Origin of the sequence: uncultured Enterovirga sp. (assembly GCF_964242715.1) — a bacterium.
Taxonomy (GTDB): Bacteria; Pseudomonadota; Alphaproteobacteria; order Rhizobiales; family Beijerinckiaceae; genus Enterovirga.
Map to the genome: position 1 here is coordinate 111,324 of NZ_CAXTAZ010000001.1, position 55,183 is coordinate 166,506.

At 69.0% G+C, this 55,183-nt stretch carries 53 protein-coding genes and 1 pseudogene (1 of these 54 running past the window's edge); 26 read left to right on the top strand and 28 right to left on the bottom strand.

Annotated features, from left to right (window positions below; all coding sequences use genetic code 11):
• The 5 genes from ACFE87_RS00575 to mmsB all read right to left on the bottom strand — a co-directional run.
• Positions 1–477, bottom strand: the beginning of a protein-coding gene (locus ACFE87_RS00575) for a DUF3369 domain-containing protein (protein ID WP_375457645.1). 1,266 nt of this gene lie to the left of the window's left edge; the window shows 477 of its 1,743 coding nt (coding positions 1–477); its start codon is at positions 475–477; its stop codon lies beyond the left edge, outside the window.
• Positions 464–2,533 (bottom strand): ATP-binding protein, encoded by a 2,070-nt coding sequence (locus tag ACFE87_RS00580; protein ID WP_375457646.1) that lies wholly within the window; start codon positions 2,531–2,533, stop codon positions 464–466. Before ACFE87_RS00580 ends, ACFE87_RS00575 begins: the two co-directional genes overlap by 14 nt.
• A 374-nt stretch (positions 2,534–2,907) precedes the next feature.
• The gene (locus tag ACFE87_RS00585) at positions 2,908–4,149 is read right to left on the bottom strand and encodes a M20/M25/M40 family metallo-hydrolase (RefSeq protein ID WP_375457647.1); all 1,242 of its coding nucleotides are present in this window, start codon (positions 4,147–4,149) and stop codon (positions 2,908–2,910) included.
• Complete coding sequence (locus ACFE87_RS00590; protein ID WP_375457648.1) at positions 4,146–5,357, bottom strand: peptide ABC transporter permease; 1,212 nt, start codon at positions 5,355–5,357, stop codon at positions 4,146–4,148. Before ACFE87_RS00590 ends, ACFE87_RS00585 begins: the two co-directional genes overlap by 4 nt.
• A gap of 261 nt (positions 5,358–5,618) precedes the next feature.
• On the bottom strand, positions 5,619–6,509 hold the full coding sequence (gene mmsB, locus ACFE87_RS00595) for a 3-hydroxyisobutyrate dehydrogenase (RefSeq protein WP_375457649.1): 891 nt from the start codon (positions 6,507–6,509) through the stop codon (positions 5,619–5,621).
• A gap of 68 nt (positions 6,510–6,577) precedes the next feature.
• On the opposite strand from mmsB, the gene ACFE87_RS00600 reads away from it, so the two are divergent.
• The 3 genes and pseudogenes from ACFE87_RS00600 (at position 6,578) to ACFE87_RS00610 (ending at position 7,349) form a co-directional block, all read left to right on the top strand.
• Positions 6,578–6,856, top strand: coding sequence for a type II toxin-antitoxin system RelE/ParE family toxin (locus tag ACFE87_RS00600; protein ID WP_375457650.1), 279 nt, complete (start codon positions 6,578–6,580; stop codon positions 6,854–6,856).
• Positions 6,831–7,109: pseudogene (locus tag ACFE87_RS00605) on the top strand (HigA family addiction module antitoxin); the annotation flags it as partial. The gene ACFE87_RS00600 and the pseudogene ACFE87_RS00605, both read left to right, overlap by 26 nt.
• Positions 7,110–7,136: 27 nt before the next feature.
• Positions 7,137–7,349, top strand: a complete 213-nt coding sequence (locus ACFE87_RS00610) for a KTSC domain-containing protein (RefSeq protein WP_375457816.1) — start codon at positions 7,137–7,139, stop codon at positions 7,347–7,349.
• Between the two features lie 179 nt (positions 7,350–7,528).
• On the opposite strand, the gene ACFE87_RS00615 is transcribed toward ACFE87_RS00610, so the two are convergent.
• Genes ACFE87_RS00615 through ACFE87_RS00630 form a run of 4 tightly spaced genes read right to left on the bottom strand, consistent with a single transcriptional unit; the run spans position 7,529 to position 9,767 of the window.
• Positions 7,529–7,675 (bottom strand): hypothetical protein, encoded by a 147-nt coding sequence (locus ACFE87_RS00615; RefSeq protein ID WP_375457651.1) that lies wholly within the window; start codon positions 7,673–7,675, stop codon positions 7,529–7,531.
• 36 nt (positions 7,676–7,711) lie between these two features.
• Positions 7,712–8,854, bottom strand: coding sequence for an isobutyryl-CoA dehydrogenase (locus tag ACFE87_RS00620; protein ID WP_375457652.1), 1,143 nt, complete (start codon positions 8,852–8,854; stop codon positions 7,712–7,714).
• On the bottom strand, positions 8,851–9,408 hold the full coding sequence (locus tag ACFE87_RS00625; RefSeq protein WP_375457817.1) for a Uma2 family endonuclease: 558 nt from the start codon (positions 9,406–9,408) through the stop codon (positions 8,851–8,853). The genes ACFE87_RS00620 and ACFE87_RS00625 overlap by 4 nt, the downstream gene beginning before the upstream one ends.
• 26 nt (positions 9,409–9,434) lie before the next feature.
• Positions 9,435–9,767, bottom strand: a complete 333-nt coding sequence (locus ACFE87_RS00630; RefSeq protein ID WP_375457653.1) for a hypothetical protein — start codon at positions 9,765–9,767, stop codon at positions 9,435–9,437.
• Positions 9,768–9,947: 180 nt separating this feature from the next.
• On the opposite strand from ACFE87_RS00630, the gene ACFE87_RS00635 reads away from it, so the two are divergent.
• Positions 9,948–10,868, top strand: coding sequence for a glycosyltransferase family 2 protein (locus tag ACFE87_RS00635; protein ID WP_375457654.1), 921 nt, complete (start codon positions 9,948–9,950; stop codon positions 10,866–10,868).
• On the opposite strand, the gene ACFE87_RS00640 is transcribed toward ACFE87_RS00635, so the two are convergent.
• On the bottom strand, positions 10,863–11,492 hold the full coding sequence (locus tag ACFE87_RS00640; protein ID WP_375457655.1) for a CatB-related O-acetyltransferase: 630 nt from the start codon (positions 11,490–11,492) through the stop codon (positions 10,863–10,865). The genes ACFE87_RS00635 and ACFE87_RS00640 overlap by 6 nt on opposite strands.
• A 36-nt stretch (positions 11,493–11,528) precedes the next feature.
• Between ACFE87_RS00640 and ACFE87_RS00645 the strand changes: the two genes are divergently transcribed.
• Complete coding sequence (locus tag ACFE87_RS00645; RefSeq protein WP_375457656.1) at positions 11,529–13,838, top strand: NADP-dependent malic enzyme; 2,310 nt, start codon at positions 11,529–11,531, stop codon at positions 13,836–13,838.
• Position 13,839: 1 nt separating this feature from the next.
• Here ACFE87_RS00645 and ACFE87_RS00650 read toward each other — a convergent pair whose 3' ends face one another.
• Together ACFE87_RS00650 and ACFE87_RS00655 are read right to left on the bottom strand one after the other, a co-directional pair.
• Positions 13,840–15,651: a hypothetical protein gene (locus ACFE87_RS00650; RefSeq protein ID WP_375457657.1), complete on the bottom strand. Its 1,812-nt coding sequence runs from the start codon at positions 15,649–15,651 to the stop codon at positions 13,840–13,842.
• A gap of 47 nt (positions 15,652–15,698) precedes the next feature.
• Positions 15,699–16,082: a HesB/IscA family protein gene (locus ACFE87_RS00655; protein ID WP_375457658.1), complete on the bottom strand. Its 384-nt coding sequence runs from the start codon at positions 16,080–16,082 to the stop codon at positions 15,699–15,701.
• A gap of 97 nt (positions 16,083–16,179) precedes the next feature.
• Here ACFE87_RS00655 and ACFE87_RS00660 point away from each other — a divergent pair, with 97 nt between their 5' ends.
• Positions 16,180–17,397 (top strand): deoxyguanosinetriphosphate triphosphohydrolase, encoded by a 1,218-nt coding sequence (locus tag ACFE87_RS00660; protein ID WP_375457659.1) that lies wholly within the window; start codon positions 16,180–16,182, stop codon positions 17,395–17,397.
• Between the two features lie 19 nt (positions 17,398–17,416).
• On the opposite strand, the gene ACFE87_RS00665 is transcribed toward ACFE87_RS00660, so the two are convergent.
• Together ACFE87_RS00665 and upp are read right to left on the bottom strand one after the other, a co-directional pair.
• A complete protein-coding gene (locus ACFE87_RS00665; protein WP_375457660.1) occupies positions 17,417–18,301 on the bottom strand; it encodes a 2-dehydro-3-deoxygalactonokinase in 885 nt (294 codons plus the stop codon).
• 11 nt (positions 18,302–18,312) lie between these two features.
• Entirely contained in the window at positions 18,313–18,942 is a 630-nt protein-coding gene (upp, locus tag ACFE87_RS00670) for a uracil phosphoribosyltransferase (protein ID WP_375457661.1), read from the bottom strand.
• A 180-nt stretch (positions 18,943–19,122) separates the two neighbouring features.
• Here upp and ACFE87_RS00675 point away from each other — a divergent pair, with 180 nt between their 5' ends.
• The 3 genes from ACFE87_RS00675 to ACFE87_RS00685 all read left to right on the top strand — a co-directional run bounded on the left by ACFE87_RS00675 (position 19,123) and on the right by ACFE87_RS00685 (position 22,581).
• Positions 19,123–20,115 carry a complex I NDUFA9 subunit family protein gene (locus ACFE87_RS00675; RefSeq protein WP_375457662.1) on the top strand — a complete coding sequence of 331 codons (993 nt, stop codon included), beginning with the start codon at positions 19,123–19,125 and terminating at the stop codon, positions 20,113–20,115.
• A 31-nt stretch (positions 20,116–20,146) separates the two neighbouring features.
• Positions 20,147–21,643: a CoA-acylating methylmalonate-semialdehyde dehydrogenase gene (locus ACFE87_RS00680; RefSeq protein WP_375457663.1), complete on the top strand. Its 1,497-nt coding sequence runs from the start codon at positions 20,147–20,149 to the stop codon at positions 21,641–21,643.
• A 98-nt stretch (positions 21,644–21,741) separates the two neighbouring features.
• Entirely contained in the window at positions 21,742–22,581 is an 840-nt protein-coding gene (locus ACFE87_RS00685; RefSeq protein ID WP_375457664.1) for a nucleotidyltransferase family protein, read from the top strand.
• Positions 22,582–22,671: 90 nt separating this feature from the next.
• Here ACFE87_RS00685 and aspS read toward each other — a convergent pair whose 3' ends face one another.
• Complete coding sequence (gene aspS, locus ACFE87_RS00690; protein WP_375457665.1) at positions 22,672–24,483, bottom strand: aspartate--tRNA ligase; 1,812 nt, start codon at positions 24,481–24,483, stop codon at positions 22,672–22,674.
• A gap of 152 nt (positions 24,484–24,635) precedes the next feature.
• Here aspS and ACFE87_RS00695 point away from each other — a divergent pair, with 152 nt between their 5' ends.
• Positions 24,636–27,305: a response regulator gene (locus tag ACFE87_RS00695; RefSeq protein WP_375457666.1), complete on the top strand. Its 2,670-nt coding sequence runs from the start codon at positions 24,636–24,638 to the stop codon at positions 27,303–27,305.
• Positions 27,306–27,307: 2 nt separating this feature from the next.
• A complete protein-coding gene (locus ACFE87_RS00700) occupies positions 27,308–29,269 on the top strand; it encodes an AI-2E family transporter (RefSeq protein ID WP_375457667.1) in 1,962 nt (653 codons plus the stop codon).
• Positions 29,270–29,318: 49 nt separating this feature from the next.
• Here the strand turns inward: ACFE87_RS00700 and ACFE87_RS00705 are convergent, their stop codons facing one another.
• Positions 29,319–29,699 (bottom strand): response regulator, encoded by a 381-nt coding sequence (locus ACFE87_RS00705; RefSeq protein WP_375457668.1) that lies wholly within the window; start codon positions 29,697–29,699, stop codon positions 29,319–29,321.
• Between the two features lie 130 nt (positions 29,700–29,829).
• On the opposite strand from ACFE87_RS00705, the gene ACFE87_RS00710 reads away from it, so the two are divergent.
• From ACFE87_RS00710 to soxA, 9 genes are all read left to right on the top strand, one after another.
• A complete protein-coding gene (locus tag ACFE87_RS00710) occupies positions 29,830–31,398 on the top strand; it encodes an adenylate/guanylate cyclase domain-containing protein (RefSeq protein WP_375457669.1) in 1,569 nt (522 codons plus the stop codon).
• 128 nt (positions 31,399–31,526) lie between these two features.
• Entirely contained in the window at positions 31,527–31,994 is a 468-nt protein-coding gene (locus ACFE87_RS00715) for a (2Fe-2S)-binding protein (protein WP_375457670.1), read from the top strand.
• A gap of 10 nt (positions 31,995–32,004) precedes the next feature.
• Positions 32,005–34,212: a molybdopterin cofactor-binding domain-containing protein gene (locus ACFE87_RS00720; protein WP_375457671.1), complete on the top strand. Its 2,208-nt coding sequence runs from the start codon at positions 32,005–32,007 to the stop codon at positions 34,210–34,212.
• Entirely contained in the window at positions 34,209–34,505 is a 297-nt protein-coding gene (locus tag ACFE87_RS00725; protein ID WP_375457672.1) for a c-type cytochrome, read from the top strand. The genes ACFE87_RS00720 and ACFE87_RS00725 overlap by 4 nt, the downstream gene beginning before the upstream one ends.
• Positions 34,502–35,761 carry an FAD-dependent oxidoreductase gene (locus ACFE87_RS00730; RefSeq protein WP_375457673.1) on the top strand — a complete coding sequence of 420 codons (1,260 nt, stop codon included), beginning with the start codon at positions 34,502–34,504 and terminating at the stop codon, positions 35,759–35,761. The genes ACFE87_RS00725 and ACFE87_RS00730 overlap by 4 nt, the downstream gene beginning before the upstream one ends.
• 80 nt (positions 35,762–35,841) lie before the next feature.
• Positions 35,842–36,276 carry a sulfur oxidation c-type cytochrome SoxX gene (gene soxX, locus ACFE87_RS00735; protein WP_375457674.1) on the top strand — a complete coding sequence of 145 codons (435 nt, stop codon included), beginning with the start codon at positions 35,842–35,844 and terminating at the stop codon, positions 36,274–36,276.
• A gap of 5 nt (positions 36,277–36,281) precedes the next feature.
• Positions 36,282–36,731: a SoxY-related AACIE arm protein gene (locus tag ACFE87_RS00740; protein WP_375457675.1), complete on the top strand. Its 450-nt coding sequence runs from the start codon at positions 36,282–36,284 to the stop codon at positions 36,729–36,731.
• A 3-nt stretch (positions 36,732–36,734) separates the two neighbouring features.
• Positions 36,735–37,055, top strand: a complete 321-nt coding sequence (soxZ, locus tag ACFE87_RS00745) for a thiosulfate oxidation carrier complex protein SoxZ (RefSeq protein ID WP_375457676.1) — start codon at positions 36,735–36,737, stop codon at positions 37,053–37,055.
• An 86-nt stretch (positions 37,056–37,141) separates the two neighbouring features.
• Positions 37,142–38,014, top strand: a complete 873-nt coding sequence (gene soxA, locus ACFE87_RS00750; RefSeq protein ID WP_375457677.1) for a sulfur oxidation c-type cytochrome SoxA — start codon at positions 37,142–37,144, stop codon at positions 38,012–38,014.
• Positions 38,015–38,039: 25 nt separating this feature from the next.
• On the opposite strand, the gene ACFE87_RS00755 is transcribed toward soxA, so the two are convergent.
• The 9 genes from ACFE87_RS00755 to ACFE87_RS00795 all read right to left on the bottom strand — a co-directional run bounded on the left by ACFE87_RS00755 (position 38,040) and on the right by ACFE87_RS00795 (position 45,413).
• Positions 38,040–38,870 carry a uroporphyrinogen-III synthase gene (locus ACFE87_RS00755; protein WP_375457678.1) on the bottom strand — a complete coding sequence of 277 codons (831 nt, stop codon included), beginning with the start codon at positions 38,868–38,870 and terminating at the stop codon, positions 38,040–38,042.
• 54 nt (positions 38,871–38,924) lie between these two features.
• Entirely contained in the window at positions 38,925–39,455 is a 531-nt protein-coding gene (locus ACFE87_RS00760) for a DUF421 domain-containing protein (RefSeq protein WP_375457679.1), read from the bottom strand.
• An 84-nt stretch (positions 39,456–39,539) separates the two neighbouring features.
• Positions 39,540–41,099, bottom strand: coding sequence for a Do family serine endopeptidase (locus tag ACFE87_RS00765; protein WP_375457680.1), 1,560 nt, complete (start codon positions 41,097–41,099; stop codon positions 39,540–39,542).
• Positions 41,100–41,163: 64 nt separating this feature from the next.
• Positions 41,164–41,358 carry a DUF2065 domain-containing protein gene (locus tag ACFE87_RS00770; RefSeq protein ID WP_375457681.1) on the bottom strand — a complete coding sequence of 65 codons (195 nt, stop codon included), beginning with the start codon at positions 41,356–41,358 and terminating at the stop codon, positions 41,164–41,166.
• 4 nt (positions 41,359–41,362) lie between these two features.
• On the bottom strand, positions 41,363–42,310 hold the full coding sequence (gene hflC / locus ACFE87_RS00775) for a protease modulator HflC (RefSeq protein ID WP_375457682.1): 948 nt from the start codon (positions 42,308–42,310) through the stop codon (positions 41,363–41,365).
• Positions 42,307–43,467 (bottom strand): FtsH protease activity modulator HflK, encoded by a 1,161-nt coding sequence (gene hflK / locus ACFE87_RS00780; protein WP_375457683.1) that lies wholly within the window; start codon positions 43,465–43,467, stop codon positions 42,307–42,309. The genes hflC and hflK overlap by 4 nt, the downstream gene beginning before the upstream one ends.
• A 145-nt stretch (positions 43,468–43,612) precedes the next feature.
• Positions 43,613–44,128, bottom strand: a complete 516-nt coding sequence (locus tag ACFE87_RS00785) for a dihydrofolate reductase (protein ID WP_375457684.1) — start codon at positions 44,126–44,128, stop codon at positions 43,613–43,615.
• Entirely contained in the window at positions 44,125–44,622 is a 498-nt protein-coding gene (locus tag ACFE87_RS00790) for a GNAT family N-acetyltransferase (RefSeq protein ID WP_375457685.1), read from the bottom strand. Before ACFE87_RS00790 ends, ACFE87_RS00785 begins: the two co-directional genes overlap by 4 nt.
• Positions 44,619–45,413 (bottom strand): thymidylate synthase, encoded by a 795-nt coding sequence (locus ACFE87_RS00795; protein ID WP_375457686.1) that lies wholly within the window; start codon positions 45,411–45,413, stop codon positions 44,619–44,621. Before ACFE87_RS00795 ends, ACFE87_RS00790 begins: the two co-directional genes overlap by 4 nt.
• Positions 45,414–45,579: 166 nt before the next feature.
• Between ACFE87_RS00795 and ACFE87_RS00800 the strand changes: the two genes are divergently transcribed.
• Positions 45,580–46,158: an SspB family protein gene (locus ACFE87_RS00800; protein WP_375457687.1), complete on the top strand. Its 579-nt coding sequence runs from the start codon at positions 45,580–45,582 to the stop codon at positions 46,156–46,158.
• A 9-nt stretch (positions 46,159–46,167) separates the two neighbouring features.
• On the opposite strand, the gene ACFE87_RS00805 is transcribed toward ACFE87_RS00800, so the two are convergent.
• The gene (locus ACFE87_RS00805) at positions 46,168–47,574 is read right to left on the bottom strand and encodes a cytochrome P450 (RefSeq protein ID WP_375457818.1); all 1,407 of its coding nucleotides are present in this window, start codon (positions 47,572–47,574) and stop codon (positions 46,168–46,170) included.
• 44 nt (positions 47,575–47,618) lie between these two features.
• On the opposite strand from ACFE87_RS00805, the gene fumC reads away from it, so the two are divergent.
• The 5 genes from fumC to ACFE87_RS00830 are packed head-to-tail and all read left to right on the top strand — an operon-like array spanning position 47,619 to position 50,036.
• Positions 47,619–49,034 (top strand): class II fumarate hydratase, encoded by a 1,416-nt coding sequence (gene fumC, locus ACFE87_RS00810; RefSeq protein WP_375457688.1) that lies wholly within the window; start codon positions 47,619–47,621, stop codon positions 49,032–49,034.
• A gap of 30 nt (positions 49,035–49,064) precedes the next feature.
• Positions 49,065–49,307, top strand: coding sequence for a type II toxin-antitoxin system CcdA family antitoxin (locus ACFE87_RS00815; RefSeq protein WP_375457689.1), 243 nt, complete (start codon positions 49,065–49,067; stop codon positions 49,305–49,307).
• Positions 49,307–49,615 (top strand): CcdB family protein, encoded by a 309-nt coding sequence (locus ACFE87_RS00820; RefSeq protein WP_375457690.1) that lies wholly within the window; start codon positions 49,307–49,309, stop codon positions 49,613–49,615. The genes ACFE87_RS00815 and ACFE87_RS00820 overlap by 1 nt, the downstream gene beginning before the upstream one ends.
• Positions 49,616–49,617: 2 nt before the next feature.
• Complete coding sequence (locus tag ACFE87_RS00825) at positions 49,618–49,806, top strand: DUF4169 family protein (RefSeq protein WP_375457691.1); 189 nt, start codon at positions 49,618–49,620, stop codon at positions 49,804–49,806.
• On the top strand, positions 49,803–50,036 hold the full coding sequence (locus tag ACFE87_RS00830) for a ribbon-helix-helix domain-containing protein (RefSeq protein WP_375457692.1): 234 nt from the start codon (positions 49,803–49,805) through the stop codon (positions 50,034–50,036). Before ACFE87_RS00825 ends, ACFE87_RS00830 begins: the two co-directional genes overlap by 4 nt.
• Positions 50,037–50,038: 2 nt before the next feature.
• On the opposite strand, the gene ACFE87_RS00835 is transcribed toward ACFE87_RS00830, so the two are convergent.
• Together ACFE87_RS00835 and ACFE87_RS00840 are read right to left on the bottom strand one after the other, a co-directional pair.
• The gene (locus ACFE87_RS00835; RefSeq protein WP_375457693.1) at positions 50,039–53,596 is read right to left on the bottom strand and encodes an AsmA-like C-terminal region-containing protein; all 3,558 of its coding nucleotides are present in this window, start codon (positions 53,594–53,596) and stop codon (positions 50,039–50,041) included.
• A 37-nt stretch (positions 53,597–53,633) separates the two neighbouring features.
• Positions 53,634–55,031 (bottom strand): FAD-binding oxidoreductase, encoded by a 1,398-nt coding sequence (locus tag ACFE87_RS00840; RefSeq protein ID WP_375457819.1) that lies wholly within the window; start codon positions 55,029–55,031, stop codon positions 53,634–53,636.
• Positions 55,032–55,183 lie beyond the last annotated feature (152 nt).

A 55,183-nucleotide genomic window follows, 5' to 3' on the forward strand; every position in this document is an offset into this window, starting at 1 on the left:
AAGCTGCTGGTAGCCCCGGAGCGCAGCCGTCAGGCTGGTGAAGAGCTTGTCGGCGGTGAGCTCGGTCTTCGCCTTGTAGTCGTTGATGTCGTAGTCGACGATCACGCTGCGCTCGGGCGCCTGGCCCGGCTGTCCTGTCCGCAGGATGATCCGGACCGTGTCGTTCTTCAGCTCCTTGCGGATGTGATCGACGAGTTCGAGCCCGGCACCCTCATGCTCCATGACGACGTCGAGGAGCACGACCGCGGTATCCGGATGCGCAGCGAGCAGTTCGCGACCCTCTCGGGCGGAATAGGCCGACAGCATCTCGAGACCCTGGCCGCCCAGCCTGTAGTCGTAGAGGGCGAAGCGCGTGCCCTCATGCACGGCCGGATCGTCGTCGATGATCGCGACCTTCCAGTTCGGGCCTGTCGCGGCGGGCGCCGGGACGGAGTCGTCCTCATCGAGGAACTCGACCAGGTCGTCAGGAACCGACATGCACCGTCTCGATCTCCTGCCCGGCCATGAAGGACGGCCCGGCCCGCACCACCTCGTCCGGCGCCCGCATCGGAATGACGAGCAGGAAGCTCGTTCCCGACCCCTCCGCCGAGGACAGGACGATACGGCCCCCGAGCCGCTGCGTCACGAGATTGTAGACGATATGCAGCCCGAGCCCGGTGCCGCCCGAGCCGCGCCGGGTGGTGAAGAAGGGCTCGAAGGCCTGTCTCTGCACCTCCTCGTTCATGCCGTGGCCGTCATCGCGGAAGACGAGGCGGACCTGGGCGGGTCCGCTGACCCGGGCCACGATCGAGATCGTTCCGGTCGCGCCGTCCGGGAAGGCGTGGTGGACTGCGTTCAGGAGCAGGTTCGTCACGATCTGCCCGAAGGGTCCCGGGAAGCTGTCCATCACGATCCCGTCCGGAATGTCGACGACGAGCTTGATCCGCGATGACCGGAGGATTGGCCGGAGGCTTGCTAGGATCTGCTCGGTCGCGAGCCCGAGGTCGAAGCTTCGGCGCTCCGCGTGGCTCCGGTCCACGGCGACCTGTTTGAAGGACTGGATCAGCTCGGCCGCGCGCTGCAGATTCGCGACGAGCTGCGAGGCCGCCGCCCGGGTCCCGTTGGTGAAAGCCTCGAGCCGCGAGCGACGGATCTGGCCGGCGGCGATCTCGGCCGCGAACGTGTCCATCCGGTTCGCAAGCGTCGACGCGACCGTGAGGCTGATGCCGACGGGATTGTTGACCTCATGCGCGACGCCCGCGACGAGCCCTCCGAGGGCCGCGAGTTTCTCGGCCTCGATCAGCGTCGTCTGCATCTCCCGCATTTCGGCCAGCGTCGTCTCGGCCTTCTCCTTGGCGGTCCGGAGGTCCTCGTCCGTCTTCCGCTTCTCGATCGCATTCCCACGGAACACGTCGACGACCCGGGCCATCTCGCCGATCTCGTCCCGGGCGTTGAGCCCGGCGATGCGGCGATCGTATTGGCCGGCCATGATGGCGGTCATGTCGGAGCGCAACTGGCCAAGGGGCTCGCTGATGCTCTTGCCGATCGCGATCCCCATGAGGGCTACGAGCGCCACGAAGGCGATCGCCAGGACCGCGAGCTTGACCGAGACGTCCTGCAGCGTGCGGTCGAACCGGGTCTGCGCCGAGCGCTCGAGCGACTGGATCCCGGCCCGCATCCCGTCGATCGCGCTCGACATGTCGGAGGCGTTGCCGTCGATCGCCTCGCGCAGGAGGCGGCTCTGGGTCGTGAAGGAGAGGCCGAGATCGTTGATGCCTTCCTCGAAGGTCTCCGCCTTCTCGGCGAGGTCGTCGAAGGCCCGCTTCTGGGCAGGCTCGGAGGCGAGCGCCAGCAGGGTTGGCGTGGTCTGCCGGATGAGGGCGGCCTTGGCGCGCGCCTCGCGGGCGGCGCTCGCCGCCCCGGAGAGGTAGAAGGCGTTCGCGGCCAGGATCATCTCGTTATAGGCCTCGCGAGAGGCGCCGAGCGTGGCCCAGATTTGTACGTTGGGGTCTGCATTCGTCCCCGTGACGGCGCCGTAAAGGGTCGCCATGTCGCGCGCCGTGTCGACGATCTTCGCCGAATAGGCGAGCGAGATCGCGGCCCGGGTGTCGCGGAGTTCGTCGAAGCCGGCGACGAGGCGTTCGGTGATCGTGGTCAGGTTTCGGGCCGGCTCCGAGATCAACGGATCGAGCCGGGCCTGCACGCGCAGGCGGCTGACCAGCATCTCGCGCAGGTCGACGATCCGCTCGAGGATCACCGGGTCGGTCTGGGCGAAGTAGCGGTGGATCAGGCTCTGCAGGCGCTCGGCATCCGCTCCGAGCGAAGCCAGGAACCGCTCGGACTGGCGCACCCGGCGCAGGTCGGACCAGGCGTCGCCCAGCACCTGAGCGCCGTTCCAGATGAGGCCGAGCAGCACGAGGGCGAGGGCCGAGTTGACGATCGCGATGGCGAGGATGCGCCAGCGGATGGGGGTGCGCCGCACAGCCCCGTTGAAGGCGACCCCGCGAGGGCCGCGACCCTGGACGTCGCCGATGTCTTCGGGAGTGGCGAGCATCGGCTCAGCGCGGCCCGCCCGGAAATGCGATCGATGTCCGAGCGTCCGGTCCGTCCCGATTATCCCACCTACGCCACACGCGCCACCTCCCGCACGACCCGAAGATTAGCCGAAGGGAAGCTTCGTCTGCCACCCCGGCCAGCGCTCGGGCGCTCGCGGGCGGGGCTCAGAGACCCCGGCTCGGGAGCCAGCAGATCCCGGCCAGCGGCGCCACGATGCCGAGGAGGGAGGGAAGGATCGCCTGGGCCACCATCACGCGCACCGATGCCTGTTCGGGCTCCGGTATGCCGGCCGACGGTTTCCCGACGATGTCGAGCCGGCCCGGGACGTTTCAGGAGTGTTTCGCGGGCCGCCTCCGGACGGGCGGCCGCCCCTCAGTCCTGGCCGGACAGCAAATCCGCGACGGCGAGCGCGATCACCTTGGTCGCCATCGCGAGATGGTCGACCGGGATGCGCTCGTCGGCCCGATGTGCGTTGGCGTCGAGCAGGGTGCGCGGGCCGCAGCCATACATCACGGTCGGGATGCCGGCCTCGCTGTAATGCCGGGCGTCGGCATAGAGCGGAACGCCGCCGGTCGGGATCGCCTCGCCCATGATCTCGCTCGCCCGGCCGGACACGATCCGGGCGAGCCGATCCGCGTCGCCTACCGGCCCGAAGGGCCGCGCGAGGAGGATGCGGCGCAGCGCGACCGAGATGCCTTCATGCCCGCTCGCAGCATCTGCCACGAGGTCGCGCAATGCCCGTTCGGCGGCCGCCGCGTCCTCGTCCGGCACCACGCGCCGGTCGAGCCGGACCGTGACACGGTCCGGCACCACGTTCGTGTTGATCCCGCCCTCGATCAGGCCGACGACCAAGCTCGGGCCGGCAATGCCCGGGACCGCGGACCGGCGCTGCCGCAGTTCGTCCGCATGGTCATAGAGGCGCGTGAGGATTCGGGTCGCCGCCCGGAGCGCGTCATGCCCGGTCTCCGGCCGCGCCGCATGGGCGGAGCGCCCCGAGACGGTGATCTCGAGATGGAGGCAGCCGTTATGGGCCGTCACCACCTCGTAGGAGAAGCCGGGGCAGATCGCGTAATCGGGACGGGTCAGGCCCTCCCGGATGAGCCAGGCCGGCCCGATCTCGCCGCCGGTCTCCTCGTCCGCCGTGACATGGAGTTCGACCGCGCCCCGCAGCGGCAGCCCGGAGTCGCGAAGAGCCTTCAGGGCGAAGGCGAAGCTCGCGATGTCGGATTTCGAGACCGCGACGCCGCGTCCATACATCCAGCCGTCGCGGATATCGGCACCGTAGGGATCGCCGATCCAGCCCTCGCCAGGCGGAACGACATCGCCATGGGCGTTCAGCGCGATGGTAGGGCCGGGGCCGAAACTGTGCCGCACGACGAGGTTCGTGCAGGACACCATGCCGGCCCTCCGCACGCTGTCCGCCGGCACCGGATGGCGTTCGACGGCAAAGCCGAGATTCTCCAGCGCCAAGGCCGCGGCCTCGGCAAAGGGGGCGCAATCGCCGGTTGGATTGTCGGACGGCGCCTGCACCAGCCGCGCGAGAAATCGGAGCGCATCCGCGGCGTCGCGATCCACCGCGGCCAGCAGCGCCGGGTGTCCCGGGCCCTCTCTCATGCAGCACTGCCCATCCCGACGGCCTTCGGCCGCTTCGTCCTGAACTGGCCCCGCTCCGCCGCGACGAAAGCGAGCGCAACGCTGGCCAAAGCCGCGACCCACCAGACCTCGCCGCGGTCGATGCCGGAGAGCGCGACCGCGAAGCCGGTCGTGAAGGCGGCCGCAAGGCCGGGAAGAAGCGGGCCGAACCGTCCGAGCGTGCTCCGGAGGCCGCTCCAGAGCGCGAAGGCGGTCGAGGCCACGCCGACGATCCCGAGGTCGTACCAGAGCACCAGGGCGGGCGCACCGAAGGCCGAGCCGACGAGAGGCGGAACGCTCCCGCGCCGGAAGGCGCCGAAGCCATGGCCGGTCAGCAGTCGGTAGGGTTGTTCCACGATCGCGGAGCGCCACGCCTCCATGATGGCGCCCCAGGCCGTGAACCGGTCGGGAAGCCCGGCATGCGGCAGCCCGAACACGAGGAGGAGGGGCGCGGCCACGAGGAGGGTCGCCGAGACGATCCCGACCAGGGACGTGCCGACCCGCTCCGAGAGTTGGGTTGCCAGATAGGCGAGCGCGCCGGCCGCGAAGGCGAGTGCGGCGAGAGGGTCGGGACCGAACGCGGCCGCGCCCGCGACGGCGACCGCGAGCACGATCGCCTCGATGTCCCGCCCGCGCGAGCGAAGCCACGCGATCGCCGGCCAGGCGTAGAGGACGAGGACGCAGAGCCCGCGCTCCAGCCGCCTTGCCTCTTCGAGGGCCCCCTCCTGCCAGAAGCCGAGCGCCAGCGCGACGGTGGCAATGGCGGCGGCGCCGGCCCCGATCGGGACGAGGTAGAGATTGGCCGACCTCATCCGGTCCGGAAGCGAGAGATAGCCGAGGAGCGCGACGGCGGCGACGGCGCCCGTTCCGAACAGCCGGGCCGCGCCCGATCGCGGCGCCGGCGCCCAGACGAGGGACAGCATCGCCCAGCCGGCAAGCACGACGAGCGCCAGAATGGCGGGCGAGGCGGCAAGCCGACCGAGGCTCTCCCGGACGGGACGCGCGGCCCCGTCGAAAGCCGCCGCCGCGGTGATGAGCGAAAGGCCGATGGCAGCCACGATGACGAGCCCGGTGGCCGACACGTAGGCTCCGAGCGGCAGCCCGATCAGCAGGACCAGGAAGCCGATGCGGCGCAGCACGGAGGCCGAGTCGCGGGCCGGGTCGACCATCGGTTGAGGAGCGCGCGCCATCGGAACGGGGGTTCGAGGAATCGGGACCGGAGAGAGACCGGAGCCACGAGTCTAGCATCCGGATCAACTCGGCGCTGTAGGGACAGCGCCACAGTATTAACGGGGACCACGACGCTGTTTCGTGAAATCCGCGAGAGGAAGGCAGGGTTTCCCGAGACCTTCGCCGGATACGATTCTTGTCACTCGGGCACCGCCGACGTCGAAGCATGGCCCGACCGGCGCTCCCACGCTCCCCCGATCCGACTTCTCGTCGTCGCGGCGTCAGCCCGCACCCTTGCCGTCGCGGAGGAAGCGAACGATCGCCGAATAATCCTCAGCCCCATGCCCTTCGGCCTGGAAGCGCTCGTAGAGCGCCGCGGCTTCCGCGCCGACCGGCGTCGCGGCTCCGGTCGCCCGGGCGGCCTCCTGCGACAGCTTCAGGTCCTTCAGCATCAGGTCGGTCGCGAAGCCCGGCTTGTAGTCGTTATTCGCCGCGCTGGTCGGGACCGGGCCCGGGACCGGGCAATGGGTCGTCAGCGCCCAGCAGGAGCCGGACGAGGTCGAGACGACGTCGAACAGGGCCTGATGCGAGAGGCCGAGCTTCTCGGCGAGCACGAAGGCCTCCGAGATGCCGATCATCGAGATGCCGAGGATCATGTTGTTGCAGACCTTGGCGGCCTGACCGGCCCCGGCCTCGCCGCAATGGACGACCCGCCGCCCCATCGTGGCGAGGATCGGCTCGCCCCTGGAATAGGCCTCGGTCGCGCCGCCGACCATGAAGGTGAGCGTCGCGCCCTTGGCGCCGACCGTCCCGCCGGACACCGGGGCGTCGAGCGCCGGCAGCCCGGCCTCGCTCGCGATGATATGAGCTCGACGAGCGCTCTCGACGTCGATCGTCGAGCAGTCGACCAGAAGCGCGCCCGGCGCCGCCGCCGGCACGATATCCGTCCAGACCGAAACGACATGCTTCCCAGCCGGCAGCATGGTGACCACGATCTCGGCCCTGGCCACTGCCTCGCGCGCCGAATCCGCGATGGCGACCCCGTCCGCCTTTGCGGCCCGGCCCGTTTCCGGAGAGAGGTCGAACCCCTTCACCACATGCCCGGCCCGCACCAGGTTGGCGGCCATCGGCCCGCCCATATTGCCGAGCCCGATAAAGGCGATGGTGGCCATTGTCTGTCTTCCTCTCCGACGCTTCCATTCCGTTTGACAGAATGGGCAGGCGGCGTCACGCTTGCGGCGTGATCGTCTCTTTCGCGGACAGAGACACCGAGCATCTATTCGGTGACAAGCGGGTCAGGCGCTTCTCGGGTATCGAACGGGCCGCGAGGCGGAAGCTCCTGTTTCTGCACCGCGCCGTCTCGCTTGATGATCTTCGGAGCCCGCCCGGCAATCGGCTCGAAGCCCTGAAGGGAGATCGGGCCGGGCAGCATTCGATAGGGATCAATGACCAGTGGCGGATCTGCTTTGCCTGGTCGGAGGCTGGAGCGCAGGATGTCGAGATCGTCGACTATCATTGAGCAGTCCGAGGACGGGCTCGATCCGATCCCTCCGGGTGAGATCCTCCTGGAGGACTTCCTTAAGCCGCACGGGATCAGCCTGAACCGCCTCGCCCGCGACATCTCGGTGCCCGTGAGCCGGGTGGCCGGGATCGTGAAGGGGGAGCGCACGATCACCGCCGACACGGCCCTTCGTCTCGGCCTCTATTTCGGGACCAGTGCGGATGTCTGGCTCGGTCTGCAGATGGAGTACGAGCTTCGCACCGCGCGACGGCTCGGCAAGGTCAAGGTCGAGTCGAGCGTGATCGCGGGCGTCGAGTATGACGGACGCGAAACCCTCGTCGTCACCTTCGTGAGCGGCCGGCGCTATGCCTATGCCGGCGTGCCTCCCGAGCTTTACGAGCGGCTCCTGGCTGCGGACTCGAAGGGCAAGTTCTACAACGAGCACATCCGGATGCTGTCATTCGTCGAACTGCATGCCCCACCGGGGCTGAAGCCCCGGTCAGCCGCCTAGTTCCACTCCATCTCGCCGCGTGATCCGTCGCTCTCCCTCGTCCATCAGGTCCTTGATCTCGCAATCGATCAAGTACAATCGTGCGAGGCTCTTCTTTCCGAGGCCTCCGTAGAAGAAGGCTGCGAACCGATCAGAGATCGGAGGGGCCCTCTGCCTAACGGTATCCCAAATCCGCTCTGCTAGAGCGTCTTGTTCCGACGGCCCCAAAGATCACTGATGTTGTCGTACGTCGTCTGACGATCATCGAACCCCGTTTCGAGGCGATCCGAAAGCTCGCGATCGTCGAGCCGCGCCAGATCGCCCCGCAGATTGATCCCGAACGTCATCGGGTCACCCTCTTGATGCGGCGCCGCACGCCCGCCTCACCGCCCCACCAGACCTCGCGCGATGATCACCCGCATGATCTCGTTCGTGCCCTCCAGGATCTGGTGCACGCGCAGGTCTCGAACGATCTTCTCGATGCCGTATTCGGAGAGGTAGCCGTAGCCGCCATGCAGCTGAAGGGCGTCGTTCGCGACTTGGAAGCCGATGTCGGTCGCGAAGCGCTTGGCCATGGCGCAGCGTTGCGTTGCGTCCGGGTCGCCGCGGTCGTAGCCGGCCGCCGCCGCATAGAGGAAGACGCGGGCCGCCTCGAGTTCGGTCGCCATGTCGGCCAAGCGGAATTGCAGCGCCTGGAAGGCGTCGAGCCGCTGCCCGAAGGCTTTTCGCTCGCGCATGTAGGCCAGCGTCTTGTCGAGCGCCGCCTGCGCACCGCCGAGCGAGCAGGCGCCGATATTCAGCCGGCCCCCGTCGAGCCCGGCCATCGCGATGCGGAAGCCGATCCCCTCCTCGCCGAGCCGGTTCGCGACCGGCACTCGGCAATCCTCGAAGATGACCTGGCGCGTGGGCTGCGCGTTCCAGCCCATCTTGCGCTCGTTCGGCCCGTGCGACAGGCCGGGCGTGTTGCCCAGCACGACGAGCGTCGAGATGCCCTTGGGGCCGTCCTCGCCAGTCCGGACCATGACCATGTAGAGGTCGCCCGCGCCGGCCCCCGAGATGAACTGTTTCGCGCCGTTGAGCACGTAATCGTCGCCGTCGCGCTTCGCGGTGGTCCGGAGCGCCGCCGCGTCCGAGCCTGACCCTGGCTCGGTCAGGCAATAGGAGGCGAGAAGCTCCATCGTGCAGAGAGCCGGCAGCCAGCGACGGCGCTGCTCCTCGGACCCGTAGCGATCGATCATCCAGGCCGACATGTTGTGGATCGAGAGATAGGCCGAGACGGTCGGGCAGCCGGTCGCGAGCGCCTCGAAGATCAGCGCCGCGTCCAGCCGCGACAGGCCCGAGCCGCCGACATCCTCACTGACGTAGACGCCGCCCATGCCGAGCGCGGCCGCCTCGCGCATCACGTCGACGGGGAAGATCTTGTGCTCGTCCCAATGCAGGGCGGAGGGCGCAATCTTCTCGGCCGCGAAATCGCGCGCCATGTCGCGGATGGCGACCTGGTCGTCCGGCAGTGCGAAAAGGCTCACTCGGCAGGCCAGAGATCGGCGACCACGAGGTCGAGCCCCGGTGGATCGAGGCGCAGGATGCCGCCCGTGACAATTCGGGTTCTGATCAGGTCGCCTTCGCCGCGCTGGTGATGGACGACGACCGGGCGATCCGGATCGACGATCAGGTAATGCTGCACGCTCGCGATCTGGAAGTAGCCGGCGAGCTTTCGGCCGACATCTCGATACGCCGTGCTAGGCGACAGGACCTCGACGACGATCACGGGCGCCGGCACCTCGATGGCGTCGCCCGGCAGCCTCGGGCCGCAATAGACGAGCGCGTCAGGCTCGTAGGCCGTCTGCCGGTCGACCTTGACCGTCATGCCGTCGGGAAGGGCCCGGCAGGGCGCGCCCGACATTTCGCAAGCTGCCCTGAGCGCCTGGTGAACCGCCCCCTTGACCTCTGCATGCCGTACCCGCTCGGGCGACATCGCGAACACCAGACCGTCGTCGAGTTCGTAGCGCCCGGGCCGATCCTCGGCCCAGCGCAGGAACTCGTCGACATCCATCCTGGCCGGTGCCGGCTCGGCTCCCATCACGATGTCTCCGCCCCGCGAGGAGGTCACTTCAGCGCCTCGACCTCGCATCTCGCATATTGTGCGCCGGCATTCACGTAGTCGTTCAGCTTCGCGACGTAAGCGTTCGCCGCAATCTGAAACGCCCGGACCTGCTCGTTATAGGCCTTCACGTCGTCATTGTACTTGTAGGATTCCCAACCGAGACACCCGGCCGTCCCGGGTTTCGCGTCCACGCACGGGCCCCTCGCGGGAAGGGTCGGCTTGGCCGGCCGTGCCGCGGTATCGGGCGGGGTCGGGGCGAGACAGGCAGCCCAGGCCGGGTGGCCGGACGCGAGCGCCAGGGCCAGCGCGAAGGCCCGCAATCGCCCGTGATTCACGCCCTGAAGCGTCCGCGATCTCGAGGTCGCGCGCGCCGAGGCAGCCGGCCAAGAGGAATCCTGGCGGTCATCGCGGTCCCGCTTCATCGCAACGCTTCCTTCTGGACCATTCGGCTTTCGCCGTACCTGATGAAGGTGCGCCTCGATCCGGCACCGTCGCAGGTAGGGTGGGCTTGCCACGTGCCCGCGCCTCGCGGCAAGCCGATCCTCGTGGACTCTTCGGCTCCTCTCGAAGCGCTGGTCGTCGCTCATCACTCGGCGGAGCGCCTTCCCGGTTGCCTCGCCGCGGTCCGGCGCGAGGGCGTGCCGGCGCTGGTCGTCGACAATGGGAGCCGCGACGGCTCGGCCGACCTCGCGCGACAGCACGGCGCGAGGGTCGTCGCTCTCGCCCGCAACGAGGGGTATGGCCGCGCGAACAATGCGGGCGCGCAAGCGAGCACGGCGGAGTTCCTGCTGATCGCCAATCCGGACATCGTGCTGGACGAGGGCGCCGTGGCGGCTCTGCTGGCGGCCACTGAACACTACCCGGATGCCGGCATGTGGGCGCCTCGCATCCTAGAGGAGGACGGCCGCTTCTTCTTCCAGCCGCGCTCGCTGCTCGCGACCCGCCTAACCAACCCGGAGGGTTTTCCGTGCCGGCCGGACGGCGATGCCTGCGCGCCATTCCTGTCGGGCGCCTGTTTCATGATCCGGCGAGAGCTGTTCCTGTCGCTCGGCGGCTTCGACGAGAACATCTTCCTCTTCTATGAGGATGACGACCTTTGCCGGCGGCTGGCCGATGCCGGTCAAGCCCTTGTCCATGTCCATGACGCGGTCGCCCGGCATGGCCGAGGACGATCGAGCGCGCCCGCCCGGGGCCGCATTTTCCGGTCGCGCTGGCATCAGGCCTGGTCGCGAGCCTATGTCTCGGAAAAGTACGGGCTGCCCGGCTCCGCGCCCGTCATGTTCGCCCTGAACGCCCCCAAAGCCCTGCTCGCCTGCCTGACCCTTCGTCCGTCGTTGATCGAGCGCTATGCCGGCTCGGCCGCGGGCGCGCTGGCCTTCATGCTCGGCCGAACGGCGCTCGGGCGCGAAGGCCTCCTCCCGCCGGGCGGGTCATGACGGTCTCGATCGGGCCCGCAGGGCCGTGACTGCAGCCACGAGATCCGCGATGCGCTCGCTCTGGAGCAGCGGGATCAAGGACGCGACCTCGGCATCGGGCAGGCTCCACCAGGCCGTATCGATGAGCGCCACGACCATCTCGTCATCGAAGCGGCGGCGGATCAGGCGCGCGGGGTTGCCGGCGACGATCCCGTAGGCCGGCACATCGCGGGCGACGACGGCCCGGGCCGCGACGACGGCGCCATGGCCGATCGTGACGCCCGACAGGATCATCGCGCCGGACCCGATCCAGACGTCCGAGCCGATCGCGACGTCACCGCGCGAGCCGTGATAGCCCGAGCCGAGTGCCTCCGAACCGGGCCAGACCTCCGGGAAGGCCCCGAACGGGAAGGTCGTCGCCCAATCGGTACGGTGATTTCCGCCGAGCAGGATCTCGACCCGGTCGGCGAAGGAGCAGAAGCGGCCGATCGTGAGCGCCCTGCCGGATTCCGGGAATCGGATCTTGGGACGGCCGTAGGAATGCTCCCCGACCGCGAAGCCATATCGGCGGGAGAGAGCCGCGAGATGAAGTCGGGTCGCGTTATGCGGGTTGCTCCAGTTGCGGAGGCGGTGGACAAGCCTCATCGCATCGCGCGCAGGCATGAGCGGGAACGGAGCAGCATGGCGGACGGCGTCTCGGACGACCTGAGGAGCGGCGCGCTCTTCTACCATCGCAATCCGCGGCCGGGGAAACTCGAGATCCAGCCCACGAAGCCGCTCGGCAACCAGCGCGACCTCGCGCTGGCCTATACGCCGGGCGTCGCCATCGCCTGCGAGGCGATCGCGGCCGACCCGGCGGAAGCCGCAAACCTCACCATTCGCCAGAACCTCGTCGCCGTCGTGACGAACGGCACGGCGGTGCTCGGCCTCGGCAATATCGGTCCGCTCGCCTCGAAACCCGTGATGGAGGGCAAGGCGGTCCTCTTCAAGAAATTCGCCGGCATCGACGTCTTCGACATCGAGGTCGACGCGAACGAGGTCGACCGGCTGGTCGAGGTCGTGGCCGCGCTTGAACCCACCTTCGGGGGCATCAATCTCGAGGACATCAAGGCGCCGGAATGTTTCGACGTCGAGGATCGCCTGAAGGCCCGGATGCAGATCCCGGTCTTCCACGACGACCAGCACGGCACCGCGATCATCGTCGCGGCGGCCGTCCTCAATGCGCTCGAACTCGGCGGCAAGCGGCTCGATCAGGTGAAGATCGTGACCTCCGGGGCCGGCGCGGCGGCGCTCGCGACCCTGAACCTCCTCGTGACGATGGGCGTCCCGCGCGAACATATCTGGGTCACGGATATCGAGGGGGTCGTCTGGGAAGGCCGCAACGTCCTCATGGACAAGTGGAAGTCCGTCTACGCGCAGCCGACCGACAAGCGCACCCTGTCCGAGGTGATCGAGGGGGCCGACGTCGTCATCGGCCTCTCGGCCGCGGGCGTGATCAAGCCCGAGATGCTGAAACGAATGGCGCCGAACCCGCTGATCATGGCGCTCGCCAACCCGACGCCCGAGATCATGCCGGAGCTGGCCCGCGAGGCGCGGCCCGACGCCCTCATCTGCACGGGGCGGTCGGACTTTCCGAACCAGGTCAACAACGTCCTCTGCTTCCCCTACATCTTCCGGGGCGCGCTCGATGTGGGCGCCTCCACCATCAACGAGGCGATGAAGGCCGCGGCCGTCCGGGCCATCGCGGCGCTTGCCCGTGAGGCCCCGTCCGACGTCGTGGCGCGGGCCTATGGCGGCGAGGCGCGGCCGTTCGGGCCGGATTCGCTGATCCCGAGCCCTTTCGATCCGCGCCTGATCCTGCGCATCGCGCCGGCGGTGGCGAAGGCCGCGATGGATTCGGGCGTCGCCCGGCGACCGGTCGCCGATCTCGAGGCCTATGCCGAATCGCTCGGTCGCTTCGTGTTCCGATCCGGCTTCGTCATGAAGCCGCTGTTCACCGCCGCGAAAGCCGCCCCGAAAAGGGTCGTCTATGCGGAGGGCGAAGACGAGCGCGTGCTGCGGGCCGTGCAGGTGGTCATCGAGGAGCGGATCGCCCGCCCGATCCTGATCGGACGACCGGCCGTGGTCGAGGCACGCCTCAAGAGGTTCGGCCTGTCGATGGTGCCGGGCCGCGATTTCGACCTCACCAATCCCGAGGACGACCCGCGCTACCGCGACTATGTCGCGACCTTCGTCGAGGTGGCCGGCCGGAAAGGCATCACGCCCGACGCGGCCCGGACCCTCGTCCGCACCAACGCCACCGTCATCGGCGCGCTCGCCCTGCAGCGCGGCGACGGCGACGCGCTCCTGTGCGGCCTGGAGGGGCGCTTCCGGTCCAATCTCCGCCACATCTCGGACATCATCGGCCTCGCGCCCGGCCTGCACGAGATCGCGGCGATGAGCCTGCTCGTCACTTCGAAGGGTGCCTATTTCCTGGCCGACACGCATGTGCGTCCGGACCCGACGGCCGAGGACATCGCCGAGATGACGATCTCCTGCGCGAGCCACGTCAGGCGCTTCGGCATGGACCCGAAGATCGCGCTCCTCTCGCATTCGGATTTCGGCTCGTCCGATTCCCCCTCCGCCCGGAAGATGCGGCACGCCCTTGCCCTGGTGCGCGAGCGGGCGCCGGCGCTGGAGATCGACGGGGAGATGGCGGCCGATACCGCGCTGTCGCAACTGATCCGGGACCGCGTCCACCCCGGCTCCGCCCTGAAAGGGGAGGCGAATCTGCTGATCATGCCGAATCTGGACGCCGCGAATATCGCCTTCCAGCTGGTGAAGGTGCTGGCGGACGCGCTGCCGGTCGGCCCGATCCTGGTGGGTCCGGCGAAGCCCGTCCATCTCCTGACACCGTCCGTGACCGCCCGGGGCATCGTCAACATGACGGCCGTCGCCGTGGTCGAAGCGCAGTCGGGACTCGAGCGCGAAGCTCCGCCCTACGCGATCTGACCTATTCCGCGACGGCGCTGATCTCGAGCGCCTCGAGCACGGAGCCCGGATCCGGCCGGGCGGAAAAGTCCGCGACGCCGAACCCGGCGGCCTGTTTCGCGCGGGCCCGGATCGTCAATTTGCCGGGCTTCGCGACGAAGCGGGCGACGGCCTGGGCGAGCGTTTTCGCGCCCGCCGAATTGCCCAGGATGGCCGGGATGCCGACTGCGGCCGCCATGCCGTATTCGCGCCGGATGTCCTCGGCGGCACGCTTCTGCCGGCGCGCCTCGCGGGCGATGATGCGCTCGAACAGGCCCCGGTTCTCGAGCGTGACCTCGGCCGACTTTCCGGTCGCCCCGAGGAGGGCCACCGACGCGATCGCGCTGTCCGGATTGAACAGGTCGCGGGTCGCGTTTCCGACGATGCCGCGGATGACGGCGCTGCCCATCGAGGCTCCGTCGACCGAAATCTCGCGCAGCATGAGTTCCTGGCCGGCCTCGTTCCACCCGATATTCGCGGTCGCGGACGCGTCGAAGCGGTCGTAGCCGAGCCCGGCGAGCTGCTTCAGGCCGTCATTGTCGGGATTGGCCGCGATCGGAAAGGTGAGATTGCGGAGCGAGAAGCGGAGGTCGCTCGGGATGCCTTCGACCGCCTTGTCGGCCACCATCTCGGCGTCGGCGAGCGCGATCTTCATCCTGGGCGACGGGCCGGACAGGCGAGGCATGTCGCCGGACGGAAGGTCGACCTCGAGCTGGGAGAGCCGGGTCCGGCCGACGATCGGGAACAGCTTGCGCATCTGCGCGGGCGACATCTCGTCAGGCGTGGTAGCGCCGAGGCCGCGCAGCCCGTCCAGCATCGGCTGGAGCGAGAACCCGCCGAAGGAGAGCGAAGCGAAGCGGACGCTGCCGTCGTTCGAGCCGGCCTCGAACCCGTCGATCGCGATGTCGGCGGGTTGGGACGCGGTGCCTCCCTTGAAGCCGATCCGGGCGATGCGGCCCGACCCCGAATTCGGGTCCTTTCCCCCGAACGCGACCTCGACCGCCTCCATGGCCCCGAGCTCGAAGGCGCCGAACAGGTCGGCCATGGCCTCGAAGCCGCGTTTCCGATCTTCGGGCGAGGCCTTCTTGAGGTCCGGGTTGGCACCCAGGATGTTGAGGCTGCCGAGCCAGCCTTCCGCGGTCGGGCGGGCCGAGAGATCGCGGCCGAAGATGCGGCCGACCGTGGTCGTCGTGCCGCCGGCATCGACGAGGCGCAGCATCTCGATCGAGAAGCTGCCGTAGAGGGGCTTCATCGCCGGGGTTGCGGAGGTCGCCTTCTCCGTCATCAGGGAGACCGCGAGGCCGAGATCGAGATTCTGGAGGGCGAACCGCCCGAAGGTGCCGGTCGACAGGCCGTCCGGCCCGCGCGCCTCGATCGTGCCGCCCGCGGCTGCGACCGAGGCGATCCTGCCTGCCGCCACGTTCGTGAACAGGACGTCGCGATAACGCGTCACCTGCGGCCCGTGCGGGGTGGCGACCTCCGAGGTGATCTCGGGGATCGCGATCTCGGCCGCTTGCAGCCGGGCGACCCTCACGGCGAGCGCCTCGGGAGAAGCCGGGTCGAGAAGGCTCGTCAGTTCAGCCTTGCTGAGAGGCGTACCGCGAAACTCCGCGCGGGCCGCCCGGTAGGTGATCTGGCCGAGGTCCAGTCGGAGGTCGTCCAGGACCACATCGGCAGCCTGAGCGGCTGCGGGTGAGGCGACGAGCGAGAGCATCGCGCCCGCTCCGACCGGCCCCGTCCCGATGACGAGAGCTGCCGCGAGCGCGCGCCAACCGGACACGGTGTGTACAGGCATCGAAAGCACCTCGTCGACGCCGGGCCGATCGGCTGCCGTGTCGTGCGTCAGAGAGAGAAGGAGGTTCCGCAGCCGCAGGACGCGACCGCCTGGGGGTTGTCGATCCGGAAAGCCTGGCCGATCAGATCGTCCACGAAATCCACGGTCGAGCCTTTCAGATACTCGAGCGAGGTCTCGTCGATCAGGATTGCGGCGCCATTCTGCTCGATCAGCAGGTCGTCGTCACCCCGCGTCGCATCGACATCGAAGCCATATTGGAAGCCGGAGCAGCCGCCGCCGTTGACGCTGATGCGGAGCATCGATCCTGCCGGTTCCGAAGCCAGGATCTCGCTGATCCGATGGGCAGCCCGATCCGTGATCGCGACGCCCGGCGAGCCCGGAACGACGGCCGAGGGAGAGGCGGGACCCTGCGTGGAAGAAGAGGCTTGCATGGCGAGGAGCTTGCCGGTTGACCTACCCGGAAGGTAAGCCGCCCGGTGTTGCGCCGCAACCCGCCGGCGCTGCCGACGAGTGGATAGGCCGCGGCCCATGATGGCGAGACCCGGAGAGCGCTGGCGGGCGCCATGGGCCTGCGATCCGGGGCGGAGCCGCGGCCGGCTCCATCCGGAGCCGGGCTCGCCGACGCGGAGCGAGTTCCAACGCGACCGCGACCGGGTCATCCACTCGACCGCCTTCCGACGTCTCATGCACAAGACGCAGGTCTTCGTCTTCCACGAAGGCGACCATGTGCGCACGCGGCTGACCCACACGCTGGAGGTCGCGCAGATCGCCCGGGCGCTCGCCCGCTCGCTCGGCCTCGACGAGGACTTGGCCGAGGCGCTGGCCCTGTCGCACGACCTCGGGCACACGCCCTTCGGCCATACGGGCGAGGACGCTCTCGACGCCTGTCTCGCTCGCTTCGGCGGCTTCGACCACAACGCGCAGGCCTTCCGGCTCGTGACCCGGCTCGAGGACCGCTACGCCGATTTCGCCGGGCTGAACCTCACCTGGGAGACGCTCGAAGGGCTTGTGAAGCATAACGGCCCGCTCCTCGACGGGGCCGGCCAGCCGACCGGGCGCTACCGGGACCGGGGCGTTCCGGCCGCGATCCTGGACTACGATCGCGACCAACCCCTCCGGCTCGACCTCCACGCCTCGGGCGAAGCCCAGGCCGCCGCGATCGCCGACGACATCGCCTACGATGCCCACGACCTCGATGACGGGCTGAGGGCCGGCATTCTCGACGTCGACGAGGTGGCCGAAGTACCGTTCCTGGCCGGGCTCCTCGCCGAGATCGACACCCGCCATCCGGGCCTGCGCCGCTCGAAGCGGGTGCATGAACTGACCCGGCGGGTCATCACGCGCCTCGTCGAGGATGTGGTCGGGGAGAGTGAGCGCCGGCTCGCGGCGCTCGCGCCCGACTCGGCGGAGGGCATCAGGGCGGCGGGGCACAGCGTCGTCGGCTTCTCGGAGCCCGTAGCTGAGGCGGACCGTTCCATAAAGGCCTTCCTGTTTCCGAAACTCTACCGCCACGAGCGCCTTCTCGCGGTCCGGCGCGATGCGGAGAGCATCATCCGCGATCTCTTCGCCCGTTACGTCCGGGAGCCCGCCACGCTTCCGGATGCCTGGCGCCAGGACCTCGATGTCGGGGACGAGGCGAAGCTCGCCCGGCGCGCCGCCGACTACATCGCCGGCATGACCGACCGTTACGCGATCCTCGAACATCGCCGGCTCTTTGACCGAACGCCCGACCTGCGGCTCGCGTGAGCTTCGCCGGGCGGGTCTTCTAGCGGGCGGCCAGGATGCGGCCGAGGCCGGCGAGCAGCGTCGGCTCCTGCCCGACGATGTCGGCCGCGATGCCGCGCCGCCCCAGCGCCTCGACATAGAGGTCGGCCCGGGGCCGGTCCGCCACGATCGTGACGCGCGTCGGCGTGCCGAAAAGCCGGAGCGCTCCTGCCACCTCGTCGCCGGTGAGGAGGCCCGACAGGTAGGGCCCGAGCGCGGCGGGTGCGAGCCGCCCCGTGACGGTCGCAGCTCGGGCGCGGAAGAGGTGGTTCAGGAGCGAGCGTGCACCCTCCGCATGTGTGACCGCCTCGAGGCCGAGCGCGAAGCCGGCCGGGTCGGACGGCTCCGTCGCGGGCCTGCCGATCATCGAATGCTCGCGCAGGAGCGCATGCATCTCGCCCGTCATGAATGTCGCGAACCGGGCGATGCGGCCGTCCCGCATCTCGGCCCATTTGCAATGCGTCCCGGGCAGGCAGATGAGCCCGTCGCGCACGCCCGAGCCGAAGAGATGCGTCTCCTCTCCTCGCATCACGTCGATGCCGCCGTCGCGCTCGTCCGAGACGCCCGGCACGATCAGCCCGGCTCGGCCCGAACCGAGATCGACCTCGATCGCCCCGGCCGCGATCTCCGCCGCGCCGGCCGGGCAAGCGGCATAAGGCGCGGGGAACCAGCCTTCGCGGCTCCCGACCATCCCGGCCATGATGACCGGAAGCCCGGGCTCCACCACGAGCCACGGGCCGCAGACCCGCTCGAAGGCGGCCGCGTGCTCGCCGGCGCGGAGCCGGGAGATGCCGTCCTCGGAGGCGGCCCGGGCCAGGACCTGGTCATCCTCGACCAGCAGCGCCCGGAGCCGGCTGGTACCCCAATCGACGGCGACGAAACGCATCGGGCCGGGCCTCAGCGGGTGCCGAACATGCGGTCCCCGGCGTCGCCGAGGCCCGGGACGATATAGCCGTGCTCGTCGAGTCGTTCGTCGATCGCGGCGGTCCAGATCGGCACCTCCGGGTGCATGGCGCGGAAATTGGCGATGCCCTCCGGCGCGGCCAGAAGGCAGACGACGCGAAGCTCGCGCGCGCCCCGCTCCTTCAGGCGGTCCACCGCCGCGATGGCGGAATTCGCGGTGGCCAGCATCGGGTCGAGGACGAGGACGAGCCGGTCCTCGAGGTCGGACGGCGCCTTGAAATAGTATTCGACGGCCGACAGGGTCTCCGGGTCGCGGTAGAGGCCGATATGGGCGACGCGCGCCGAGGGCACGAGCTCCAGCATGCCGTCGAGGAAGCCCACGCCCGCTCTCAGGATCGGGGCCAGCACCAGCTTCTTACCGGCGAGTTGGGGAGCCTGCATCGGCGTCAGCGGCGTCTCGATCGCGACCGTCTCGAGCGGAAGGTCCCGCGTCACCTCGTAGAGAAGCAGCATCCCGATCTCGTTCAGGAGCTGCCGGAATCCCTTGGTCGACCGGGTCTTGTCCCGCATCAGGGTCAGCTTGTGCTGGACGAGCGGGTGATCGACGACCGTCACGCCTTGCATGGATGCGCAAACTTTCGTGCCTGGGAGAGCCATGTGAACCGGCCGCCCGCTCTCCGGCAAGCGGCTCCGGCCTCATCGGCGTCCCTTCAGGTACGCTTGGCCGACTTCACAGCCTCGCCGCGCATCCGCTATGGATCGCCCCGACGTGCGGCGCCGGGCTGGCGCCGCCGGGAGTTCATCATGGACGCGATGCGACAATCGCCGAAGCTCGTGACCGTCTTCGGCGGGACGGGGTTTCTCGGCCGGCACGTGGTCCGGAGCCTCGCGGCCCGCGGCTACCGGGTCCGGGTCGCGGTACGTCGGCCCAATCTCGGCTTCTTCCTCCGGCCCCTCGGCGTCGTCGGGCAGATCCAGCTCGTCCAGGCCAATCTCCGCTTCGACGAGTCGATCCGCAGCGCCGTCGCGGGCGCGGATGCGGTCGTGAATCTCGTCGGCATTCTCCAGGAGAGCGGCCGGCAGGGCTTCCACGAGGTCCAGGCGGCCGGGCCGCAGGCGATCGCCGAGGCGACGCCGCCCGGCATCCCGATCGTCCATGTCTCGGCGATCGGCGCAGACCTGCGATCCCCCTCGCAATATGCCCGCTCGAAGGCCCAGGGCGAGGCAGCGGTCGCGAGCGCCCATCCGGGGGCCGTGATCCTCAGGCCCTCGCTCCTGTTCGGCCAGGGCGACAGCTTCTTCAACCGGTTCGCCGGGCTCGCCCGCGCGCTCCCGGTCCTGCCGCTCGCGGGCGCGGACACGCGGTTCCAGCCCGTCTTCGTCGGGGACGTCGCCGAAGCGGCGGCGCGCGCGGTCGACGGCGTCGTTCCGGGAGGAATCTACGAGCTCGGCGGGCCCGAGATCCGGACCCTGCGTGAACTCGTGGACTACGTGCTCGCCATCACGGAGCGGCGCCGGCTCGTCCTCGCCCTTCCGGTCGGGGCCGCACGGGCGCAGGCCCGTCTGCTCGAGATCGTGGACGCGCTGACCCTGGGGCTCCTCCCGGACGCCTTGAAGCTCACGCGAGACCAGGTCGATCTCCTCCAGGTCGACAACGTCGTCTCCGCCGCGGCGGAGCAGGAAGGGCGGACGCTCAAGGCTTTCGGCATCGTGCCCTGCGCCATGGAGGCGATCGTGCCCGGCTATCTGACCCGTTTTCGCAAGACGGGACAATTCGAGATCGAACGCGCGGCCTGAGCGGCGCGGCGAACAGGGAAGGACGCTCTTCATGTTGAGCTATGGACATTTCATCGGCGGCAAGCACGTCGAAGGCAGGTCGGGTCGGACGGGCGACGTCTTCGAACCGATGACCGGGGACACCCGCGCCACGGTCGCGCTCGCCTCGAAGGCCGAGGTTCGGGCCGCGATCGAGAACGCGAAAGCGGCGCAGCCGGCCTGGGCGGCGACCAACCCGCAGCGCCGCGCGCGCGTGTTGGTGCGCTTCGTCGACCTCGTGAACCAGCAATACGACGAACTGGCCGACATCCTGGCCCGCGAGCATGGCAAGACGATCCCGGATGCGAAGGGCGACATCCAGCGCGGCGTCGAAGTGGCGGAATTCGCCTGTGGCATCCCGCACCTCATGAAGGGCGAGTATACCGAGGGCGCCGGCCCCGGCATCGACATCTACTCGATGCGCCAGGCGCTCGGCGTCGTCGCCGGCATCACGCCATTCAACTTCCCGGCCATGATCCCGATGTGGAAATTCGCCCCCGCCATCGCCTGCGGCAACGCCTTCATCCTAAAACCGTCCGAGCGCGATCCGGGCGTGCCGATGCGGCTCGCCGAACTCATGATGGAAGCGGGCCTGCCGGCCGGCATCCTCAACGTCGTCAACGGCGACAAGGAGGCCGTCGACGCGATCCTGGACGATCCGGACATCAAGGCGGTCGGCTTCGTCGGCTCCTCGCCGATCGCGCAATACATCTACCACCGCGCCGCGGGCACGGGTAAGCGCGCCCAGTGCTTCGGCGGCGCCAAGAACCACATGATCATCATGCCGGATGCCGACATGGACCAGACGGTCGATGCGCTGATCGGCGCAGGCTACGGCTCGGCCGGCGAGCGCTGCATGGCGATCTCGGTCGCGGTGCCGGTCGGCAAGGCGACGGCCGACAAGCTGATGGAGAAGCTCATTCCGCGGGTCGAGTCGCTGAAGGTCGGGCCGTCCACCGACCCGTCGGCCGATTTCGGGCCGCTCGTGACCCAGGCCGCCCTCGACCGCGTCAAGGGCTATGTCGAGACCGGCATCCAGGAAGGTGCGAAGCTCGTCGTCGACGGGCGCAACTTCTCCATGCAGGGCTATGAGCGTGGCTTCTACATGGGCGGCTGCCTCTTCGACGAGGTCACGGCCGACATGCGGATCTACAAGGAAGAGATCTTCGGTCCCGTCCTCTCCGTCGTCCGGGCGAAGGATTACGAGGAGGCGCTGCGCCTCCCGACCGAACACGAATACGGCAACGGCGTCGCGATCTTCACCCGGGACGGCGACGCGGCGCGCGATTTCGCCGCCAAGGTCGAGGTCGGCATGGTCGGCATCAACGTGCCGATCCCGGTCCCGATCGCCTATTACACCTTCGGCGGCTGGAAGGCCTCGGGCTTCGGCGACCTGAACCAGCACGGCCCTGACTCGGTGCGCTTCTACACCAAGACGAAGACCGTCACCTCGCGCTGGCCGTCGGGCGTGAAGGAGGGCGCGGAATTCTCGATCCCAATCATGCAGTGAGGGCGAGCGGGTTGTCGTGACCTTCGCGCGACCCTGAGCCGGACATTCAGGGTGACGCGCTTGCTGCCGGGCGGCCCGGATAGGGTTATGCTGTGCGCATGTCGTACCCGACCCTGACCGAGCGCAAGCGCGCCAAGGTCGCCCGCATGGAGGCGGCCGTGGAGGCGCTCGCGGCCGAACTCGCCGCCTACGCGCGCGAGCATGGCGGCCGCTTCATCCTGTTTGGCTCGGCCGCCCGCGGCGAGATGCGGCACGATTCCGACGTGGACATCATGGTCGACTCTCCAGGCGGGCCGGGTAGCGACGCCTGGCTCTTCGCCGAAGAACGAGCCTGGGCGCTTGGGCTGAAGCCTGACCTATCCGACAAGGGCTGGAGCGGATTCCGGCTTCTGGAGCGCGTGGCGCGCGACGGGCGGATACTGGATGGCTGTCCTGCCCTCCCTGATGGGTCATCCCGGAGAAGAGCTGCGATCATGGATGCGCGATGGATCGACGTTCGGCAGGATTGCGAGGCGGCTGCTCGGCATTTCCGCTCAGGGGCTCGCGTGTTCGACGCGGGAAGCCTGACGAGCCCGGATGATCTCGATCGCGTGATGACCCTGCTTCACTACATGCAGTCCGGACACACCGCCTTGGAATCCGCGCTCGTTCGAGTGCTTGAGATATTGGACGAAGCCCCTCCCGCCGGCTCGCACTGGCATGCTCGGCTGATCACGCGATGCGCGACGCCGATCCCTGGGTCGAGAGGGGCCATTCTCCCCTCAAACCTTGCCGCGGACGCCCAGGACACACGTGCATTCCGCCATCTCGCGATGCACGTCTACGATCTCACGTTCCAGCCGGAGAAGGCGACGCGCGCGATCGAGGCCGGGCTGCGACTGGCTGAGGCCTTCCCGGCAAGGATCGAGGCGTTCGCGCGGGAGGTCGATCCCGGCTAGGGGCGGCGTGCCCGAAGCTAGTCTACATCGACCTGATCGAACGGCGCATACTACCCAACGACCTGCCCGAATTCTTGCCGGCCCAAGCCGTCACGCCTTCTGCGGCAGGTTCAGCCGGATATGCAGCTCCCGCAACTGCTTCGGGGTCACCTCGCTCGGCGCTCCCATGAGCAGGTCCTCCGCCCGCTGGTTCATCGGGTAGAGCACCACCTCGCGCAGATTCTGCTCGCCGCAGAGGAGCATGACGATGCGGTCGATGCCGGGTGCGATGCCGCCGTGCGGCGGGGCGCCGTAGGTGAGCGCGCGCAGCATGCCGCCGAACTTCGCTTCCAGCACCTCCTCGCCATAGCCGGCGAGCGCGAAGGCCTTGCGCATGATCTCGGGGCGATGGTTGCGGATCGCGCCCGAGGACAATTCGATGCCGTTGCAGACGATGTCGTACTGGAAGGCCTTGATGCCGAGGATCGTATCCCGGTCGGCCTCGCCCAGGGCCAGGAAGGCGTCGTGGTCGAAATTCGGCATGGAGAAGGGGTTGTGAGAGAAGTCGATCTTCTTCTCCTCCTCCGACCACTCGTACATCGGGAAGTCGGTGATCCAGCAGAAGGCGAACTGGTCCTTGTCGGAGAGATCGAGCTCGTCGCCGATCCGAATCCGGGCCTTGCCGGCGAGGCTCGCGGCCTTGGCCTCCTCGCCCGCCGCGAAGAAGACGGCGTCGCCCGCGCCGACGCCCGCCCGCATCGCGATCGCGGCCTGGACATCGGGCGGGATGAATTTCGCGATCGGGCCCTTGCCCTCGAGCCGGCCGCTCTCGTCGGAGAAGACGATGTAGCCGAGCCCGGCCGCACCCTCTGACCGCGCCCATTCGTTGAGCCTGTCGAAGAAGGAGCGCGGCTGCGAGGCCGCTTCCGGCGCCGGGATGGCCCGCACTACGCCGCCGGCCTTGATGACGTTCTTGAAGGCATTGAAGGTCACGCCCTCGTCGGCGAAGTCAGCCGTGACATCCGCGATCTGGAGCGGGTTGCGGAGGTCCGGCTTGTCGGTGCCGTAGCGGAGCGCCGCCTCCGCGAAGGTGATGCGCGGGAACTCGCCCGTGACGCGCTTGCCGTCGGCGAATTCCTCGAACACGCCGCGGAGCACCGGCTCCACCGCCTGGAAGACGTCCTCCTGGGTGACGAAGCTCATCTCGAAGTCGAGCTGGTAGAATTCGCCCGGCGAGCGGTCGGCGCGGGCATCCTCGTCCCGGAAACAGGGCGCGATCTGGAAATAGCGGTCGAACCCCGCGATCATCGTCAGCTGCTTGAATTGCTGCGGCGCCTGCGGCAGCGCGTAGAACTTTCCGGGATGCAGCCGCGAAGGGACCAGGAAGTCGCGCGCCCCCTCGGGCGAGGAGGCCGTCAGGATCGGCGTCTGGAACTCGAAGAAGCCGCCCTCCTTCATGCGGCGGCGGATCGAGTCGATGACCTCGCCCCGGCGCATGATGTTGCGGTGGAGCTTGTCCCGGCGGAGGTCGAGGAAGCGGTGCTTGAGGCGCACCTCCTCCGGATATTCCTGGTCGCCGAAGACCGGCACCGGCAGCTCGGCCGCCGGCCCGAGGACCTCCATCTCGGTGATGTAGAGTTCGATCTGTCCGGTCGGCAGCTCGGCATTCGCGGTTCCGGGCGGGCGCTGGCGGACGCGGCCATCGACGCGCACGACCCATTCCGACCGCACCTCGTTCACGAGGGCGAAAGCCGGCGAATCCGGGTCGGCCACGCATTGCGTCAGGCCGTAATGGTCGCGCAGGTCGATGAAGAGCACCCCGCCATGGTCGCGGATGCGGTGGCACCAGCCGGAGAGCCGGACGGTCTGGCCGATGTCGGACTCGCGAAGAGCGCCGCAGGTGTGGCTGCGATAACGATGCATGGATGAGGCCGCCTGGAGAGCGGGGGTCCGACCATGCGGTGCGCCCGCTTGTCAAGCGCGGTGCCCCGGCAGGAGGCCGCGCATGCCACGCCGGAGAGCATTTCGCGAAAAGCGGCATTGCACCGCAACCTCGGAGCCGCGGATGTGTTCGCATGCAGGTCCCCGACAGATTTCGAGACATCGACGGCATGTTCAACCGCTCCCGCCCGGATGACGACGAGCGATGGTCGCGCGCCTGGTGGGTCCGCTTCGGGCCGCGTCTGGCGGCCGCGCTCTTCGGCGTGGCGGTTCTCGTCACGATATGGAACGTGGCGGCCTCGAGCTTCGATCGAAATCGGATCGCGGCCCAGCACGCGATCACGCTGAGCCTGGAGCGCGTCCTCTCCGGCGTGCGCGATATCGAGACCGGCTCGCGCGGCTTCCTGCTCACCGGCCTCGAATCCTATCTCGATCCCTATCAGAGCTCGATCTCGACGCTGTCGGAGACCACCGCAACGGCAAAGGAAACCTGGCGGGACGGCGGCGGCCGGGAGGGCGACCTTGCGCCTCTTCTCGGCCTTGTCGACCGCAAGCTCGAATTCGCGATCAAGACGGTCGAGGCGCGCCGCAACGGCATCGATCCTGCCCGGGACCTCGTCGCCTCCGGCGAAGGCAAGAGGCTGATGGACGCGATCCGGGGCGAGGTCGCGCGGTTGCAGGAGGTGTCCACCAAACGGCGCGTCGGGATCGAGCGAACCGACAATCTCCGGGCGACCATCCTGACCGCGATCTCGGCCGTTCTCGCGCTCGGGGCCGTCGGGTATCTCGCCTGGCTCGCCTGGTACAGGCGAAGGCTGGCGCAACGTGCCTCGGAGGAACTGGTCGGCCTCGGCGATCGCTTCCGGACGCTGGCGGACAACATTCCCCAGCTCACCTGGATGGCGGCGCCCAACGGGCAGATCTACTGGTACAACCAGCGCTGGTACGACTATACGGGACTGAGCCCGGCGGAGATGGATCGGCGCGACGGCTGGCAGAAGGCTCACGACCCCGAGCTCGTCGACGCCATCAGCGAACGCTACCTCGCTGCCATTCGAAGCGGCGAGGCCTGGCAGGACACCTTTCCGCTACGCCGCAAGGACGGCGAGTATCGCTGGTTTCTGTCGATGGCCCAGCCGATCCGGAACAGCCGGGGCGAGATCCAGCGCTGGTTCGGAACGAATACCGACATCTCCGAGCAGCGCGAGCAGGAGAAGGAACTCGAAGCAGCGCGAGACGTGGCCGAGGATGCCAACCGGGCCAAGAGCCAGTTCCTGGCCAATATGAGCCACGAACTCCGCACACCGCTCTCCGCGGTGATCGGCTACAGCGAGATGCTGGAGGAGGAGATGGAGGAGCTCGGCGAGAAGCACCTCCTCGAGGATCTGGGCAAGATCAAGTCGAATGCCCGCCACCTCCTCAGCCTCATCAACGACGTCCTCGATATCTCCAAGATAGAGGCCGACAAGATGGAGGTCTTCGCCGAGACCTTCGCCATCGCGGAGATGGTCAAGGACGTCGCCTCGACTGTCGGCTCACTGATCGAGAAGAAGGGCAACACGCTCCATGTCGAGGCCCGCGACGAGCTCGGGAGCATGCATTCCGATGTCGTCAAGATCAGGCAGGTCCTGATCAATCTCCTCAGCAATGCGGCGAAGTTCACGGAGAACGGCACGATCACGCTCGCCGTCCACAGGGAGGTCCTGGACGGCCAGGACGACGTGGTCTTCACCGTCCGCGACACGGGCCTCGGCATGACCGAGGAGCAGCTCGCCAGGCTGTTCGAGCGGTTTAGCCAGGCGGATGCCTCGACCACCCGCCGCTTCGGCGGGACCGGGCTGGGACTCGCCATCACACGGGCCTTCACAGACATGCTGGGCGGCTCCGCCGCGGTCGAGAGCCGGCCCGGCGAGGGGTCGACCTTCACCATCACGATCCCGGCGACCCTCCTGCCGAGCGACACGGAAGATGGCGACGCCACCGTCGTCGATGCCGCCGGCGCCGAAGACGACATGGTGCTCGTCATCGACGACGACCCGTCCACGCGCGAACTCCTGACCCGCTTCCTGAAGAAGGAGGGTTTCACGGTTCGGGTCGCGGCCGATGGTCGTTCAGGCCTGTCGCTTGCCGAGCTTCTGAAGCCCCGCGTCATCCTCCTCGACGTGACGATGCCGCGGATGGACGGATGGGAGGTGCTGCGCAGCCTGAAGACCGACCCGCGCCTCGCCGCCATCCCGGTCATCATGTGCACGGTGATCGACGAGCAGACCCTCGGCTTCTCGCTCGGCGCCTCGGACTACCTGCTGAAGCCGATCGACTGGGAGAAGCTGAAGGAGGTCCTGGCCCGGGTCGAGATGCAGGCGCCGAAAGGCGACGTGCTCGTCGTCGACGACGATACCGATACCCGGGGGCGGCTCGAACAGCTCCTCGCGAAACAGGGCTGGACGGCGAGCACGGCCGAGAACGGACGCGTGGCGCTCGAGGCGGCCCGGCTTCGGACGCCCGCCCTCGTCTTTCTCGACCTCAACATGCCCGAGATGGACGGCTTCGCCTTTCTCCGCGAATTCCGGACCGTGCCCGCCTGGGCGGAGATCCCGGTCGTGGTGATGACGGCGCGCGACCTCACCGCGGCGGAGCGGGCGGAGCTCAAGGGCGGCGGCGCGCGGGTCTATCAGAAGGGGCGGGTCAGCATGCAGGACCTCGCCGGCCATCTGCGGTCGCTGGCTCCCGCGAGCGCGCCAACCCGTACGCCGCTGGCGAGGCCGAAGGCCGCGGCACCAGCACCGACGAAGGCGGACGCCTGACCATGGATCTCGAGACCTCCCGACTGCTGAAGCGCGGCCTGCCGCTCTACACGATGCTGGCCGCCTCGCTCCTGGTCCTCACGCTCGGGGCGATCCTCTATCTCGGGCGAGAGGTCTTCGTCCCCGTCGCGCTTGCGGTGCTTCTGAGTTTCGTCCTGGCGCCCGCCGTGCGCGGGCTGCAGCGTCTGCGGCTCCCGTCAAGCATCGCGGTGATGGTCACCGTGGCGGCGGCATTCGGGGCCATCGCCCTCCTTGTCGGCGTGATGAGCATGCAGCTCGCGGGGCTCGGCGCCGACCTTCCGAAATACCAGCACACCATCCGGGACAAGATTGGGTCGATTGCCGGATCGGCGGGTGGGGGCCCCTTCGCACGGGCGATCGAGGCCTTCGAGGGAATCGGCAAGGAGCTGCAGCAGGTCGGCGGCCCCCGCACGGACCGGCCCGGCGGGCTTCCGGCCGCGCCCAGCACGCGCCCGGTCCCTGTCGTGATCCAGGAGGGCGGCGGCCTCCTCGGCATGGTGGGCGGCTTCGTCTCGCCCCTTCTTCATCCGCTCGCGACGACGGGACTCGTCCTGATCTTCGTCGTCTTCGTCCTCGCCGCGCGCGAGGATCTCAGGAACCGGTTCGTGCGCCTACTCGGGACGGAGGACATCCAGCACACGACCGTGGTCATCGACGACGCGGCGCGTCGCCTGAGCCGGCTCTTCCTGATGCAGCTCGGCCTGAACGCCGCCTTCGGCGTCGCGATCGCGCTCGGCCTCTGGCTGATCGGGATTCCGAGCCCGGTTTTGTGGGGGATCCTGGCCGGCATGCTCCGGTTCATCCCGTATATCGGCGCCGTGATCAGTGCGGTGCCGCCCTTCGCGCTGGCATTGGCAGTGGATCCGGGCTGGTCGATGCTGCTCTGGACCGCGCTCCTCTTCCTGGCGCTCGAGCCTCTCTTCGGCCACGTGCTGGAACCGCTGCTCTTCGGCCACAGCACCGGGCTCGCGCCGGTCGCCGTGATCCTGGCCGCGACGGTCTGGACCTTCCTCTGGGGACCGATCGGCCTCGTGCTGGCGACGCCCCTGACCGTCTGCCTTGTGGTCCTCGGCCGGCATGTCGACCGGCTCGGCTTCATCGACGTGATGCTGGGCGATCGTCCCGCCCTGTCACCGCCGCAGATCTTCTACCAGCGCATGCTGGCAGGAGATCCCTCCGAGGCGATCCTGCAGGCGCACGAATTCCTGCGGGAGCGTTCGCTCGCCACCTATTACGACGAGGTCGCCCTGGAGGCGCTCCGGCTCGCGCATGAGGACGTCGCACGCGGTCGCCTCACGCCCGATCGCCAAGACGTGCTGCGTCGCTCGACCGAGACCTTGATCGCCGATCTCGACGCGCTTCAGGATCCCCGCCCCAAGGGCGGCCAGATGGGCGCTGAGGCGGCCGCTGCCGTGTTCGCGGCGGGCCCGGACCGCGGCGCCTCGACCCGCATTCTGTCGCGAGACGAGCTTCGGCCCGAATGGTCAGGCCGGGTGCCCGTCGTCTGCTTCGCCAAGCCGGACACGCTGGACGAAGTGATCGGCCGGATGCTGGCGCAGGTGTTGACCAAGCACGGGCTCGCGACCGAGATCATCTCCTCGGTCCCAGAAAAAGCCGAGCAGAAGCTCGCCGGTTTCAATGCCGGCGAAGTCCGGATGGTTTGCCTCTCCTACATGGAGCCGCTCAGCACGCTGCACCTGCGCTTCGCGGTGCGGCTCGCCCGCCGCGCCTTCCCCGGCGCCGGCACGGCGGTCTGCATCTGGCGCGACCGCGATCCGGCGATGGGACGCGCGCTCGGGCGCGCGGCGCGCGCCGAGGTAATGGCGCCAACGATCGGGGCTCTCCTGTCGGCGATCGTGTCCGAGGCCGCCCTGAAAGAGCCGGCTTCGGCGGCAGGTCTCGCGGCTGCGAACAGCCGCGATCGGCGCAAGGCTGCTGCCTGACATGGCCGGCCACACTCACCGTCGCGTGGGACCGAAGCCGCGCCCGGCTTCAGGCCGCCGCGGACCCGGGTCCGGCCAGCGCCTCGATCTGAAGCAGAAGCTTGGCGAAATCGACGGGCTTGGCGTGGTAATCGTCGCAACCGGCCTGGAGCGCCTTCTCCTTGTCTCCGGACATGGCGTGGGCGGTGAGAGCGATGATCGGAGTGCGTGCGCCTTCGGGCGAGCCCTTGATCAGCCCGGCCGCCGTCCAGCCGTCGAGGATCGGCAGGTTCATGTCGAGGAGGACGATGTCCGGGCGCTCGGCCCTCGCCTTGTCGACGGCCTGCTGGCCATCCGTCGCCACGACCACGTCATAGCCCCGGCGTTTCAGCCGGCGGGACAGGAAATCCCAAATCTCTTCATGGTCCTCGACCAGGAGCACCCGTGTCATACCGTCCTCTTCCTTCCCGACCTGGGGGGACCGGCACGCGCTCGGGTCCTGATCGTCACGCGGCGACAACGCGGGCGAGGCGGTTCGGCTCCATCGAAGCCTGAACGGAATGGGCGAGGATCGGGGGACCATGTCGCCGCAGCCTGATCCCGACGGCCAGGTCGCCCGCGCGCTGCTCGCTTTCGTCCGAGCCGAGTTCCAGGCGCCTGTCGCGCGGCTCTCGGGCCTGCTCGACATCCTGCGCGAGGATGCGGCCGCAGCCGGGCTCGCCGACTACGATGCGGATCTCGCCCGGATGCAGGCGGCCGGCACGCGGCTCTCCGGACGGATCGACGACTTCCTGCGTCGCCCCGCGCTGACCTCCGACACCGACGAGCAGACGAGCGCGCTCCGACACGACCTCAGGACCTCCGTCGCCTCCATCCTGGGTTACGGGGAGCTGATGGCCGAGGAGGCGCGTGAGCGGGAAGATGCGGCGATCTTCGTGCCGCTCGCCGACGCGCTCGACGCTGCCGGACGTCTCCTGCGCGAGATCGACCGCATCGTCGCCTTTTCCAGCACGGCCCGGGGCGGCGGTGACCCGCGCGGCACCAGCCGCGACCTTCTCCGCACGGCCGTCGAGGCGGTGCAGCATCTGGCTCGGCACGAACCGGTGCTCGGGCCGAGCGTCGTCGGCCGGATCCTGGTCGTCGACGACAATGCGTCCATGCGGGACCTCGTGTCTCGCCGCCTGACCCGTGACGGCCACACCGTCACGACCGCGAGCAGCGGCGGCGCCGCGCTCGACATGACGGCCCAGGGCCTGTTCGACCTCATGCTGCTCGACCTCATGATGCCGGGCATCGACGGTCTCGAAGTGCTGAAACGCTGCAAGGGGAGGACCAGCACGAAGGCGATGCCGGTCATCGTGATCTCGGCGCTCGACGAACTCGACGCGGCCGTGCGCTGCATCGAGGCTGGCGCCGACGACTTCCTCTCGAAACCGCTGAACGAGACCCTGCTGCGGGCCCGGATCGGCTCGTCGCTGGATCGGAAGTTCCTGCGCGACCGCGAGGAGGATGCGGTGCGTCGCCTGAAGCTGGAGCAGGAGCGCTCCGAGCGGCTCCTCCGCAACGTCCTGCCGGCCGGCATCGTCGAGCGTTTGCGGGCCGGCGAGACCGCGGTCGCCGATCATTTCGACGAGGCAACGGTCCTGTTCTGCGACCTCGTCGGATTCACGGCCCTGTCGGCGCGGCAGAAGCCGGCCGAGACGCTCGATCTCCTGAACGAGATCTTCTCGGGTTTCGACCAGCTCGCCGAGGAGAACGGCCTCGAGAAGATCAAGACGATCGGGGATGCCTACATGGTGGCCGGCGGCATCCCGGATCCCGTGCCCGACCACGCGCGGCGCGTCGTGACCATGGCGGCCGGGATGCCGGAGGTGGTCGCGAGGGCGACGCGGGCGGATCAGCTCCGCGTCCGGATAGGCATCGACAGCGGGCCGGCGGTGGCCGGGATCATCGGCACCCAGAAATTCTTCTACGACGTCTGGGGCGACACCGTGAACACGGCGAGCCGGCTGGAAGCCTCCTGCGAACCCGGCCGGATCCACGTCTCTGCCGCGACCCGCGACGCGGTTTCGCCCGCTTTCGCCTTCGAGGAACAAGCCCCGATCGAGGTCCGGGGCAAGGGCCAGATGCAGACCTATTACCTCCTGTAGTGACGGGATGGGCGCGACCCGGGCGCTGGCCGCCCGACATGCGACCTCCTGGCGTCACACGAAGGTTTGACTTCCCGGGCTATCTCTCATGAGATTAGTTCCAGGAAGCGGACGGTAAGGAGACCTCGATGGTTCGGCTGAGCATCAACGGGCAGATGCGCGAAATCGATGTCGAGCCCGACACGCCTCTCCTGTGGGCGATTCGCGAACAGGTCGGCCTCACCGGCACGAAATATGGCTGCGGGGTCGCCCAATGCGGGGCCTGCACCGTTCACATCGACGGCGCCGCCGTGCGCTCCTGCGCCATGCCCGTCTCGGCCGTGAACGCCGACCAGAAGATCGTCACGATCGAGGGCCTGTCCCCGGACGGCTCCCACCCGCTCCAGAAGGCCTGGGTCGCGCTGGACGTGCCGCAATGCGGCTTCTGCCAGTCGGGCATGCTCATGGCCGCGGCCGCGCTGCTCGCCCAGAACCCGAAGCCGAGCGAGGCCGATATACGGACCGAGATGACCAATATTTGCCGTTGCGGCACCTACAATCGGGTGCTTGCCGGCATCAAGCTCGCTGCCGAGGGCAGCGAGCTCGGACGTGGATGAGGAGGCCCCGATGACCCAGCACGTCCCCCCCGCCGCCGCGATCGCCTCCGCGACACCCTCCCGCCGCCTTTTCCTTGCCGGCTCCGCCTCGGCAGCCGGAGCCCTGACGCTCGGCTTCCACATTCCGTTCGCGGGCGACGCCGCGGCGCAGCCGGCGACGGCGCCCGAGGTGAATGCCTGGGTGGTGGTGAAGCCCGACGATACGGTCGTGATTCGCATCGCCCGCTCCGAGATGGGCCAGGGCACGCTGACCGGCCTCGCCCAGCTCGTCGCCGAAGAGCTCGAATGCGACTGGTCGAAGGTGACGACGGAATACCCGACCCCCGGCGAGAATCTTGCCCGCAAGCGCATCTGGGGCGCGATGTCGACGGGCGGCAGCCGCGGCATCCGCGAGTCGCATCAGTATGTCCGTGAGGGCGGCGCGGCCGCGCGAGCCATGCTGGTCCAGGCGGCGGCGAATGGCTGGGGCGTGCCGGCCTCGGATTGCCGGGTCGAGAAGGGCGTCGTCACCCATTCCGGTTCCGGCCGGACCACGACCTACGGCCAGGTCGCGGCGGCGGCCGCGAAGCTCGAGCCGCCGGCGAAGCCCGCGCTCAAGGACCCGAAGGACTGGCGCATCGCCGGCAAGTCGGTCCAGCGGCTCGACACCGTCGAGAAGACGAATGGCCGGCAGGTCTATGGCATGGACCTGAAGCTTCCCGGGATGATGAACGCCGCGATCAAGGCCTCGCCCGTCTTCGGCGGAAAGCTCGTGAGTTTCGACGCCAAGGCCGTCGAGGCGATGCCGGGCGTGAAGCGCGTCGTGAAGGTCGGTGAGGACGCGGTCGCGGTCGTGGCCGACACGTGGTGGCGTGCGAAGAGCGCGCTCGAAGCCCTCCCCATCACGTGGGATTCGGGTCCGAACGCCAAGGTCTCGAGCGAGAGCATCATGGCCGTCCTCAAGGAGGGGCTGGACGCCAAGGAGGCCTATGTCGGCAACAAGGCCGGCGATGCCGGCGCGGCCATCGCCGGCGCGACGAAGCGGGTCGAGGCGGTCTACGGCTACCCGTTCCAGAACCACGCCACCATGGAGACCATGAACGCGACGGCGCTCTACACGCCGGATCGCTGCGAGGTCTGGACCCCGACGCAGAACGGCGAGGGCGCACTGGCGGCCGCCGCCGAGGCCTCGGGTCTGCCGCCGGCGAAATGCGAGGTCTACAAGATCCATCTCGGCGGCGGCTTCGGCCGGCGCGGCGCGGTGCATGACTGGGTGCACCAGGTCGTCGCGATCGCCAAGCAGATGCCGGGTACGCCCGTGAAGCTGATCTGGTCGCGCGAAGAGGACATGGTGCAGGGGCGCTACCACCCGATCACCCAATGCAAGATGGTCGGCGGCCTCGACGAGAAGGGCGATCTCGTCGGCATGACGATGCGGATTTCCGGCCAGTCGATCCTCGCCAGCGTCCTGCCCCAGAACCTGCAGAACGGGCGCGACCCTGTCACGTTCCAGGGCCTGAATCCCTCCGGGCCCGAGGCGTCGATCGGCTATTCGATCGCGAACCTCACGATCGACCACGCCATGCGCAATCCGCATGTGCCGCCGGGTTTCTGGCGGGGCGTGAACACGAACCCGAACGCGATCTACCTCGAATGCTTCATGGACGAGCTCGCGCACGCGGCCGGGCAGGATTCCCTCGCCTTCCGCCGCAAGCTGATGGCGAACCATCCGAAGCACCTGGCGGTCCTGAACGCGGTCGCGGAGCGTTCCGGCTGGGGCACGCCCACCAAGCCGGGCGTCGGCCGCGGCCTCGCCCAGATCATGGGGTTCGGCAGCTATGTGGCAGCCTGCGCCGAGGTGATGGTCAGCCCGGAGGGTAAACTCACGATCCTGCGCATCGTCGCCGCGACGGATCCGGGCCATGCGGTCAATCCGCAGCAGATCGCCGCCCAGGTCGAGGGCTCCTTCGTCTATGGCCTGTCGGCTGCCCTCTACAGCGAATGCACGGTCAAGGACGGGGCCATCGTGGAGTCGAATTTCGACACCTACCCGGTGATGCGCATGGACGAGATGCCTGCCGTCGAATCCATCCTGATGCCGTCCGGCGGCTTCTGGGGCGGGGTCGGCGAGCCGACGATCGCGGTCGCGGCCCCGGCCGTGCTCAACGCGATCTTCGCCGCCACGGGCAAGCGCGTCCGCCAAGTCCCGCTGAAGAACGCGGATCTCCGTCGAGTGTGATCCGCGCCCTCGCGACCCTCGGGCTCGTGGCGCTTTCCGGCGGGGCGGCTGCGGCAGACTTCGCGCCTGTCGCCCCTCCAGGAGCGCTCAGCTGCTCGGGCTGTCACGCCCTGCATCCTGGCCCGGCGGAGATGCTGCCCCGCATCACCGGGCGGCCGACTGCCGACATCGTAGCCGCCCTGGCCGCGTTCCGGTCCGGCGAGCGCCAGGCGACCGTGATGAACCGCATCGCGAAAGGTTTCTCGGAGGACGAGAGCCGGCAGATCGCGGTCTGGCTGGGACGGATCCGGTGACCGGGCCAACCTCCCGCCGCGCCTTCATCGCCGGCCTCGCGGCAACAGCCGCCTTTCCCCGTCCTGCTATCGCGCAGGCGCTGGCGAGGGTCGTCGTGGTCGGCGGCGGCTTCGCCGGCGCGACGGCGGCTCGGGCCCTGAGCCAGGCCGGGATCGACGTCACCCTCCTCGAGCCGAGCCGCAGCTACGTTGCCTGCCCATTCTCGAACGAGGTCATCGCGGGGCTCCGCCCCTTGGAGGCACAGGTCTTCCCGTTCGACGGCCTCGACGCTGCGGGCGTCCGGATGGTGCAGGAAGCCGCACTCGCCATCGACCCCGACGCCCGTCGGGTCAGGCTGGCCGGCGGCGGCACACTGTCCTACGACCGCCTCGTCCTCGCGCCCGGGATCGACCTCCGCTTCGACGCCATTCCGGGCTATGACGAGGCTGCGGTCGAACGGATGCCGCATGCCTGGAAGGCCGGACCACAAACGGCGCTCCTCCGCGACCAGCTCGCCGCCATGGAGGATGGTGGCCTCGTCGTCATGTCGGTGCCGGCCAACCCCTACCGCTGTCCGCCCGGCCCCTACGAACGCGCGAGCCTGATCGCCCATTACCTCAAGGTGCATAAGCCTCGCGCCAAGCTCCTCGTCCTCGACGCCAAGGACGCCTTCTCGAAGCAGCGTCTGTTCCAGCAAGGCTGGGCCGCGCTGTATCCCAACCTCGAATACGTGCCGCTCTCGGGCGGAGGCGAGGTGACCGGGGTCGATCCCGCCGACCGGGCCGTGATGACGGGCTTCGAGCTGTATCGTGCCGCCGTCGCCAATGTCATCCCGCCGCAGCGGGCCGGCCTCATCGCGGCCATCGCCGGAGTGGCGGACCGGACCGGCTGGTGCCCGGTGGACCCGGTGAGCTTCGAATCCCGCCGCGTGCCGGGCGTGCACGTTATCGGCGATGCCGCGATCGGCGGCGCCATGCCGAAATCGGCCTTCACGGCGAATGCCCAGGCCAAGCATTGCGCCGCCGCCATGCTGGCGCTCCTGACCGGGCGCGAGCCTGTCGCGACCAAGCTCATCAACACCTGCTACAGCCTCGTCGCGCCGGGCTACGGCATCTCGGTCGCGGGCGTGTACCAACCCGGTCCGGGCGGCCTCCTGGTGGATGTCGAAGGGGCGGGCGGAACGAGCCCGCTCGATGCACCCCCCGAAACCCGGGACCTCGAGGCGCGCTACGCAGAGGCTTGGTTCGGGACGATTACCCGCGAGGTGTTCGGGTGAGGCCCGGCTTCTCAGCCTGCCGCTCACCCCGGCGAAAGCCGGGGTCTAGGCGGGGGTTCTGGATCCCGGCTTGCGCCGGGATGAGCGGGGGGGCCTGGACCCTCCTGGCCCTCTTCGCCGTGGCGTCGCCGGTCCTCGCCTCGGAGCGCGCTGAGGCCGACGGGATCCCCGCCTCGCTCACGGGCGCCCCGGGGGATGCGGTCCGTGGCCGGGCCATCGTGGCCGACCGAACGCGCGGGCTCTGCCTCCTGTGCCATGTGGGTCCGATCCCGGAGGAGCGGTTTCAGGGCAATCTGGCACCCGACCTCGCCGGCGCAGGCGACCGCTGGACGCCGCCACAGCTCCGGCTCCGGATCGCCGATGCGCGCCAGCTCAATCCGGACACGATCATGCCGTCCTATCGCCGGACGGAAGGGCTGACCCGCGTCGGCGCGGCCTGGCGTGGACGCCAGATCCTCTCCGACGCGGAGATCGAGGACGTTGTGGCCTATCTGGCCGGATTGCGGGCACCATGAGGGACATGCAGGCAAGTTTCACCCGCCGCTCGGCGCTGGCATTGACCGGCGGCGCCCTGATGGCATCAACCCGGTCGGTTCAGGCCACCCCGGAGACGCGCGACGCTGCGATCCGCGACTTCGCGGGCGAGGCCGCGATCCGGACCGGCCGCGTGCTGGTCGACGTCCCGGCGCTCGTCGAGAACGGAAACGCAGCATCGCTGACCGTCACGGTCGAGAGCCCGATGACGGAGGCGGACCATGTGCGTCGGATCGCCGTGTTCAACGAAACCAATCCCCAGCCGAACGTGGTCACGGTCGTGCTCGGCCCGCTTTCCGGCCGGGCCCGCCTGTCGACCCGCATCAGGCTCGCGGGTTCGCAACGCATCACCGCCGTCGCCGAGATGAGCGACGGCACCTTCTGGCTCGGGGGCGCCGACGTGATCGTGACGCTGGCCGCCTGCGTCGAAAGCTGAGCCATGGCCCGCGCCCTCATCAACGTGCCGAAGACCGCGAAGCGCGGCGAGGTGATCGAGATCCGCACCCTGATCTCGCATCCGATGGAGACGGGCTACCGGCCCGGCCCGAACGGCCGCCTTCTGCCCCGCAACATCGTCACGAGCTTCACCTGTCGCTTCAACGAAACCGAGGTGTTCCGGACCGAGCTTCATCCGGCCCTGTCGGCAAACCCTTATCTCGTCTTCTCGATGCGGGCCGAGGCGAGCGGGGTTCTCACGATGACCTGGACGGGGGACGAGGGTTTCAGTCAGACCGAGACGGCTACGATCGAGGTGACGTGACGAGCGAAAGCCGGACCGCCTGTCTGCTCCCCCACAGGAGGAGGGGGACCGCCCGAAAGGCGGTGGAGGAGGCCGGCACCGCCGCGATGGGGCCGCCCCCTCCACCAGGCTTCGCCTGGTCCCCCTCCCCTCGCGGGGGACGAGACACGAGCCCTGCTGCCCCGCATCGGACGTCCGCCGAGCGTGTCCGCGCGCTCACGACGATCTTCGCTCTTCTCCTGGCCTCGTGGCCTGCCCTCGCGGCCGATATCGCGGCGACCGAGCGCCGCTCCGACACGGGACTCCTCGCGCCGGAGACCCGGGCCATGCAGGACGACGATACCGCCAACCCCGGCATGCTGACCGTGCTGGATGGCGCAGAAGCCTGGTCGCGCGCGCCCGGGCCGAATGTCCCGGCCTGTTCCGGCTGCCACGGCGACGCCCCGGCGAGCATGAGCGGGGTTGCGGCCCGCTATCCGGCCTGGAGCCGGGACGCAGGTGGGCCGGTCGATGTCGCCGGCCAGGTCAATCTCTGCCGCGAGCGGCGTCAGAACGCGACGCCGCTCGCATCCGACAGCCCGGAGCTCCTGGCCCTGACGGGCTACGTCGCCCACCAATCGCGCGGGCTGCCGATCTCCCCCCCTGAAGACCCGCGGCTGGAACCCGCCCGCGAGCGCGGCCGGGCCTTGTTCGGGCGGCGAATGGGCCAGCTCGACCTGGCCTGCGCCCAATGCCACGACGACCAATGGGGCCGCCGCCTCTCGGGCGCCACGATCCCGCAGGCCCATCCGACCGGATACCCGATCTACCGCCTCGAATGGCAGGCGGTCGGATCGCTCCAGCGCCGCCTTCGCGGCTGCCTCACCGGGATCCGGGCCGAGCCGTTCCCGGCCGGTGCGCCCGAATATGTCGAGCTGGAACTGTTCCTGATGTCCCGCGCCCGCGGTCTTCCGATCGAAACGCCCGCCGTTCGGCCCTGACGCGACCAGCTCGGCCCGTCTGCCCTCACGCGACGGACGAGGCCTCCTGCGCGAACAGGCCGCGAAGGGCGACGATCAGCGGCTTCATGTGGAAATTCTCGGCCGGCGCAATGGCCACCGTCCAGCCCTCGGCCTGCACGGCCTCGGCGCAGACGGGGCCGATGGCCGCGATCCGGGCCCGGGCCATGGCCCGGTCCAGCACCTCGCCGAGAGCATGCTGCTCCGCAACCTCCCGCAGGCGGCGGACCTGGGGCCGGGAGGTGAAGGCGACAAGGTCGATGCCGCCCTCCGCCATGCTGCGGATCACGCCCGCGACGCGGCTGTCCTCCTCGTCCGAGGCGTAGCGATACGGCACGACGCGGTCGACGAGAGCGCCGCGGCTCGCGAGAAAGTCGTCGAAAGCGGCATCCTGTCCAGGATAGGCCTGAAGCCCGATCCGCCGGCTTGAAAGGTCGAGCGCGGACAAGGTCTGGACGAGGCCGTCCGTGGTGGGCGCTTCCGCCGTGATCTCCGCCTCGATCCCGAGATGGCGAAGCGCCCTGACCGGTTTCGGCCCGCGCACGACGATCCGGATGCGGCCGAGGGCCAAGACCGTCTCGGCCGCGATGCCGGCCCGTTCGGCGACGGACATGAGACGTCGAACCCCCTCGCCCGTGTAGAGGACGAGATCGTCGAAGCCGCCTGCCACGAGGCGCCGAAGCCAGGCCTCGATCGGAGCCGGATCGCGCGCGTCCAGGATTGTGACCAGCGGACACCGGATCGTGGTCGCCCCCTGCCGTTCCAGCATGCCGGCGAAGAGGTCCAGTTCCCGGCTTTCCGGCACCATCACCCGCCTGCCTTCGAGACCGCCCGCCATGCCGTCGCTCCCTGGTTGCCCAGCGGAGCATAGCTCATGCCGGCGCGCGTCGCCTCAGCTGACCTTCTTCGCCCCGGGAGAATCAACCTCGCCTTCGTCCGTGCGGATGAAGCTGAAGGTGCCATCGCCCTCGAGCTTGGCCGAGCGGACCTCGGCTACGGCCTGGATGCCATGCTGGCGCATCTGGCTCGTCAGTTCGTCGAAGGTGATCAACTCGCGCTGCATGTTGCGGCGCTGGAGCCGGCCGTTCTCGATCAGGGGAAGAGGTTTCGCCGCGGTCAGTTGCGCGAGAGCCGGGACGTGGAACGACACCCAGTTCACGGCGAAGCTCCAGAACAGGATCACGGCGACCGAAAGCCCCGCCTCCACGACGGATTTCGCTTCGCCGATCAGCGCCGATTGCGACACCTCCGAGACCAGCACGATGACCATCAGGTCCGCCACGCCGATCTGGCCGGTATTGCGCCTGAGGAGGAAGCGCAATCCCAGGAACAGGATCAGATACATGACGGTGCCACGGATCACGATCTCGACCAAAGGCGAGGTCGGGACGAAGATCGCGGCCCAATCGATGGAAAGGCTCATAGGCCGTTCGCCAGCGTCACGGCGACGAACCGGGCAGCATGCGGGCCGGGCCTGATCCTCGGATCATCCCGGTCACCCTCGCTGTCACTCGATCGAGACTGCGACGAACCGAACCTCGCCCTGGGCATTCGCGACCAGCAGCAGAGCGGATTTGCGTCCGTCCTTCTTCAAAGCCTCGACGCGGCGCGTCACGTCGGCCGGCGTCGCGACGCCTTCCTGGCCGACCTCAACGATCACCTCGCCAGGCTGGATGCGCTTGTCGGCGGCCGAGGAATTCGGATCCACCCGCGTCACGACCACACCCTTGACGGTGTCCTTGATGCCGTAGCGCTTGCGCAGGTCTTCCGAGACGCCCGAAAGCTCGAGCCCGAGAGCCCGGCGCATGGCCGACGGCGGCTCGGCCACCGGCGCAGCCGAGGCCTGCTGCGCCTTCTCGCCATCCTCGAGCCGCCCCAGCGTGACCGACTTGATAAGCTCCTGCGACTTGCGAACGATCGCGACGTCGACGGCTTTTCCGACCGGCGTGGACGCGACGATACGGGGAAGGTCGCGCGATTCCTTCACGTCGCGGCCGTCGAAGCGGATGATCACGTCGCCGACCTCGATCCCGGCAGGCTTCGAAGGCCCCTTCTCGTCGACCCCTGCAACGAGAGCGCCCCGGGCCGAGCCGATCCCGAGGGCTTCGGCCGTCGCGTCGTCGACATTCTGGATGCGGACACCGAGCCACCCCCGGCGCGTCTCGCCGAACTCGCGAAGCTGCCCGATGACGGGAGCCGCATTCGCGGCCGGCACGGCGAACCCGATGCCGACCGAACCGCCGGTCGGCGACAGGATGGCGGTGTTGATGCCGATCACCTCGCCCTTCATGTTGAACAGGGGACCGCCCGAATTGCCCTTGTTGATGGCGGCGTCCGTCTGGATGTAGTTGTCGTAGGGTCCGGATTCGATGTTGCGGCCCCGCGCCGACACGATCCCGGCCGAGACCGATCCGCCGAGCCCGAACGGGTTGCCGATCGCCATCACCCAGTCGCCCGGCCGCATAGCCTCGGAATCGCCGAAGGGCACGAAGGGCAACGGCTTCTCGGATTTCACCCGAAGCACGGCGAGGTCGATCTTGGCATCCTTGCCGACGATCTCGGCCTTCAGCCGCGTGCCGTCCGAGAAGATAACCTGGATGTCGTTCGCGTCGCCGATGACGTGCGCATTGGTGACCACGATTCCGGACGCGTCGATGACGAAACCCGAACCGAGCGAATTGGAACGGCGCTGCGAACGCGGAGCGTCCTCACGGTTGGGACCGGCACCCGGGCCTGGACCTGGGCCTGGGCCCTGCCCTTGGCCGCGTCGACGGAAGAATTCCTCGAACAGATCCTCGAAGGGCGTACCGGGCGGGGTGCCAGGCGGAGTACCGGGCTGCGGGCCGGCGCGCGGGCCCGTACGCCCCTCAACTGTGGTCGAGGCAGAGATGTTGACAACGGCCGGAGTCACCTGGGCCGCGAGGTCGGCCAGCGAATCCGGGCCCCTCGCTGCCGCCATGTCCGGCCGGATGATCGACGCGCCGAGGACGAGGCCCACGACGAGCGCCCGGCCGTAGCGCCGGATCGGCCGCGAGACCGCTGTGGGGAAGGACTTCGTCGTCATCATGTGACCTCGCCGATCCTGAACCCGGAGGCACGCCGCGCCTCCGTCCGTCTGCTGCCCGATTTGGTCATGAAGCGAGGCGCCGCGCCGCCCAGACCACGCCGACGCCGATCACGGCAGACGCCACGCCGGCGAGGCGCATCCGATCCCGCGGCGACGCCGAGGCGTCGAGCAGGATTCGCTTCATCCCATCCGGGAAGGATGCAAACAGCAGGCCCTCGATAGCAAGAGCGAGACCGAGGGCTGCGACAAGGTCCCTCATCCCGTCAGGGTCGGGGCGCGGCGTCCGGCGTTCCGGCAGCAGCATTGGCCGGAGGAGCGGCTCCCGCGCCGTTATCCTCACCCGGCCGTCCGGAGGGCCGCTTGAAGTAGCGGAAGAACTCCGAATTCGGAGAAAGGACCATCCGGGTGTCGCCCGGCTTCATCCCCGCCTCATAGGCCTGCATGGACCGGTAGAAGCCGAAGAAATCCTGATCCCGACCGAAGGCCTCGGCCAGAACGCGGTTCTTCTCGGCCTCGCCGGCGCCGCGAAGCTCGTCCGCCCGACGGGTCGCCTCGGCGACGATCCCGGTCACGTCGCGGTCTGCCCGCGCCCGAATCCCCTGCGCCTGCTGGTTGCCTTGGGCGCGGAGGTCGGTCGCCTCGCGCTGGCGTTCGGTCTGCATGCGCTGGAAGACGGCCTGGCTGTTCTGTTCGGGCAGATCGACCCGGCGCAGCCGCACATCGACGATTTCGACGCCGATGCCGCGCGCCGCGACGTTCACGCGCTCCTTGATCTGGCGCATCAGCGCCTCACGATCGGTCCGAACCACGTTCGCGAAAGTCGCGTCGCCGAGCACGCTCCGGACCGTCGAAGACACGATCGAGCCGAGGCGGTTGTTGGCGCCGACGATCGAGTTCACCGTCTGGAAGAAGAGAAGCGGATCGAGGATGCGGTAGCGCGCGAAGGCGTCCACCACGAGCCGCTTCTGGTCGGAGGCGATTACCTCTTGGGCAGGCAGGTCCAGGTCGAGGACGCGCCGGTCCAGATAGAGCACGTTCTCGACCAGCGGCACCTTAAAATAGAGCCCAGGCGTATTCGCAACCTTTCGAACGGCGCCGAAGCGCAGCACGAGCGCCTGCTGGCGCTGCTCGACGATGAAGGTCGCCGACAGCAGGATCACGACAACGACGGCGAGCGCTGCCAGGAGTGCGGTGCGGATCGTGGTGCTCATCGGGCCGCTCCCGTCGCAGGCGCGGCTGGACGACGTCCGAGCTCGCCGAGAGGAAGATACGGCACGGCGCCCCCGGGCTGATCCAACAGGATCTTGTCGGTCCCGCCCAGCACGCGCTCCATCGTCTCGAGGAACATCCTCTCGCGCGTCACCTCCGGGGCCTTCCTGTATTCCTCGTAAACCTGGCTGAAGCGCGAGGCGGCACCCTTCGCTTCCGCGATCGAGCGGTCCTTATAAGCTTCGGCGCCCTGCGTGATGCGGATCGCCTCGCCTCGCGCTTCCGGGAGGACACGGCTCGAATAGGTCTCGGCTTCGTTCCGCACGCGGTCCTGGTCCTGACGGGCGGCCTGCACGTCGCGAAAGGCGTCGATGACCTGCTGGGGCGGATCGACTCGCTGCAGGTTAACCCGCAGGATCTCGATACCGGCGCCGTAGGTGTTCAGCGTCTCCTGAGTCAGTTGCTGCACCTCGGCCTCGATCGCGGCCCGATCAGTGGTGAGGATCGACTGGATATTGCGGCGACCGATCACCTCGCGCATGCCGCTTTCGGCGACGACCCGGACGGTGCCTTCGGGATTCTGCAGGTTGAAGACGAAATCCGTGACCTTGTTCGGATCGACCTGCCATTGCAGCGTGAAATCGATGTCGACGATGTTCTCGTCGCCCGTGAGCATGAGGCTCTCGGAATCGGTCGGCCGGGGCGCCCGGCGGCCCGGCTCGACCGAACGAAGGCCGATCTCGATCGTCCGGTTCTGGGTTACGAGAGGCTTTTCCACGGACCCGATCGGATAGGGGAAGTTGTAGCGCAGCCCGTTGGCCGAGCTCGACACGTAACGACCGAAGATCAGGTTCAGGCCGATCTCGTTCGGCCGGACGGTGTAGAAGCCGGTCGCAAGCCAGATCGCGACGGCAGCCAGCGCAAGAAGAGCGATCCCGCGGCCCCCGAGCTGGCCGGCTCCGCCGCCACCCGGGATCAGGCCCCGAAGCCGGTCCTGACCGCGCCGAATGATGTCCTCGAGATCCGGTGGCTTGTTGCCGCCGCCGCCGCTGGGACCTGGTCCCCACGGCCCACCGCCGCCCGGTCCGCGTTGCCCCCAAGGCCCGCCACCGCCATTGCCGCCGCTTCCGCCGCCGCCGGTCTGATTACTCCAAGGCATTCTGGCTTTCGGTCCCCGTCAGCGGCCACTTGGTCGCCTGCGAGGGCAGGCCGGGCGCTTGTTGTCATCGACTAAGTTGGTGTCAAGCTCGGCAGGTGGGGTGGGCGAGGACGCAAGTCAACGGCTGCGACACCGCGCAGGGGTCTCAGCGGCGGACGAGGTCGATGAACGTGAAGGCATGTTCGTCAGCCTCGCCAGCCTCGTGGCGTTCCCGGAAGGTCTCCCTGAAGCTGCCGGCATCGTAGGCCGGAAACAGCACGTCTCCGGGCGTCTCGTCATGGACCCGGGTGAGATGGAGCCGATCGGTCTCGGGCAGAGCAAGCCGGTAGATCTCGGCCCCGCCCACGACCGCGATCTCCTCCGAGCCCATGCCTGCGGCAAGGCGGGAGGCAAGCGCCTTCGCTTCTTCCCAGCTCGACGCGACATGGGCGCCCATTGGCGAGACACCCCGGCTCCGCGTCATCAGCACCGTCTCCCGACCCGGAAGCGGACGACCGATCGCGTCCCAGCAACGTCGGCCCATGATCATCGGCTTGCCCCAGGTCAGGTCGCGGAACCGGCGGAGATCGGTCCGAAGCCGCCACGGCAAGGCGTTGTCCCGGCCGATCACCCCGTTCTCGGCGAGCGCGACGACGATCGCGAGCGGGACGGCAGCCGTCATGCCTCCTCTCCGGCGAGGCGGCTGAGCGCCTCGCCGCCGAGCCGGTGAGTGGTCCATCCCGACATCGGCTCGGCGCCGAGCGAGGTGTAGAACCGCAGGGCGGGCTCGTTCCAGTTCAACACCGACCATTCGAGACGGGGCAGCCCCTCCGCCTCGCAGCGCCGGGCGAGGCCGACCAGAAGCGCGCGCCCGATGCCTCGACCGCGATAGGCCGGCCGCACGAAAAGGTCCTCGAGATAGAGGCCGTGCCGACCCCGGAAGGTCGAGAAGCTGCGAAACCAGAGCGCGAAGCCCACGGCCGCACCGTCCACTTCGGCCAGATCGCAGAAGACGCGGGCCTCGGGGCCGAAGAGCGCCGCCTCCAGCATCGCCTCGGTGGCGTCGACCTCATGGGCGAGCCGCTCGTATTCCGCGAGTTCGCGGACGAGGGACAGGACGAGCGCGCCCTCCCCCGGCGATGCCGGACGAATCGATACGTCTTCGCGGGAGGTCATACGGCCACCGGCGCCCGGATCGCGGGAGCCGGGTCGTAGCCTTCGACGACGACATCCTCGAAGCGGAAATCGAGGACGGAGCGGATCGCCGGGTTGAGGCGAAGGGTCGGGAGTGCCCGCGGCTCGCGCTGGAGCTGCAGCCGGGCCTGGTCGAGGTGGTTTCGGTAGAGGTGCAGATCCCCAAAACTGTGGACGAAATCGCCCGGCTCGAGCCCGGTCGCCTGCGCCATCATGTGCGTGAGGAGGGCGTAAGACGCAATGTTGAACGGAACTCCGAGGAAGGCATCCCCAGAGCGTTGATATAACTGGCAGGAGAGCCGGCCCTCGGCCACGTAGAACTGGAACAGGCAGTGGCAGGGCGCGAGCGCCATCTGGTCGAGATCGGCCGGATTCCAGGCCGAGACGACGAGGCGGCGCGAATCGGGGTTGCGGCGGATCTCGTCCTGCACCCAGGCGATCTGGTCGATGACGCGCCCGTCCGGCGCCTGCCAAGAGCGCCATTGCCGGCCATAGACAGGGCCGAGGTCGCCATCCTCGTCCGCCCATTCGTCCCAGATCGTGACGCCATGTTCGCGCAGATAGCCGACATGCGTCGAACCGCTCAGAAACCAGATGAGCTCATGCACGATCGACTTCAGGTGGACGCGTTTCGTGGTCGCGAGCGGAAAGCCTTGGGTCAGGTCGAAGCGCATCTGGTGACCGAAGACCGAGAGCGTGCCGGTCCCGGTCCGGTCGGATTTGGCGACGCCCTCGTCCAGAAGCCGGTGCAGGAGATCGTGATAGGCGCGCATGGGTTCCTCCGCGCCGCTGTCCTACACCGGCTTCGGCCGCGTTCGAAGCCGGCGTGGCGCGCTGTCCCGCCCTTCCGTTGTGGCGAGCCCGCTCCTATAGTCTCCGGTCTGGCGAGCTTCGTCACATCGATGCTCACCCGCCCCGTTTGAATCGCTCCAGGCCCCTATGACGACGGACCTCATCCGATACGACCTTCTGGTGCAGGACGCGCTCCGCGGAGTGGTCCGGCGGGTCCTCACGGACGCAACCCGCGACGGATTGCCGGGCGAACATCATTTCTACGTGTCGTTCCGGACCGACAAGGCCGGCGTGCGTATCTCGGCCCGTCTTCGCGAGCGCTACCCGCAGGACATGACGATCGTGCTGCAGCACCAGTTCGACGACCTCATCGTCCAGGATCATGCCTTCGAGGTCGGGCTCTCCTTCTCGGGAGTGTCCGAGCGGCTGCGCGTGCCTTTCGACGCGCTGACCGGGTTTTTCGACCCGTCCGTGCAGTTCGGCTTGAAATTCGAGGCGGAGGAGGCGGAAGCCGCAGCGGAGGACCCCGCATCCGGGCCGCACGAGCCCCTGCAGGTTCCGGCCCTCGCGACAATCGGCGTTCGAAAGGCGGGGGCCGAATCGGACGGGAAACCGGCACCGAAAGCCGCCAAGAAGCCGAGACGGGTTCCGGACGCCGCGAGCACCGAGGAACCCGCTGGCAGCGGCGAGGTCGTCAGCCTCGACGCCTTCCGCAAGAAGAGCTGAGCGCGGCGGTCAGCGCAGCCTGACGCGCATCGGGAGGCCCCCGCCCGGCCTCAGGGTCACACGGTGAACGGGCGTGACCACGTGCCCGGGTTCGAGATCGAGCCGCGTGGCGCGGGCCAGGGTGGCCAAGACGATCACGGCCTCCTGCAGCGAGAAGGCGGCCCCGATGCAGACGCGCGGGCCAGCACCGAAGGGCAGATAGGCGAAGCGGTCGATCGCGCCCCGGTTCTCCGGCAGGAAGCGGTCGGGATCGAAATGGTCCGGCTCGCTCCAGAGTCGGCGATGCCGATGCAGGACGTAAGGTGCGATCATGACGAGCGAACCCTTCGGGATCCGGTAATCCGCGACGCGGTCGTCCTCGATCGCGGCCCGGCTCAGGAAGGGCACCGGCGGGTAGAGCCGCATGGCCTCATCGATCACGGCACGGGTGAGCGGCAGGGCCGACATGTCGGTCAGATCGGCAGCTTCATCCACCTCCCGCTCGAGCCGCTCGCGGATGTCGGGCGCCTGCGACAGAAGGTAGAGCGACCAGGAGAGCGCGTTCGCGGTCGTCTCGTGCCCGGCGCCGATGAAGGTCACGACATTCGCCTTGACCTCGAGGTCGCTGAGCCTGTCCCCAGTTTCCGGGTCGGACGCCTGGAGGAGGAGCGTGAGGAGGTCGCGCGGCGCCTCGCCGCCCCGGGCAAGGAGCGCCTTGCGGGCGTCGAACAGCTCGCCCACCACCTCTTCGAAGAATCGCAGCGCCGGCCGCGCACGGAGCCGGCCGATCCGCGGCAGCCAATCCGGCATACCAAAGACGTCGAGCGGATCGATCGGCCCGATCGCCTCGAAATAGCGGGTGATCGCCTGCGAGAGCGCGTCGGGGTCGCGCTTCAGGCCTTCGGTGAAGATCGTCCGCTCCAGCACGTCCAGCGTGACGCGGGTCATCTCGAGCGCCGCATCGACCCGGCGACCGTCGCCCCGGCGGCGGAGCCGGCGCACGATCCGGTCGGCGGCGTCGGCCATCGGCCGGGCAAAGCCCGTGACCGTGCGGGGCGTGAAGAGCGACGCCATGGCCCGGCGCTGCCGCCGCCACTCGTCGCCTTCGGCCGTGAGCAGGCCATTGCCGAGCCCCGGCGCCAGCACGCGCCGCTGCAGATCATCCTTGCGGTAATTCGCGGCCCGGTCGACGAGGACATGGCGGATCGCGGCCGGGTCGCTGATCACCGTCACCCGCCCGAGGACGCCCTCCCCTGCCAGGATCGGAGCCTCGAAATGCTCCGCCGTCCAGGTCGTGAGCGGGTTCGTCCGCGCGCCCTTGAGGAAGGCGAAGAGGTCCGGCGGCCGCCGGAGCGGGACCGGCGCCGGCGGCCGGAAGAGCGGTCGGCCGGAGAGGGTCGGGGAGACGGGCGGCGCGAGAGGCGGTTCCGTGATCATCGCGGACATTGTAAGCCGCCCGCAACCCAGCAGAAGAGGCCACGATGTCACCCATGAATTCAGGCGCAGCCGGGGCGACCCGCACCGAGAGCGACACCTTCGGACCGATCGACGTTCCGGCGGACCGGCTCTGGGGTGCCCAAACGCAGCGCTCGATCCAGAATTTCCGGATCGGCGGCGAGCGCATGCCGGCCCCGCTCGTCCATGCGCTCGGCCTCGTGAAGCAGACAGCTGCCCTGGTGAACAAGGACTTGGGCGAGGTCGAGCCCCGGGTCGCCGACGCCATCGCGGCAGCGGCCGCGGAGGTGGTGGCCGGGACCCATGACGACGAGTTCCCGCTCGTCGTCTGGCAGACCGGGTCGGGCACGCAATCCAACATGAACGCGAACGAGGTCATCGCGAGCCTCGCGAACGAGGCGCTCGGCGGCCAGCGCGGCGGCAAGTCGCCGGTCCATCCGAACGACCACGTCAATCGCGGCCAATCCTCGAACGACGTCTTTCCGACCGCGATGCATATCGCGACCGCGCGCGAGATCCACGACCGACTGCTGCCGGCCTTGCGGCACCTGCACGCGGCGCTGGACGAGAAGGCGCAGAGCTTCGCCGACATCGTCAAGATCGGCCGCACCCACACGCAGGACGCGACGCCGGTCACGCTCGGCCAGGAATTCTCGGGCTACGCCAAGCAGGTCGAACTCGGGATCGGCCGCATCGAGGCCGCCCTCCCTGGCATCCATGCCCTCGCCCAGGGCGGGACCGCGGTCGGGACAGGCCTCAACGCCCATCCCCGTTTCGCGGAGGCCTTCGCGGCCAAGGCGGCCGAGCTGACGGGCCTGCCCTTCGTGTCGGCGCCGAACAAGTTCGAGGCGCTCGCAGCCCACGACGCCATGGTCTTCACGCAGGGCGCCCTCGCCACCCTCGCGGCGAGCCTCTTCAAGATCGGAAACGACATCCGCTTCCTCGGCTCGGGACCCCGCTCCGGCCTCGGCGAGCTGAGCCTGCCCGAGAACGAGCCGGGTTCCTCGATCATGCCCGGCAAGGTCAACCCGACCCAGGTGGAGGCCCTCACCATGGTCTGCTGCCAGGTGATCGGAAACGCCACCACCGTGACGATGGCCGGCAGCCAGGGCCATTTCGAGCTGAACGTGTTCAAGCCGGTGATGGCCTATGCGGTGCTGCAATCGGTCCGCCTGCTCGCCGATGCTGCCCTCAGCTTCACGGACAATTGCGTGGTCGGCATCAAGGCCAACCGGGACAAGATCGCCGAACTGCTCAGCCGTTCGCTGATGCTGGTGACAGCCCTCGCGCCGAGCATCGGATACGACAAGGCGGCTGCGATCGCGAAGAGCGCGCACAAGAACGGCACGACCCTCAAGGAAGAGGCCCTGAAATCCGGCCATGTCACAGCCGAGGAATTCGACCGGGTCGTGCGCGCGGAAGACATGCTGGCGCCGGGTTGACGGCCGGCAGGCCGGGCGTAGCATCGGGCCATGAACATGCATCGTCCCGTCCCGCAGCGCCGCCCGGTCGAGCTGACCCTCGACCAGGCCGTGATCGAGGACGCGCGCTCGCTCGGCCTCGATGTCGATGCCGTGGCCGAGACCGCTCTCCGCGAGAGCGTCTCGCGCGAAAAGGCTCGGCGCTGGCGGGAGGAGAATGCCGAGGCGATCGCATTCAACAATGCCCAGATCGAAAAAGAGGGGCTGTGGTGTGACGATTATCGCCTCTTCTGATGCGGCAGTTCAGCATCTGCTCGCTGAAGAGGGCTAGGCCAAGCGGCCGAGACCGCCTCGTGATCGTTCTTCAACACGATCTGCTTGCGGATCTGCGGACGAGGGTCGTCGCACCTCTCGTCGACGAGGGCGAAGTTGGATCCATCGATAAGTTGACGCCCGAGATCGAGTTTCAGGGCAAGAAGCTCAGAATTCGCTTCGACCAACTGGTCACGGTTGATATCCAGTCCCTCGGGAGCGAGCTTGGCAGGATAGACGTTCAGGATGTCGTTATGCGTAGCATCGATCTCCTCTTCACCGGGTTCTGAGCGTGGCCGAGATCATCAACCTGCGGCAGGCGCGCAAGGCCAAGGCCCGGGCGGCCGCGGGCGCAACGGCGGCGCAGAATCGCGAAAAGTTCGGTCGCCCGAAGGCGGAGCGGGAGCGGGCCGAGGCGGAGGCCGAGATCGCGGCCCGGCGACTGGAAGCTCATCGGCGCGACGGGCCGGCTGAAGAGTGACGGCGGCTTCGGGCGGCATCACCAAGCGTTCGCTGTCGATCGCCGGCCACCGCACCAGCATTTCGCTCGAGGCGCCCTTCTGGGACGAACTCGGGCGGATCGCGCGGGACCGCGGCTTGTCCGTCCCGGCGCTCGTGGCGGAGATCGACGCCGGGCGCGGAGCTGGCAACCTGTCGTCGGCACTCCGGGTCTACGTGCTCGAGGAAGTCGGGGCGCGCGCGAGGGCCTGACGTCAGCCGCCGCCCGCGGCAGGTCGTGGCGGCGGCCGGACATCGATGGGCGGCGGCGCCCGACGCTCAGGGTCGAGGCGATCCTGCTCCTGCCGTTGCCGCTCCGCCTGCAAACGCTGGCGCTCGGCCTCCTGGCGCTGGCGCTCCTGCTCCTGCCGGGCGCGCTCCTCGGCTTCCTCGCGCAGCCTGACCTGACGCGCCGCCTCCTCCGCCGCGAGACGGCGCTGCCGCTCCATCTCGGTGCGGGAATTCCGCCGCTGGCGTTCGGCCGCGTCGAGTTCGAAGGTCTCGACCCGGTCGAGTTCACGCGTCAGCACGACGGCGGCGAGGCCGTTCACGAGCGGTCCGGGATCGATGGTCCGGGCCGGCCGGGCAAGCGGTCCCGTCCAGCCGAGCGTGATCGCCGGTGGTCCGCCAACCCAGTTCCGGGGCAGAGCCTCCGATTGCAGATTGCCTCGGGCTTCGAGCGTGAGATTGCGGAGGTCGATCACGGCCGAGCCCTGCCACGACCCGGCCGGGGAGACGAGAAGCAGCGGCGTGATCCGGATCGCGCCGCCGATCAGGGAGGCGTTGGCCCGAACGCGACGGGGCGCCAGCGGCGCCCGACCCAATTCCTGGGCCAGGAGCGCCTGCCAGCGGGCGCTGGCCAGGGGGTCGTCGGTCCGCAGCACCCGGGAGGCGACCCGCTCGAGAGCCGCGGGATCGGCGCCATCGATCCTGAGGCCGTCGAGATCGACCTCTCCCGCGCCGCCGAGATTGCTGACGAGCCCGGCCGCGCTCTCGCCCGAAGCCCCGAAGCGCAGCGTCGCGGAGAGCCGGCCGGGTCCGAAGGGCGGTCCCAAAAGCTCCCCGATTGCGATCCCCTCCGCCGCGCCCTCTCCGATCAGGGACGCGAGTCCGCCCTGGCGGCCGAGCGTGAAGCCGCCACGCAGCCGTCCGCCCGCAAAGACGAGGTCGATCCCGGACAGCGCGACCCCGTCGGGCCGCGTCGCGAGCTGGAAGCGCGCGTTCCGACCGATCAGGCCTCCCGGCCCCTCGAGCGTGGCGGCCTCGATCGCCAGCGCCCCTCCGACGGGAAGCTCGGCGCTCGGGCCGAACCGGGTGCCGGACCAGAGAATGCCCGATGACGGCCCGGGCGACGGAAGGTTCAGGGCCAAGGCCGATGCGAGCCAGGGGAGCGACAGCCGCGACATCGTCGCGCGGCCGCCGATCTCGGCGAGAGATGTGCCGGAGAGCTCGGCCTCCAGCGTCTCGCCGGCGACGCGACCCCGAAGCGTGACCCGTGGTGGTCCCGTCCCGGCGAGCGTGGCCCTCAGCGCAAGCGGGACGGAACTCCGCACGGAGAGGCCGAGCAGGGCGAGGAAACGCGAGGCATCGTCGGCACTGACCTCGCCCGAGCCGGCCTCGATGGTGTCGTCATCGGGACCGAGCCGAACAGGCTCCGCCGAGGCAAGGCGCAGTCCCGCGACGTCTCCGGTCAGCGCGAGCGCGAGCCGCCCATCGTCGGCGCGGCGCCCGGACAGATCGAGGCTCGCCCGGCGGGCCGGACCTTCGGATTTCGGGCGGCCGAACCAGCTCTCGTCACGATCGGCCGACGCCCGCACCCGGATCTCGCGGACGAGACCGCCCGCCGAGAGGGTTTCGGCCGCAAAAGGTCCCCCGGCCATCCGGCCGTCCAGCCGTGTCCGCAAGGCCGGCGTGGGAGAGCCGGCCAGGATCGCCCGCTCCGCCGCGACCCCGAGATCGACGGCGCCATCCCGCACCGCCTCAGGGAGGAGCCGCACCAGACCTCCGAGCCAGGCTCGCCCGAACAGGTCCACGAGCGGGGCAGCGTGCGGGGCCTTGAGCCGGCCCTCGATGCGGCCCGACCCGTCCGGCGAAATCCGGCCGGACAGCTGTGCTTCCGCCCCGGCCAGGCCACGGACGTCCAGGCCCTCGACCAGGATCGACGACCCCTCGGTCGCGATCCGGCCGGAGATGTGGCCGCCCCGGGCTGTGCCATAGGCCACGTTGCGGGCATCCAGCGTGAGGCCGAGATCCAGGTCCCGGGCGGCATCGAAGACGAGCGCTCCGTCCGGCAGCGCCGCGACGTCGAGGCCCGACAGGGCGAGTTGCCCGTCGATCCGCGCCCGGCCACCGACCTCTGCCGCGCTGTGCCGAACAGTTCCCGAAATCGTCGTCTCGCCAAGAGACAGCCGAAGATTGCGGAGCGACAGCACCGGATCAGCCAAGGTCACGTCGGCGGAGGCCTGGAGGGCTGGGCCGTCGAGCAGAGCCGTGAGGGCACCGAGGCCGAGTCCGCTGAGGAAGCGACCGAAACGGTTGCTGTCCTCCGCCCGGATGGCGACGCTGCCGCTTCCGCTCGGCGCCAATCCCAGGGTGAATTCGCCGGAGGCCTGGAGAGTCGATCGTCCTGGCCCGGCCGTCTCGAGGTTCGGGATCGTTACCCGATCGCCCTCGGCGACGGCCCGGAGCGCGAGTTTCTGCAGCTCCTCGTCGCCGCCGACCGCGACGCTGTCGAGCCTGAGCGACAGATCGAGCGGCAAGGCTGCCGACCCGAGCCGCCATTCGGTGAAGCCGGTGGCGGGCGCGGTCCCGTATGTCGCGCCGAAGGCGGCGAGATCGAACCTTCGACCACCGAGTGCCAGCGTGAGCCGGGGTTCGTCGACCCGGTAGCTGCCCGTCCCGCTCGCCCGGAAGGCGGCTGCGCCCTCCCCTGCCTCGACGGTCACGTTGTCGAATTCGACCATCCGGCCGGCGGCCTTCAGGACAGCCTGCGCCTGCACGGCGAGCCGGGGTGTTCCAGGAACGGGCGGAGGCGACGATGGCGAGGTGATTCGCCCGGTGCCGGCAAACCGGGGAATCAGCGCGTCGGCGGCGCCGGGAACGAGTTCGAGCCGACCGTCCACGTCGAAACGCGGCAGGGTGCCGCCACCGCCCCGCAGCTTCAGCGGCGCGGAGGCGTCCGCCGCGACCTCGCCCAGCGTCAGCTCGAACGGAATGGCCTCCGAGGTTCCTTCGAGCCGCCATGGACCTGCAAGCGAGGTCGCCTGGATCCGCACGCCTTCGGCATAAGCCTGGTCGGTACGGCCGCTCTCCGGGTCGAAGGTGGTCAGGAGGAATTGCTGGACGGCGAGGTTCTCGAAGGCCCAGGCCCGGCGCTCCTCGACCCCCGAGAAGAGCCTGCGGGGCACGCGCCAATCTCCGCGCGCGCCGGTCGGGAGCTTGAACTCGGCTCGCCCGATCCGCGTATCCAGGAACCGGACCTCGCCGGCGAGGAGCGGCGTCAGGGCGATCTCGGCCTTGACATACGAGGCGTCGAGCGTGGCGTCCCCCGGCCCATCCGAGCCGATCCGGAGTCGATGGATCCGGATGCGCGGGACCGGCAAAAGCCGGATGTCGAGCGCGCCCGCCGTCCGGACCTCCTGGCCCACGGCCCGGGCGATCGCCCCATCGACGAGCGCGCGATGCGCGGGCCAGTCGACGAGGGGAGGCACGGCCAGCACGGCCACCAGCACGAGGATCAGGAGCCCGGCCAGGATCGTCAGGATATCGCGCAAAGGCGGTGGTCTCTCCGGTCCCGGATCTCCGCGCCGCTCAGGCGACGATCTTGCCGGGATTCATGATGTTGTCCGGATCGATCGAGCGCTTCAGGAGCCGCATGAATTCGAGGGCGGGTCCGCCATGCTCGGCCTCGAGATATTTCATCTTGCCCTGCCCGACGCCGTGCTCGCCCGTGCAGGTGCCGCCCATCAGCATGGCTCGCTCGACGAGCCGGTGCATGAAGCCTTCCGCAAGCTCAACCTCGGCGGGATCGTCCATCGCGACGAGCGGCATGACGTGGAAATTGCCGTCCCCGACATGACCTGCGATCGGCGCGATCAGCCCGGTCCGCTCGATATCGGCCTTGGTCTCGGCCAGGCATTCTGCCAGGCGCGAGATCGGCACGCAGACGTCGCTCGCGACGCCGCGCGCCCCGGGCCGGAGCCCGAGAGAAGCCCAATAGGCGTCGTGCCGGGCCTGCCACAGGCGGGTCCGGTCCTCGGCCTTGGTGGTCCATTCGAAGCCGGTGCCGCCATATTCGACGGCGATCTCGCCGAACCGCTCGGCCTGTTCGCGAACGCCGGCATCGGTGCCGTGGAACTCGAAGAGGAGCAGTGGCGTCTCAGGCAGCGTCAGCTTGGAATAGGCGTTCACGGCCCGAATCTGGACCTCGTCCAGGAGTTCGATCCGGGCCACCGGCAGGCCGGACTGGATCGTCGTGATGACCGCGTCGCAGGCCTCCTTGAGCGACGAAAAGGAGCAGATGCCGGCCGAGATCGCCTCGGGAATTCCGTGAAGCTTCAAGGTGATCTCGGTCACGATGCCGAGCGTGCCCTCCGAGCCGACGAAGAGGCGGGTGAGATCGTAGCCGGCCGAGCTCTTGCGGGCGCGGCTTCCGGTCCGGACGATCTCGCCCGCCGGCGTCACGACGGTGAGGGCCAGCACGTTGTCCTTCATCGTGCCGTAGCGGACGGCATTGGTGCCCGAAGCCCGGGTCGCGGCCATGCCGCCGATCGAGGCATCGGCGCCGGGGTCGATCGGGAAGAAGAGGCCCGTCGCACGCAGGTGCTCGTTCAGCTCCTTCCGGGTGACGCCGGGCTCGACCACGCAGTCGAGATCCTCCTGATGCACGGCGATGACCCGCTTCATCAGGCTGGTGTCGACCGAGACGCCGCCGAACGGCGCATTGAGGTGACCCTCCAGCGACGTTCCCGTGCCGAAGGGGATGACGGGCACCCGCTCGGCCGCGCAGAGGCGGACGATCTCGGCCACCTCCTCCGTCGTCTGCGGCAGGACCACGAGGTCCGGTGGCTGATTCGGAAGCCAGGTCGTCGTGTGACCGTGCTGCTCCCGAACGGCGCGGCTCGTCACGACCCGGTTTCCGTAGCGCCGCGTCAGCGCCAAGGTCAGGCGGGCGATCGTATCCGCGTCGGGGCGTCGAGACCCGCTCATGGTGGCGGCGAGAGACGGTTTCACGGCGGAGAGAACGGACATCGGGTGACCCGCATCGGAACCCGAGAGGGCGGGTTCTATCGCGGCGAACCATAGCAGACGTGGCACGGCCGCAACATGGGCGCTCCCCCTCTAGCCAAGATAACCTTGAT

Bases quoted from the DNA above. Each gene is read 5' to 3' on its own strand.
- ACFE87_RS00645 (WP_375457656.1), top strand. From the start codon at position 11,529: ATGGCGGACGGCGTCTCGGACGACCTGAGGAGCGGCGCGCTCTTCTAC.
- ACFE87_RS00585 (WP_375457647.1), bottom strand. From the start codon at position 4,149: ATGAGAGAGGGCCCGGGACACCCGGCGCTGCTGGCCGCGGTGGATCGC.
- ACFE87_RS00785 (WP_375457684.1), bottom strand. From the start codon at position 44,128: ATGACGGCTGCCGTCCCGCTCGCGATCGTCGTCGCGCTCGCCGAGAAC.
- ACFE87_RS00840 (WP_375457819.1), bottom strand. From the start codon at position 55,031: ATGAGCGGGTCTCGACGCCCCGACGCGGATACGATCGCCCGCCTGACC.
- ACFE87_RS00580 (WP_375457646.1), bottom strand. From the start codon at position 2,533: ATGCTCGCCACTCCCGAAGACATCGGCGACGTCCAGGGTCGCGGCCCT.
- ACFE87_RS00655 (WP_375457658.1), bottom strand. From the start codon at position 16,082: ATGCAAGCCTCTTCTTCCACGCAGGGTCCCGCCTCTCCCTCGGCCGTC.
- soxX (WP_375457674.1), top strand. From the start codon at position 35,842: ATGAGCGGGGGGGCCTGGACCCTCCTGGCCCTCTTCGCCGTGGCGTCG.
- ACFE87_RS00720 (WP_375457671.1), top strand. From the start codon at position 32,005: ATGACCCAGCACGTCCCCCCCGCCGCCGCGATCGCCTCCGCGACACCC.
- ACFE87_RS00790 (WP_375457685.1), bottom strand. From the start codon at position 44,622: ATGACCTCCCGCGAAGACGTATCGATTCGTCCGGCATCGCCGGGGGAG.
- ACFE87_RS00695 (WP_375457666.1), top strand. From the start codon at position 24,636: ATGCAGGTCCCCGACAGATTTCGAGACATCGACGGCATGTTCAACCGC.
- ACFE87_RS00590 (WP_375457648.1), bottom strand. From the start codon at position 5,357: ATGGCGCGCGCTCCTCAACCGATGGTCGACCCGGCCCGCGACTCGGCC.
- ACFE87_RS00625 (WP_375457817.1), bottom strand. From the start codon at position 9,408: ATGGGAGCCGAGCCGGCACCGGCCAGGATGGATGTCGACGAGTTCCTG.
- ACFE87_RS00820 (WP_375457690.1), top strand. From the start codon at position 49,307: ATGCGGCAGTTCAGCATCTGCTCGCTGAAGAGGGCTAGGCCAAGCGGC.
- ACFE87_RS00650 (WP_375457657.1), bottom strand. From the start codon at position 15,651: ATGCCTGTACACACCGTGTCCGGTTGGCGCGCGCTCGCGGCAGCTCTC.
- soxZ (WP_375457676.1), top strand. From the start codon at position 36,735: ATGGCCCGCGCCCTCATCAACGTGCCGAAGACCGCGAAGCGCGGCGAG.
- ACFE87_RS00765 (WP_375457680.1), bottom strand. From the start codon at position 41,099: ATGATGACGACGAAGTCCTTCCCCACAGCGGTCTCGCGGCCGATCCGG.
- ACFE87_RS00675 (WP_375457662.1), top strand. From the start codon at position 19,123: ATGGACGCGATGCGACAATCGCCGAAGCTCGTGACCGTCTTCGGCGGG.
- ACFE87_RS00640 (WP_375457655.1), bottom strand. From the start codon at position 11,492: ATGAGGCTTGTCCACCGCCTCCGCAACTGGAGCAACCCGCATAACGCG.
- hflK (WP_375457683.1), bottom strand. From the start codon at position 43,467: ATGCCTTGGAGTAATCAGACCGGCGGCGGCGGAAGCGGCGGCAATGGC.
- ACFE87_RS00805 (WP_375457818.1), bottom strand. From the start codon at position 47,574: ATGATCACGGAACCGCCTCTCGCGCCGCCCGTCTCCCCGACCCTCTCC.
- ACFE87_RS00755 (WP_375457678.1), bottom strand. From the start codon at position 38,870: ATGGCGGGCGGTCTCGAAGGCAGGCGGGTGATGGTGCCGGAAAGCCGG.
- mmsB (WP_375457649.1), bottom strand. From the start codon at position 6,509: ATGGCCACCATCGCCTTTATCGGGCTCGGCAATATGGGCGGGCCGATG.
- ACFE87_RS00705 (WP_375457668.1), bottom strand. From the start codon at position 29,699: ATGACACGGGTGCTCCTGGTCGAGGACCATGAAGAGATTTGGGATTTC.
- ACFE87_RS00685 (WP_375457664.1), top strand. From the start codon at position 21,742: ATGTCGTACCCGACCCTGACCGAGCGCAAGCGCGCCAAGGTCGCCCGC.
- ACFE87_RS00615 (WP_375457651.1), bottom strand. From the start codon at position 7,675: ATGACGTTCGGGATCAATCTGCGGGGCGATCTGGCGCGGCTCGACGAT.
- ACFE87_RS00715 (WP_375457670.1), top strand. From the start codon at position 31,527: ATGGTTCGGCTGAGCATCAACGGGCAGATGCGCGAAATCGATGTCGAG.
- ACFE87_RS00700 (WP_375457667.1), top strand. From the start codon at position 27,308: ATGGATCTCGAGACCTCCCGACTGCTGAAGCGCGGCCTGCCGCTCTAC.
- aspS (WP_375457665.1), bottom strand. From the start codon at position 24,483: ATGCATCGTTATCGCAGCCACACCTGCGGCGCTCTTCGCGAGTCCGAC.
- soxA (WP_375457677.1), top strand. From the start codon at position 37,142: ATGGGGCCGCCCCCTCCACCAGGCTTCGCCTGGTCCCCCTCCCCTCGC.
- ACFE87_RS00660 (WP_375457659.1), top strand. From the start codon at position 16,180: ATGATGGCGAGACCCGGAGAGCGCTGGCGGGCGCCATGGGCCTGCGAT.
- ACFE87_RS00795 (WP_375457686.1), bottom strand. From the start codon at position 45,413: ATGCGCGCCTATCACGATCTCCTGCACCGGCTTCTGGACGAGGGCGTC.
- ACFE87_RS00815 (WP_375457689.1), top strand. From the start codon at position 49,065: ATGAACATGCATCGTCCCGTCCCGCAGCGCCGCCCGGTCGAGCTGACC.
- ACFE87_RS00770 (WP_375457681.1), bottom strand. From the start codon at position 41,358: ATGAGGGACCTTGTCGCAGCCCTCGGTCTCGCTCTTGCTATCGAGGGC.
- ACFE87_RS00760 (WP_375457679.1), bottom strand. From the start codon at position 39,455: ATGAGCCTTTCCATCGATTGGGCCGCGATCTTCGTCCCGACCTCGCCT.
- hflC (WP_375457682.1), bottom strand. From the start codon at position 42,310: ATGAGCACCACGATCCGCACCGCACTCCTGGCAGCGCTCGCCGTCGTT.
- ACFE87_RS00800 (WP_375457687.1), top strand. From the start codon at position 45,580: ATGACGACGGACCTCATCCGATACGACCTTCTGGTGCAGGACGCGCTC.
- upp (WP_375457661.1), bottom strand. From the start codon at position 18,942: ATGCAAGGCGTGACGGTCGTCGATCACCCGCTCGTCCAGCACAAGCTG.
- fumC (WP_375457688.1), top strand. From the start codon at position 47,619: ATGTCACCCATGAATTCAGGCGCAGCCGGGGCGACCCGCACCGAGAGC.
- ACFE87_RS00740 (WP_375457675.1), top strand. From the start codon at position 36,282: ATGCAGGCAAGTTTCACCCGCCGCTCGGCGCTGGCATTGACCGGCGGC.
- ACFE87_RS00710 (WP_375457669.1), top strand. From the start codon at position 29,830: ATGTCGCCGCAGCCTGATCCCGACGGCCAGGTCGCCCGCGCGCTGCTC.
- ACFE87_RS00665 (WP_375457660.1), bottom strand. From the start codon at position 18,301: ATGCGTTTCGTCGCCGTCGATTGGGGTACCAGCCGGCTCCGGGCGCTG.
- ACFE87_RS00680 (WP_375457663.1), top strand. From the start codon at position 20,147: ATGTTGAGCTATGGACATTTCATCGGCGGCAAGCACGTCGAAGGCAGG.